This is a genomic window from Pseudarthrobacter sp. rb (assembly GCF_056389225.1).
In genome coordinates this window covers 284441-342111 of record NZ_JBWJAR010000003.1, presented here as the reverse complement: position 1 = coordinate 342111, position 57671 = coordinate 284441, and the positions used below count along the sequence as shown (strand labels likewise).

Here is a 57671-nt window from a genome sequence, read left to right as displayed (position 1 = left end):
TGCTGAAGCCGACGTGGTCACTGGAACCGCCGCCCCGGCTAACGGCAATGGCTCCACGCCCTTGTGGACGCTTCTTGGGGAGCTCGCCGCCGGCCCGTCCGCAGACGGGAGGGCCGTCGTCGAAATGGCACCGGACGGCACGGTGGCCCGCTCGCTCACCTGGCGGCAGCTGGAAGAAAGCGTCGGGCACCTCTCCGCAGGCCTGCAGGGGGCGGGAGTAGGACCGGGCAGCCGGGTGAGCCTGATGGTCCCGCCCGGGGTGGACCTGACCGTGGCCCTGTATGCCTGCCTGCGGCTGGGAGCGGTGGTGGTTGTTGCCGACGCCGGCCTGGGGACCAGGGGGCTGGGCCGGGCGGTCAAGGGAGCGACGCCTGATGTCCTGATCGGGATTGACAAGGCCCTTGCCGCTGCCCGGGCACTGGGCTGGGCGTCCAGGCGCATCAGTGTGCAGGACCTGCCGGCAGGTCCGCGCCGGCTCCTCGGGGTGGAGACCTCCCTCGCCGCCCTGGCCAGGGCAGGCGCAGGGCGTGCCGCTGCCGGCGTCGCTCCCGCCTCCAGCCCGGACGGGGACTCCCCCGCCGCCGTACTTTTCACTTCCGGCTCCACCGGTCCCGCCAAGGGCGTGCTGTACACGCACCGGCAGCTTGCCGCCATGCGGGACACCGTGGCGGGAACCTTCGGCATCAAGCCGGGTCAGAAGCTGGTTGCAGGCTTTGCGCCGTTCGCCTTGCTGGGGCCGGCGCTGGGAACCGTGTCCGTGACGCCGGCCATGGACGTCACCGCGCCCCGCACCCTGACCGCGCGCGCCCTGGCCGATGCTGCAGCGGCCATCGATGCCACGGTGGTCTTTGCGTCCCCTGCCGCCCTGCGCAACGTCGTCGCCACCCGGGACGGCCTCACCCCGGAGGGCACCGCTGCACTCTGCCGCGTCCAAGTGCTGCTCTCTGCCGGCGCACCGGTTCCGGAACCTCTCCTTGCGGAGGTGCAGCGGCTGCTGCCCGCCGCCTCGCTGCATACCCCCTACGGCATGACCGAGGCCCTCCCCGTCACCGACATCAGCCTTGAACAGATCCAGGCCGCGGCGGCCGACGCCGAAGCCGGAACAACGCCAGGGGCCGGCAACGGCGTCTGCGTAGGGCATCCCGTCCAAGGCGCCCGCATAGCCGTGATCCCGTTGGCGGCCGACGGTACTGCCCCAGGGGCTGAGCCGGTGACCGAACCGGGGGTGACGGGGGAAATCCTGGTCAGCGCGCCGCACGTCAAGGACGGCTACGACAGGCTTTGGCTGACCGGGCAGGCGAGCGCCGGGCCGGCCGGCGGGCACCGCACCGGCGATGTGGGCCATTTCGACGCCGACGGCCGCCTGTGGGTGGAAGGGCGCCTGGCGCACATCATCACGGCGCCCCATGGAGTGGTCACTCCGGTCGGCGCCGAACAGGCCATCGAACAGCTGGACGGTATCCGGATGGCAGCCGTCGTGGGCGTGGGGCCCGCGGGCACCCAGGCCATCGCCGCCGTCGTCGAAACCGTCCCGCCTGCCCGTAAGGCCGGCCCTGCGGGCACGGAACTGGCCGGGAAGGTACGGAGTGCCGCCCAGGAGGCAGGCGTGTCCGTGGCGGCAGTCCTGGTTGTCCCCGCGCAGCCCACCGACATCCGCCACAACGCAAAGATCGACAGGTCGCGGCTGGCCCAATGGGCCTCGTCAGTGCTGGCCGGCGGCCGGCGGGTGGCGCCATGAAGATCCTGGTCACCGGGGCGAGCGGCCTGCTGGGGCGGGAAGTGGCAGGGCTGCTGGTGCGCAAGGGCCATGCTGTCACCACCTTCCAGCGGCGTCCCTCAGGGGTTGACGGCGCGGCGGACCATTGCGGTTCGCTCACCGACGACGCCTCCGTCAGGGCTGCCGTCAGGGACGCCGAGGCAGTCATCCACCTCGCGGCCAAAGTATCCTTCACCGGCCGCGCCGACGAGTTTGACCGGGTGAACGTGGAGGGAACGCGGCGCCTGCTCCTGGCGGCACGCGAAGCCGGGGTCCGGGACGTGGTCTTCGTTTCTTCGCCTTCAGTGGCCAACTCGGGCGCCGCCATTGCAGGTCTTGGCGCGGAGCCGGCCGACCCGGTGCATGCCCACGGCGACTATTCGCGCACCAAGGCGCAGGCTGAACTGCTGGCCCTGGCCGCCGACGCCCCGGACTTCCGGGTCGCCGCCGTGCGGCCGCACGTCGTCTGGGGGCCGGGCGACACCCAACTGGTGGAACGGGTCCTGGCCCGGGCCGCCAGGAAGCGGCTGCCGCTGCTGGATGCAGGCGCCGCGCTGATCGACACCACCTACGTGGACAACGCGGCGGCAGCGATCGTTGCTGCCCTGGACCGCGTCAGCCACATCCACGGCAGGGCCCTGGTGGTCACCAACGGCGAGCCCCGCCCCGTGGGCGAACTCATCGCCGGCATCTGCGCTGCCGGCGGCGTCGCTGCGCCGTCATGGTCAGTGCCGGGGAAGCTTGCCCGGATCGCGGGATCGGCAGTGGAAAGGGCTTGGCTCCAGCTCGGTAAACAGGACGAACCCCCGATGACCAGGTTCCTTGCCGAACAGCTGTCCACCGCCCACTGGTTCGACCAGCGGGAGACCCAGGAGCTTCTTGCCTGGACGCCGGCTGTCTCGATTGACGAGGGCCTGGTACGTCTCGCTCAGTACTACGGGTCCCGCTGACACCCAGCCAGGTGGATGGTGGGACTACCAGCGGCCGTTGCGGGGCCGCGGCTGGCACACCGGGCAGGTATGGGAGGAACGGTTCATGAACTGGTCCCGGCGGATGGTGGAACTGATCCCCGCCGCGGCGCACCGCCTGCACGGCTCACCTTGGCGGCCGTAGGCGTTCAGGGACCGGTCAAAGTAGCCTGAAGCGCCATTGACGTTGACGTACAGGGAGTCGAAGCTGGTCCCGCCGGCGGCCAGGGCATCGAGCATGACCTCGCGGGCACTGTCCAGGACGCGTTGGGCCTCGTTCCTGCGAAGGGTGTCGGTGGGCCTGGCAAAATGCAGGCGGGCACGCCAGAGGGCTTCGTCAGCGTAGATGTTGCCAATGCCGGACACCAGCCCCTGGTCCAGCAACGCCCGTTTCAGGCCCGTCCTGCGCTTGCGCAGGCGCTGGTAGAAGAGGTCGAACGAAAAGGCAGGGTCCAGGGGGTCCCGCGCAATATGGGCGGCTTCCGCGGCGATGAGCGGAAGGGGGGACTCGGCGAGGCCGCCGGGGCCGCCGTCGTCGGTGGGTACCAGGGCGGTGACGAAGAGGCCCCCGAAGATCCGCTGGTCAACGAACCGCAGCTGGGCCGGCATGCCGTCGCGGGGACTGAGGCGAAGCCTGACCTTGAGGTGCTTTTCGTCGGGGACGTCCTGATCCTGCATCAAGAGCTGGCCGCTCATCCCCAGGTGAGCCATCAGTGCAACATCCGGCAGCGCTGCGGTTTCAGGGTTTTCCGGTGCAGCGGGGCCGTCCGTCAGCGGCATCCACAGGAATTTGCCGCGGCGCACGACGTCGCTGACGGTTGCGCCCTGGAGGTTGCCGATGAAATCCCCCGCGCCCAGGGCATGGCGGCGGATGGAGCGGGGATCAAGGACGTCAACAGCGCTGATGGTCCTGCCACGGACCCAGTTCACCAGGCCGCGGCGCACCACTTCGACCTCGGGCAGTTCAGGCACGGGACGCTACTTGGCGGTGACGGAACCAGCCGAAGTGCCGGCAGCATTCCGGGTTTCGGCGCCGGAAAGCACCCGCCAGGCGTCCGCGGCCGCTTCCTGCTCCGCTTCCTTCTTGGAATGCCCGGAACCCTTGCCGTAGGCGTTTCCGCCGATGTTCAGGACAGCGGTGAAGGTGCGGGCGTGATCCGGGCCGGTCCCGTCCACCGCGTAGTGGATGCTGCCAAGCTGCCGGCTGGCCGCGAGTTCCTGGATGCTGGTCTTCCAGTCGGTGCCGGCGCCCAGGACAGCGGCGTCCTTCAGCAACGGTCCGATCAGCCGCATGACGAGTTGGCGCGCGGTCTCGATGTCGTTGGAGACATAGGTGGCCCCGATCAGGGCCTCCATGGTGTCCGCGAGGATGGACGCCTTGTTTTTCCCGTGGGTGAGCTTCTCGCCCTGGCCCAGGTAGATGTACTCGCCGATGCCCAGGCTACGGCCGATGCCGGCGAGGGCCCGGGTGCTGACGACGGCGGACCGGCGCTTGGCGAGTTCGCCTTCGGGCAGGCCCGGGTTGTCCCGGTACAGGGCGTCGGTCACGGAGAACCCCAGGATGGAGTCGCCCAGGAATTCGAGCCGCTCGTTGGTGGGGATGCCGCCGTTCTCGTATGCGTACGAGCGGTGGGTAAGCGCAAGACGAAGCGTCCCGGCGTCAATAGTGACACCGAGACGCTTCAGAAGCTCTTCAGTTGAAGACATCAGTCAGCCTGTTGGGGCCGATTAGACGTCAGCGACCTTGCGGCCCTTGTACTCAAGGAACAGCGCAGTGCCAGCAGAGTCGGTAACGACCTTTGCCTGGTGCGGCAGGCTGTAGGTGACCTGGCCGTTCTCAACGGTCTTCACCAGGTGGGGGGCGGTCGCCTTCCACTGCGAGCGGCGGGCGCGGGTATTCGAGCGAGACATTTTCCGCTTGGGAACAGCCACGGCTAACTCATTTCTCTCTAGACAAACACGTACAAATCAATTTTGCCGGTCAGGCTTAGCCATATCAGCTAGGGCAGCCCAGCGAGGATCCAGGACCTCGTGGTGGTGCCCCGGCTCGTCTTCCAGGCGAACTCCGCATTCGGAGCAAAGGCCCTGGCAGTCTTCCCGGCACACCGGCTGGAACGGCAGATTGGTGACAACCGCGTCCCGCAACACCGGTTCAAGATCGATTACATCGTGCTCGACTCGACGTTGCTCTTCATCTTCTTCTCCGTCCGAGAGCTCAGTGCCCTCGTAGAAGAAAAGTTCTTGCACATTGACCTCAAGGTCATACGCAAGGGGATCCAGGCATCGGCCGCACTCGCCGGTTACTTCGGCGAGGACAGTTCCTGATACCAGAATTCCTTCGTGTACGGCCTCCAGCCTCAGGTCGAGCTCGACATCCGAGCCTTCCTGAACACCAATGAGCGCCACACCAAGATCACCCGGTGCGGGTACATGTTCCTTCAGTGTCCGCATGCTTCCCGGGCTGCGCCCGAGGTCCTTGACGTCGAACGCCAGGGGCGAACCAGCATCTCTGTTAATGAGAACTCCTGTTGAACATATGACCGACGTACCATCTTAGCCTGAAGAGCCATGGTGACTCAAACCGGCAGCGGGCAGCGCCGAAGTACCGATCCAGCCTACCGCTTCGGCTGCTGATCCGGCGAAGGCTCGCCGGAAAGCATGCGCCGGTGCACCGACCGGGGCACATAGTCCGAGACGCTGCCGCCCAGGACAGCCACTTCCTTGATCAGGGTGGAGGACAGATGGACGTAGCTGGCCTCTGCCGGGAGGAAGACTGTCTCCACCCCGCTCAACTGCCGGTTCATGGTGGCCATGGGAAGCTCGTAGTCAAAGTCCGACGACGACCGGAGCCCCTTGACGATGGCGGAGACGCCCCGCTGGCGGCAGTACTCCGCCAGGAGCCCCTCGCCCACGGGTTCCACCACGATGCCCTTGAGCAGCGCCAGGGTCTCCCGTGCCATTTCCAGCCGTTCCTCCAGGGTGAACATGTACTTCTTGGCGTAGTTCGTGGAGATGGCCACGATAACCTCGTCGAACAGCCCGGCAGCCCGCGCAATGACTTCGAGATGGCCGTTGTGGATGGGGTCGAAGGATCCGGGGCACACAGCGCGTCTCATGCTCCGAACCTACCGCATGGAAAGGCCGGGATACCATGGCTGGATGCATCCACCCCGGGATCTTTCCACCCCCCTGGCACCTGCTCCCTGGCAGCGCACCGCGCTCGGAGCAAACCTCCTGGCGCCGGACGGCGGACTCGGAGTCACCATCTTCGAAGAGATGACCACCCTGGCCGTCCAGACGGGCGCCATCAACCTGGGACAGGGCTTCCCCGATGAGGACGGGCCGGCGGAAATCAGGGATGCGGCGCGGGCCGCCATTGCTGCCGGGGCCAACCAGTATGCGCCGGGCAAGGGCCTTCCGGAACTCCGGGAGGCGGTGGCGGCGCACCAGGAGCGCTTTTACGGGCTGGCGCCGGACCCGGCAACGGAAGTCATCATCACTACCGGGGCTACCGAGGGCATCGCCGCCTCCTTGCTGGCGTTCGCCGGGCCGGGCGACGAGGTCCTCACGTTTGAACCGTTCTACGACTCCTACGGCGCGGTGATTGGACTTTCCGGAGCCACCCACACCACCGTCCCCCTGGCGGCCCCGGACTTCATGCCGGACCTGGCCGCGGTGGAGGCAGCCTTCAGCGAACGGACGCGCGTGGTGCTGCTGAACAACCCGCACAATCCCACCGGCGCCGTCTTTCCGCCCGCTGTCCTGCAGCGGGTGGTGGACCTTGCAGCCAAGCACGGCAGCACAATCATCACCGACGAAGTGTACGAGCACCTCACCTTCGGCGTGAGCCATATCCCGGTAGCCACCCTTCCGGGCGCCGCTGCCCGGACCATCACCATTTCCTCCGCCGGCAAGACGTTTTCCCTCACCGGCTGGAAGATCGGCTGGCTGAGCGGCCCCGAGGAGCTGGTCGCGGCGGTCCGAACGGTAAAGCAGTTCCTCACCTACAGTTCGGGCACCCCCTTCCAGGCAGCGATCGCCCAGGGACTGGCCCTGCCGGATGGGTTCTACACCGGCATCGCCTCTGCTCTGGAGCAGAAGCGGGACATTCTCAGCGCAGGGCTCCGGGCTGCGGGCTTTGACGTCTTTACTCCGCAGGGAACCTACTTCGTCAATGTAAATACAGCTCCGCTGGGCATCACGGATGCGCTGGACCTGGCCCGGCGACTGCCGGCACTGGTGGGGGTCGCCGCCATCCCAGTTCCGGTCTTCTGCCACCCGGAAGGCGCCGAACGGACACGAAGCCTGCTCCGCTTTGCCTTCTGCAAGAAGACGGAAGTCCTGGAGGAGGCCGCCGAGCGGCTGGCAACCCTGCGCGGCAGGCTCTGATGTCCGGCCGCGGCGGCGGTACCGCCAGCCGCTTCCTGCGGACTACCGGCCGGCACGCCACGATCGAACCCGACGCCTTTACCGATGGCGGCTACGTCCTCAGCATCGGCGGCGCTGAACAGTCACACGTCAACCTTGACCGGCCGGAAGACATCTTTTACGAGTACCTTCGCCGGATCGGGCACCTGGTGGATCTGGCGGCACCGGCAGGGGAACAGATCAGGGCGCTACACCTTGGAGCAGGGGCTCTGACACTGGCGCGGTACATCCAGGCCACCCGTCCGGGCTCAACCCAGTACGCGGTGGAGCTGGAACGTGAACTGCTGGACTTTGTCCTGCGGCACCTTCCGATGCCCGTAGGGACGAACCTGACCACCGTCATCGGCGATGCCCGCGAAGCACTCGGTGCGCTTGACCCGGGCCTCACCTTCGACGTCGTGATCCTGGACATCTTCTCCGGCCCTGAGGCACCGGAGCACATAGCCAACAGCGGTTTCTACCGCGAGGCCAGGGAGCGCCTGGGCCCGGAAGGGCTCCTGATCGTGAATGTGGGCGACGAACCGGCGCTCACCCTCGTCAGGAGCCAGGTGGCGGCGATGCGCGGGGCCATGGCCGATGTGGGCGCCGTTGCCGAGGCCGGCATGTTCCAGGGCAGGTATCCGGGAAACATCATCCTTGCGGGAACCCAGGGCCCGTGGCCGGAATCGTGGACAGCTGAGCTGACAGCGCGGGGCCCCCACCCCGCAAGGGTCCTGGCCGGAGTGGACCTGGACCCTTTCTCGGCCTAGGCGCCCGGGGACTCAGCCCCGTCAGCGTCAGCAAGGTCACCGTCGGCCAGGTCACCGGGGGCGATGGCGTCGGGAACGAACGGCTCCGCGAACCACAGCCTGGTCTCCCCGTATTTCTTTTCGGCGAACCTGGTCATCCCCACCGGCCAGCCCGGTTCCGGTGACCGCGAGGAGCGTTCCACCACCACCACGGCTCCGGGGCCAAGGTGGGCCGCAAGCTTCTGCAGCACCGCTGACAGCGTTCCGTCCTCCAACGGATACGGCGGGTCCAGGAACACCAGGTCCCAGGCGGCCGTTGGTGCCGCGCGGTCAAGGAACGGCTCCACCTTTGAGCGGTGGACGGTAACGGTTTTCTGGCCCAGCACTCCATTGATGAGGTCCGCGTTGCGCTGGCACACGGCGCTGGCCTTGGCTTCCGACTCGACCAGGTCCACCGCCCGCGCTCCCCTGCTGCCGCTTTCCACGCCCAGGGCACCGGAACCGGCATAAAGATCCAGCACCCGGGCGCCGGCAATCACGCCAAAAGCATCGAGGCGGGAGAACAGCGCTTCCTTGACCCGGTCCGTCGTAGGCCGGGTCAACGATCCCGGAACAGCTGCCAGCGGTGTGCCGCCGGCGGCCCCGGCGATGATCCGCGTCACGTCGCCCACCGTGACCCGGCGGCGCCCGCTGCGCCCTCGTTGCTAACCGCGTTCAAGGAACGCCTCCTTCTCGGGGTTGAGGTACTGCTCAATGGCATCGGCGAGGCCGGGATGGCCGGCCAGCAGCGGGTCACCGCCGACGATTGCCTGGGCGTCGTCCCTGGCCCGGGCTATCACGTCTTCGTGTTCGAGGACCCGCAACAGCTTCAGGGTGGACCGGCCGCCGGACTGGGAAGCACCAAGGATATCGCCCTCGCGCCGCAGCTTAAGGTCTTCCTGCGACAGAACAAAACCGTCCGTGGTTGCAGCCACGGCCTCCAGCCGCCGCCGGCTGGGATGGCCGGGTTCAAGGGCGGTGACCAACAGGCAGGTCCCCGGCAGCCCGCCACGGCCCACACGCCCGCGAAGCTGGTGCAGCTGGGAGATCCCGAACCTGTCGGCGTCCAGGATCACCATCAGGGTGGCGTTGTGCACGTCCACCCCCACTTCGATCACGGTGGTGGAGACGAGCAGTTTGATGCGGTTGGCGGTGAACCCGGCCATGGTGTCCGTTTTCAACTCGGGGTCCTGGCGCCCGTGAAGGGGAGCCAGCGGAACTCCCGCCAATGAGGGCTCAGCCAGCAGGTGGTCCACGACGGCGGTGACGGACGCGAGTTCCCTGGCCTCCTCCGCCTCCACGCCAGGTGGTGCGGCCTCCCCGGGGCTGAAGTCGCCGTCGTCGTCGGTTCCGATCTTGGGACAGACCACGTACACCTGGTGGCCGGCGTCGATTTCCTCCCGGGCGCGTGCCCAGATCCGTGCCGCCCAGGCAGGGTTCTCCGCGAGGCCCACGAGATGGGTGGTGATGGGGGCCCTGCCTTTGGGCAGTTCATCGAGGGTGGAGGTTTCGAGGTCACCAAACACGGTCATTGCCACGGTGCGCGGAATGGGCGTGGCGGTCATGACCAGCAGATGCGGCGGCTTCCGGGCCTTGGCCCGCAGGGCATCGCGCTGTTCCACGCCGAAGCGGTGCTGCTCGTCCACCACGATCAGGCCGAGGTCGTAGAACGAGACGTTGTCGCTGAGGAGGGCGTGGGTGCCGATGATGATCCCTGCCGTCCCTGAGGCCGCATCCAGCATGGCTTGCTTCCGTGCCGCCGTGGGCATGGATCCGGTTAACAGCGTGACCTGCACGGATGGCCCGTTGCTTCCGGCCAGGCCGCCAAGGAGTCCGTCGCTGGAGAGCGAACCCAGGGTGCGGCGGATGGAGTCGTAGTGCTGGGCTGCGAGCACTTCGGTGGGGGCCAGGAGCGCGGCCTGGCCGCCGGCGTCCACTACCTGGAGCATGGCCCGCAAGGCCACGACGGTCTTTCCGGAGCCCACTTCGCCCTGGAGCAGGCGGTTCATGGGCGTGTCCTGCGCCAGCTCCCCTGCGAGGGTCCTGCCGACGGCGGCCTGGCCGGCCGTGAGGGTGAAGGGCAGCGCCTGGTCGAAGGCGGCCAAAATGCCTTCTCCGACAGGGCGCCGGGCGGTGGCTTCCTCAGCGGCGAGCTGGGCCCGGCGCCTGGCAAGCGCTGACTGCAGCACCAGGGCTTCCTGGTAACGGAACCGGTCGCGTGCACGCTTCCAGTCGGCGGCGGTTTCAGGCACGTGGATGAGGCGGTAGGCGTCGGCCACGGGCAGGAAGTCTTCCCGGGCCGCGACCACCGGGGGCACCGGGTCCGGCACCGCGCCAAGGTCCGAGGTCTCAAGCAGCGTCGCGATCACCTTCTGGATCTTCCAGCTGGGCAGCTTGGCCGTGGCCGGGTAGACCGGAATGGGCATGGCCGCAAGCTTTTCGGGATCCTGGCCCCCATCGCTGAAGGGATCTTCGTCCAGGAGCTGGAAATCCGGGTTGGTGAGCCCAAGCTTCCCTTTAAAACTGGTAACCCTGCCCGAAAACAGGGCACGGCGTCCCTGCAGGAGTTCGTTTTTCGCCTTGAACCCGTTGAAGAAGCTGATTTTGAGGGTCCCCGGAACTTTTCCGGTGTAATCCCGGCCACCCACCAGGCGAAGCCCCTGCTGCCCGTCGTCGTCGGAAACGATGACGTCGGTGATGGTCCCGCGCCGTGCCTGCATATGCCGGGTGCTGCTGGACAGAACCCTGGCAATGAGGGTGACCTCCTCATCCAAAGGAAGCTCCGTGATGGGCGTGAGCTCACCGCGGCTCATGTAACGGCGCGGGAAGTAGTTAAGGAGGCCCTCCACGGTGGTTATGCCGAGATGTTTCTCAATGACTGCCGCCGAACGCTTCCCGATCCGCCGCTCCAGGGCCAGTTCCAGCTCAGCGTTCATGCCCGCCGGTGTTCACCGCATCCGCATCAGGATCCCTGGGCAGGGCCAGTTCGCTGATGGTGATCTGGGAAGGTTCGCCCAGCGAGCGGATAATTGCAGCAGCCGGGGCAGCGTCCGGCACGTGCACGTGGACCCGCCACCGGTAGTTTCCTTCGGCGTCCGGCCCGTTGCCAACCTGGCTCATGATCACGGACTCGCCAATCTCGTCCAGCCGCTGCCGGAGGGTTGCGGCGTTCAAGGGCGAAAGGCTGATGGTGCACATGACTTCCACGCCGTCGTCGTCCGGCAGGGAGGTGTGGATGTGAGGATCGGAGACATCGTAGCCGTGCAGGCCGTCGAGGAGCTCGCCCTGCAGTTCCTGCCCCATGACGGCTGAGCGGAGGCAGTCGAGGATCAGCAGCATCCCCACACCGCCGGCATCCACCACCCGGGCAGACTGGAGCGCATCAAGCTGCTCCTCGGTGTGGATCACGGCGGCCAGGGCCCCCTCCACCGCTGCGTCCAGCGCGAGGCCCAGGGCGTGGTTGCTGTCATCGCCGTCCTGGCCGGCGTCCACAGCCCCAGCCGCACGGGCTGCCGCCTCCATCACCGAAAGCATGGTTCCCGGAACGGGATCACTCAGCGCAGACCAGGCGCGGATCTGGGCACGGTTCAGGGCTGCCGACAGGAGGGTGGACGTCAGCCGGGTGTGCCCGGCCAGTGGTTCGGCAGCAGCACACAGGAAAACCGAAAACAGGGTTCCGGAATTTCCCCTGGCCTCTTCCATGGCTGCCTGCCCGGCCTTGGAGAGGACTTCCCCGACGTCCACGGGGGCCGGCTGGTCCGCGTCCAGCACCAGCGACCGGGCGGCAGCGCGGACCGTGAGGTAGAGGTTGGTGCCGGTATCACCGTCAGCGACCGGGAAAATGTTGATGGCGTTGAGCCGGTCGCTGTGGTTTCCCAGGGCAGTTTCAGCCTTGCCCAGCCACCTCTTCATCGCCAGCGCGTTGGCGGCAACCTTAGTGTGCAAAGTGATCCCATCCCCCGGTGTCCGCGGCCCGGCCAGCTATCAGGACACCCGGGCCTTCGTCGGTGCCGAGTGCATGTATCGAGCCTATCGCAGTGAATCCGGGTGGCAGCTGAACGCCGGCCGGGAATGTGGCCAGCAGCCCGTGGTCCTCCCCGCCGCCCAGGACCCACGGTGCCGCATCTGCTCGCAGCCGCGCCGCAGCAGGGCCCAGCAGGTCCGCCAACTGGGTAAGACGCGCTGGGTCGAGGGCCACCGCGACATGGCTGGCGGTGGCCAGCCGCTTCCCGTCGCGCAGGAGTCCGTCCGAGATATCCAGCATCGCCGTGGCACCTGCCGCGCGGGCTGCCGGGCCGGCTTCCAACGGCGGCCGCGGACGGCACTGCAGGTCCACAAAGGCCTGCTCTGCAGGGGTGAGGGAGTCCAGCGGCACGCCCGATTCGAGCAGGGCCAGGCCCGCTGCCGCGTGGCCGACGGTTCCGGCCAGCGCGAGGATGTCCCCGGGCCGTGCGCCGGACCGGAGGACGGGCCGCCCGCCGTCGAGGGTTCCCAGGACCGCAGCAGTCACCGAAATTTCCCGGCCCCGGCCAAGGTCGCCACCCGCCACGGAACAGTGGACTGCCCCGAGTTCCCGGATTCCGGCCGTCAGCCCGTCCGCCAGGTCCTCCACCCAGCGGACCGGCGTGTCAACGGGAAGCGTGAGGCTGACCACCAGGGAGGTGGCATGCGCACCCATGGCGTTGATGTCGCTAAGGTTCTGTGCCGCGGCCTTCCAGCCGACGTCGAACCCGGTGGTGCGGTAGCCGTTGGGCCACAGGAGCCGGAAATCCTGGTCCTGGACCTGGGTGTCGATGCTGATGACGGTCTTCCCATCCGGAGCAGCGACGATGGCGGCATCATCCCCCGGGCCGAGGAGCGTGCTCGAGTTGTGGCCGCCCTCCATATGCAGGCGCGGAAAGATCCGGGCCAGCAGGTCGGCTTCGGAAAAGCCGGCCACGGTGGGCTGGCGGTCAACGCGGTTACGGAGGTCTTCAGGCACGCCACTACGCTACCGCGCCGGGCCGACATTGTGTCCGGACGGGGACTGCGGCGGCGATAGGCTGGAAGCATGCACCATCCCCAGCTGCCCCTGTCCGCCCGCGCCGCCAGGATCGCGGCAGTTGGGGCAATTGCCGCCCTTTCACTGGCTGCCTGCTCCCCCGCCGTTGATGTCACCGCCGCCAAGGACGCCGCCAACCCGGCGTGCGCGCCCATGATGGTGGCCCTCCCTGATGCCATAGGCGATTCCAAACTGCGGAAGACAAACAGCCAGGCCACCGCTGCCTGGGGCGATCCGTCCCTTGTCATTCTCCGTTGCGGCGTCAACGTTCCGGGGCCGACGACCGACCGCTGCGTCACCGTCAACGGAATCGACTGGGTGATCAAGGAAGGCGACCCCGTGTGGACGCTGACCACCTACGGCAGGGAACCCGCAACGGAGGTCCTGATGGACCCGGACAAGATCAGCTCCGCGACAGTGCTGGCGGACCTGGCAGCAGCGGCCGGCAAGGTTCCGTCGTCACGGAACTGCGTAGGCCAGGAGGATCTGCAGAACCTGCCCAAGAGCCAGTAACCGGCCGGTGAGGGCCCACGCCGGCAGGGTTCCCTGGCCGAAGCGGAGCGAGGTTAGGGTGCCGGTGGGGCTCAGCGGAGTCCGGTGTTGCGGTTCAGCGCCAGGTAGATCAGTTCGTCGATGAGGTCGGCGTAGCCCAAACCTGTTGCCGCCCACATCTGGGGATACATGCTCTTCGGGGTGAAGCCGGGCATGGTGTTGATCTCATTGATGATCAACTCGCCCTCGGGCGTGTAGAAGAAGTCCACCCGGCTGAGTCCCTCGGCCCCGACTGCGTCAAAGGCGGCTGCAGCCAGTTCACGGACCCGGGAAATGGCTTCCGCAGGCATGTCGGCCGGGCAGCTCAGTGCTGCGGCGTCATCCTCCACGTACTTGGCGTTGAAGTCGTAGAACTCGTGGGTACCCCCGGCGACGGAGATCTCGCCGGGCATCGATGTCCGTGGCGCATCCGTGCCCCGGCCCTCCAGGACCGCGCACTCGATTTCGCGTCCAACTATGCCGGCTTCGATCACGAGCTTGAGGTCGTGGCGGCGGGCTTCCTCGATGGCGGCGTCCAGCCCCTCGAGGGAGTCGACTTTCGAAATGCCCATCGAGGACCCGGCACGGGCCGGCTTGACGAAGACGGGGAACCCCAGGCGGTCCACCTGTTTACGCACAGCTTCCGGGTCCTTGCGCCATTGCCGGTCGGTCACAACCACATACGGGCCCACGTGCAGCCCGGCAGCTTCGAAGACCACCTTCATGTAGTGCTTGTCCATGCCGACGGCCGATGCCAGGACCCCGGCGCCGACGTAGCGCGTATCCGAGAGCTCCAAGAGGCCCTGGATGGTGCCGTCCTCGCCGAACGGGCCGTGCAGCAGCGGGAAAACCACGTCAACGGCGCCCAGTTCCTGGGGAACCTGGTTGGGCGAGGCCACGATCAGCTGGTGTTCCCCGCCGATCTCGGCCAGGGTTACGGTCTCCGACGACGGCACAACTTCCGGGAGCGATGATGCCGCCAGGGACCATTGGGCCGTTTCGGCGGGGGCGAGAACCCACTGGCCGGTCTTGGCGATCCCGATGGGGATGACCTCGTACTTGTCCTTGTTGATGGCACCCAGCACACCTGCCGCCGTGACGCAGCTCACGGCGTGCTCGCTGGAACGGCCGCCAAAAAGCACGGCAACGCGCGGCTTCCTGGTGGGGACCGTTTGGCCTGTGGTGGGTTTGTCTTGGGACATGGTCAGTAATCGCCTTCAGGTTTCAATTCCCGGGACAGCAGAACCGGCCCCAGTTGGTCAACGGACAGCTTGCCTGCCAGCACCGCCACGACGGCGGCAGTAATGGGCATTTCGACGCCGAGCTTGCCGGCAAGTTCATGGACGGCCTGGCCGGACTTGATGCCTTCGGCGGTCTGGGTCATCTTCCGGCCCACCTCCTCCAGCGTCAGGCCCTGTCCCAGCAGCCGGCCGGCAGTGTGGTTCCGGGACAGCGCGGAGGAACACGTCGCCACGAGGTCGCCAAGCCCTGCGAGCCCGGCCATGGTTTTCGCTTCGCCGCCCAGCGCCAGCGCAAGGCGGGATGTTTCCGCAAGTCCCCGGGTAATCACCGAGGCCTTGGTGTTGTCCCCCATCTGCCTGCCCTCGCAAATGCCAACGGCCAGTGCGATGACATTCTTGACGATGCCGCCAATTTCGACGCCGACGACGTCCGCCGTGGTGTACGGGCGGAAGTAAGGGGCGGTGCAGCTCCTGGCAAGCCAGCCAGCCGTCGCGGAATCCGTGCACGCCACAACGGACGCGGTGGGTTCCTCACGGGCAATTTCCATGGCGAGGTTGGGGCCCGAGACGACCGCGACGCGTTCCTGCGGCAGACCCAGTTCCTGGCCGATGACCTCACTCATCCGGGCATCAGTTCCCAGCTCCAGGCCTTTCATGAGGGAGACGACGACGGCCCCGGGGGCGATCATGTCCTTCCACTCCCGCAGCTGGGGACGCAGCGACTGGGCCGGAACGGCCACCACCACCAGCTCCGCCCCTGCCAGGACCTCCCGGACGTCGGTTGACGCCGTGATGCTCTCCGGCAGGACGATGTCCTTGAGGTAGTCGCTGTTGCGGTGGCTGGTGTTGATCTCTTCCACCACTTCGGCGCGCCTGCCCCACAGCTTGATGGCGCGCGGCGTACCGGTGGCAAGGGCGGCGTCGGCCAGGATCTTCGCGAACGTTGTTCCCCATGATCCTGCACCGAGGACGGCCACTGTGCGGGCCGCTCCCGCCTTTGCGTCAGCGGTCACTGCGCTTCCGTTTCTGCGCCTGGCTGCTGCCCGCGTTCCACGAACCGCCCGTGCTTGGCCTGCTGCTGCTTGGCCGGATCCCAGCGTTCCGCGGGAGGCTGCTCACCGCGCAGTCCCGCCAGGAGCTCCGTGATGGCATCCATGATGAGTTCGGTGGCCTCGCTCAGTGTGGCCTTGTCCAGGGGACGGCCCTTGAAGGCGCTCAGGTCCACGGGATCGCCCACGACCACCCGGGAACGCTTCCGCGGGAACAGGTGGAACCGCTTGCCGTACCGGGGGAAGACCTCGTGCGCACCCCAATGGGCGATGGGCACCACAGGGATGCCCCCCTCAAGGGCAAGCCGTGCCGCGCCGGTGTGCCCCTTCATCGGCCAAAGCCCGGGGTCGCGGGTCAGCGTGCCCTCCGGGTAGATGATGATTGCGCCGCCCTCAGCCACAATCTCCTGGGCCACCTGCAGCGACCGGTTCGCTCCCGCCGTCGAACGCTCCACGGGCACCTGCTTGGTCGCGCGCAGGAGTGGGCCCAGGCCCGGCACCTTGAAGAGTCCGGCCTTGGCCAGGAAGTGCGGGGCCCGCTTCTGGTTGTAGAGCATGTGCCCTACCACCAGGGGATCGATTTCGGTGCAGTGGTTGGGCGCGGCAATGAAGCCGCCCGCGGGAAGCTTCTCAGTGCCTTCCCACGTTTTGGACATCATGACGTTCATCAGGGGCCGGACGACGCTGGCGATGAACACAAACGTGGCCCTGCTCCTGGCAGATTCCTTCACAGTCCCGCTCTACTTCGTGGTGGTGATGTCGAAATCGGCACCGAGGCCGGCAAGCTTCTCCGTGAAGCGCTCGTAGCCGCGGTTGATGATGTCGATGCCGGTGACCCGTGAGGTTCCCGTGGCGGCCAAAGCGGCGATCAGGTGGCTGAACCCGCCGCGCAGGTCCGGAACATCGATGTCGGTTCCCTTGAGCTGGGTGGGGCCGGAAATGACCGCGGAGTGCAGGAAGTTGCGTTGGCCGAAGCGGCACGGAACGCTGCCCAGGCACTCCCGGTGCACCTGGATGCTGGCGCCCATGCGGATGAGCGCGTCCGTGAAGCCGAAGCGGTTCTCGTACACGGTTTCGTGGACAATCGAGACGCCCTCGGCCTGGGTGAGTGCCACCACCAGCGGCTGCTGCCAGTCGGTCATGAAGCCGGGGTGGACATCCGTTTCTAGGACCAGCGGGTTCAGCTTTCCGCCCTTGTGGTAGAACCGGATGCCGTCCTCGCCGATGTCCATTCCGCCGCCGACTTTGCGGTAGGTGTTCAGGAAGGTCATCATGTCGCGCTGGGAGGCGCCCTCGACGAAGATGTCGCCGCGCGTCACCAGCGCCGCCGACGCCCAGGACGCCGACTCATTGCGGTCCGAAAGCGCGCGGTGGTTGTAACCGCCCAGGTCCCGGACGCCTTCGATGCGGATGGTGCGGTCGGTCTGGACGCTGATGATGGCGCCCATTTTCTGCAGCACGGCGATGAGGTCGACGATTTCCGGTTCGGTGGCGGCACCGGAAAGTTCCGTGATGCCTTCCGCGCGGGTGGCGCTCAGCAGGACCTGCTCCGTGGCCCCCACGGACGGGTAAGGGAGGGAGATCTTGGCGCCCTGCAGGCCTTTGGGCGCCGAGATGTGGATGCCGCCGGGGCGTTTCTCCACAACGGCGCCGAACTGGCGCAGGACGTCCAGGTGGTAGTCGATGGGCCGGTCACCGATCTTGCAGCCGCCCAGGTCCGGGATGAAGGCTTCGCCGATCGCGTGGATCAGCGGCCCGCACAGCAGGATGGGAATGCGGGAGTCTCCGGCGTGGGCGTCAATCGCGGTGCTCGGCGCCGTCTTGGCGGCCTTGGGGTCGAGGGTGAGGTCACCGTTGACCGGGTCTTTCTCCACGGTCACGCCATGCAGCTGCAGCAGGGAGGTGACTACCTCGACGTCCTTGATTTCCGGCACGTTCCGCAACACCGAGGGTTCGTTTCCCAGCAGCGCCGCCACCATTGCCTTGGGGACAAGGTTCTTTGCCCCACGGACGCTGACGCGGCCTGTAAGCGGGACACCGCCGCGGATTGTCAGAACACTACTCATATACCGGTTTCCTCACGATCACTAGCCCCCAAAACCTTGCAAAGGCTCCAACCAAGCATAGGAGGTCGCGTTACCGAACCGAAATAAGGGGGCACCGGCGGCGGGGCGTGGCGGAACGGACACCCGCCGCCGGATGGCGCACCCCAGGCTAGGAAAGCTTCGCCGGCAGGGTCTTGGGCTTGAATGCCGGGCGGGTGGCCTCATAGGCCGTGATGTCGGCTTCGTGCTGCAGGGTCAGCCCGATGTCATCCAGGCCTTCCAGGAGCCGCCAGCGGGTGTAGTCGTCGATCTCAAAGGGCGCCACGATGTTGCCGCACACCACGGTCTTGGACTCGAGGTCCACCGTGACCTGGGTGCCCGGGGCGTTCTCGAGTTCCTTCCAGATGAGCTCGATGTCGTCCTGGGCCACCTGCGCGGCCAGGAGCCCCTGCTTGCCCGAGTTGCCGCGGAAAATATCGGCGAAGCGGGACGACAGCACGGCCTTGAAGCCGTAGTCCTTCATCGCCCAGACGGCGTGCTCGCGGGAAGACCCGGTACCGAAGTCCGGGCCGGCCACCAGGACCGAACCGGCGCTGTACGGCTCTTGGTTGAGGATGAAGGAGGAGTCCTTCCGCCATGCCGAGAACAGGGCATCCTCGAAGCCGGTCCGGGTGATGCGCTTGAGGTACACCGCGGGGATGATCTGGTCGGTGTCGACGTTGCTCTGGCGCAGCGGGACGCCAATGCCGGTGTGCTTGGTGAACTTTTCCATGGTGTTGTCCTAGGCTGCGTCGATGCGGATGGCTGCGGGTTCGGGAGCCGGCTCAAGGTCCGACGGCGAGCTGAGCGTGCCGCGCACGGCCGTGGCTGCGGCCACCACCGGCGAGACCAGGTGCGTGCGTCCGCCCTTGCCCTGGCGTCCTTCGAAGTTGCGGTTGGAGGTGGAGGCGCACCGCTCCCCCGGCTCCAACTGGTCCGGGTTCATGCCCAGGCACATGGAGCAGCCGGCGAAGCGCCATTCGGCACCGAAGTCCTTGAAGACCTTGTCCAGGCCCTCGGCCTCTGCTTCGAGCCGGACGCGGGCCGAACCGGGAACTACCAGCATGCGGACCTGCGGATCCTTTTCGCGGCCGCGGATAATGTCAGCGGCGGCGCGCAGGTCCTCGATCCGGGAGTTGGTGCAGGAACCGAGGAAGACGGTGTCCACCCGGATGTCCTTCATCGGCGTGCCGGCTTCGAGCCCCATGTACTGCAGGGCGCGCTCCGCGGCGGCCTTGGCGTTCTCGTCGCCGAAGTCCCCGGGGGCCGGAACGGACTGGGACAGCGATACGCCCTGGCCGGGGTTGGTTCCCCAGGTGACGAACGGCTCCAGCGTGTCGGCGTCCAGGTCCACCTCGACGTCGAAGGTGGCGTCGTCGTCGGTCCTCAATGTGTTCCAGTACTCGACGGCGGCGTCCCAGTCAGCGCCCTCCGGCGCGTGCGGGCGGCCCAGCATGTAGTCGTAGGTGGTCTGGTCGGGTGCCACCATGCCCGCCCTGGCGCCTGCCTCGATGGACATGTTGCAGATGGTCATCCGCGCTTCCATGGACAACGCCCGGATGGCCGAGCCACGGTATTCGAGCACATAGCCCTGGCCGCCGCCGGTGCCGATTTTCGCGATCACGGCGAGGATAATGTCCTTGGCGGTAACGCCCGGGCGCAGCGTGCCCTCCACGTTGATGGCCATGGTCTTGAACGGCTTCAGGGACAGGGTCTGGGTGGCCATGACGTGCTCCACCTCGGACGTGCCGATACCCATGGCCAGCGCGCCGAACGCACCGTGCGTGGAGGTGTGCGAGTCGCCGCAGACAACCGTCATGCCGGGCTGCGTGAGGCCCAGCTGGGGACCCACGACGTGGACGATGCCCTGTTCGGCGTCGCCCAGGCTGTGCAGCCGGACCCCGAACTCCGCGCAGTTGTTGCGCAGGGTCTGGATCTGGGTGCGGCTGGTGAGGTCGGCAATGGGCTTGTCGATGTCCAGCGTGGGGGTGTTGTGGTCTTCGGTGGCGATGGTCAGGTCCGGCCGGCGCAGCTTGCGCCCGGCCAGGCGCAGGCCTTCAAAGGCCTGCGGAGACGTGACTTCGTGGACCAGGTGAAGGTCGATGAAGAGAAGGTCAGGCTGGGCGTTGGCACCATCGCCGTCACCTTTGCGCACCACGTGTGCGTCCCAGACTTTCTCGGCCAATGTCTTTCCCATGGCCCTCTCCCTTCACTGCTGTTTGGCTGAATGGTCCAACTGAATCAGGAGGGCTCCACACCGCGCCACCCGAAAGATTTGCATCTCAGATAATGAGACGGCAATATCATTACATGGACAATTCTAGTGGAGTCGGTGTCATTGATAAAGCGGCGCAGGTGCTCGATGCCCTCGAGGCAGGACCCACCACCCTGGCGCAGCTCGTGGCGGCCACAGGCTTGGCCCGGCCCACTGTCCACCGCCTCGCTTTGGCGCTGGTGCACCACCGGCTCGTCAGCCGCGACATCCAGGGCCGCTTCGTGCTCGGCAGCAGGCTAGTTGAGCTCGCCTCGGCAGCCGGCGAGGACCGCCTGATCGCCTCCGCCGGCCCGGTCCTGATGCAGCTGCGCGACGCCACGGGGGAGAGCGCCCAGATTTTCCGCCGCCAAGGCGACTGGCGCGTCTGCGTCGCCTCCGCCGAGCGGCCCATCGGGCTTCGCGACACCATCCCCGTCGGCACACAATTGTCCATGAAGGCAGGTTCCGCGGCCCAGGTCCTGCTGGCGTGGGAAGACCACGACCGGCTCCTGGAGGGCCTGCAGTCGGCCCGCTTCACGCCCACTGTCCTGGCAGGAGTACGACGGCGGGGCTGGGGGCAGAGCCTGGGCGAACGCGAGCCGGGGGTCGCGTCCGTCTCGGCACCGGTGCGGGGTCCTTCCGGCAGGGTGATCGCCGCCGTCTCCATTTCGGGCCCGATCGAACGCCTGACCCGCCAGCCGGGACGCCTCCACGCCGAAGTGGTCTGCAATGCAGGACGCATCCTGACCGAGGCGCTGCGGAAGAACAACGACTAGGACCTTCCCTCCCCCGGCGTCCGCGCCGCTAGGCTGTGGCCATGGGCAGCTACGCAGTGTTCCTCCGCGGCATCAACGTGGGCGGAATCAATATCAAAATGGCGGACCTCAGGGACGCGCTGAAGAACTGTGGCTTCGAGGACGCGAAGACCCTGCTGGCGAGCGGCAACGTGGTGCTGTCCAGCAGCCTGGACGCGGCAGCCGTGAAGCGCGGGTGCGAAAAGTGCCTCCGTGCGGCCTTTGGCTACGAAGCCTGGGTGGTGGTCCTGGAAGCCGGGCGGGTGGGCCACCTGGTGGAAGCCTGCCCTTACCCTGACGACGACAAGTCCACCCACGCCTACATCACCATCTCCTCGGACACCGTAGTCCTGGACGAACTCGAGGCGGCCGGCTCAGCCCTGGAAGGCCAGGACCAGCAGCGGCTGGCGCCGGAGGCTCTCGCCTGGCTGGCCCCCGTAGGCGGAACCCTTGACAGCCCTTTCAGCAAGATCAGCGCCAAGGCGAAGTTCAAAGCTGCAACCACCACCCGGAACCTGCGCACCATGATCAAGGTCCGCGACGCCGCACGGGCCCTCGCAGCAGGCTAGCGAACAGCCACTAGGCCTGCCCGGCCTTCTTCAGTGCCTTGTTGAACGCCACAAGCCTTCCGATTTCCGCTTCCACCGGTTCCACCACCAGCTCCTGCGCCGCCGCTGCAACGGCACTGTTGAGCCGTCGTCGTGCCCTGGCAGCCCTGGCCCGGGCAGCCGCGGCGGCAATGAAACGTCCGGTGATCGCCAGGAAGATCCCCAACACCAGTCCGAAGGCGATCATCAGGGTGGGCGCCGGCCATCCCTCCACGCGCGGCACCTCCGGCACCGGCAGCTGAAGGTAGCCGAGCCCGGCCAGGACGCCCAACCAGCCCAGACCACCCACCAGGATTAACAGCGCCAGCCACTGCACCGCGTTGAAAGCACCCCACCACCACGCTTTCCGGTCGGCAGCCAGGTCGGTTCCGGCGATGGCCTGGTCCAGCGCATCGGGCAGGCGCTCCCGGCCGGCCCTTGCAGCCCCCCGGATCGCGGCCCGCCATGGGCCGGGCGCGCCGGCACTGGCCGCGTCCGCGAACTCCCTGACAGCTGCATCGGTGCGTGCCCGCTCCGGCGCACCGGCCGGCGGCAGCGAAGTCCGGTTCAGGCTGGCAGGAGAACTGCTGCGGAGGTTGAGCCGACGCAGCGGGTCAACCCGGAACCGGGAGAGCCAGCGGGTTACCGGCCAGCCGGTGCGGCGCACGGACTCGAGACGGTAAGACTGTCCCACGGCCCGCACCACGGCAGGCACATTCGCCGCAACGGCCAGTTCCTCCGCAAGCTGTGTCCTGGCGGCAGAACGGATCCCTGCGGCATCGCCGTCACCGGAGGCATGCCGCAGATCCTCCGCGGCCTTGCTGATGTCCGCTTCCAACCGCCGGGACTGGGCCTGCCGCTGCACAGCCACCTTCCGGATCGCGGCCCGCACCTCCGCAATCCCTGCCCCTGTCAGGGCGGATGACGCGAGTACGCGCACCTGTCCCAGCCCCTCGCCGGCAAGGATCGCGTGCAGCGAGTCAAGTACCGGCTGCACATCGTGCGCAGGCAGTCGGTCCACCTGGTTGAGGACCACCAGCGTGACGGCCCCGTGGGACGCCAGCGGCGCCAGGAAGCCGTTATGGAGGGCCGCATCCGCATACTTCTGCGGATCGAGCACCCAGACCAGGACGTCCACCATGCCCACCATGCGCTGCACGATCTCGCGGTTGGCGGCGCGGGTGGAGTCGAAGTCGGGGAGATCCAGCAGGATCAGCCCGGTCCGCTCGTCCGCAAAGCCCTCCACGGGCTGGGCGTGGTGCCGGTTCCCCACCTCCAGCCAGTCGAGGAGCGCTTCACTGCCCGCTGCTCCCCAGACCCCTGCCAACGGTTCCGATGTGGTGGGCCGGCGCGCGGCCGCCGTCGCGATTTCTGCGCCGCTGACGGCGTTGAAAAGGGACGACTTGCCGCTTCCTGTTGCCCCAAAGAAGCCGACCACTGTGTGGTCACCGGACAAGGAACGGCGGGAACTTGCGCGTTCCAGGACAGCGAATGCCTCCTGCAGCGCCTGGTCCGGCAGGACACCCTCCCCCAGTTCGCGGGCGTCCTGGAGGGCCTGGAGCCGGGTGTCCAGCCGTGAGGACTCCCGCGCTCCGCTGTGCCGGCTCACGCGCTCTCCGCCAGCCGCGCCAGTTTTCCGGCCTGCACTGCAAGTGCCTGTGCCAGGTCCGGGTTGTCCGCCGGCAGCCGCTGCAGGAACTTCTGCTGCTCGTCCATCAGCAGCTGCCGGCAGCGCACTGCCAGGTCCTCGCGCGCCTTGTCCGCCATCCGGCGCACGGCATCCTCGCCAAACACCGCCTCCAGCAGGCGCTGGCCCACGACGGCGGTGCCTCCGGCCACGCCGATCTCCAGTCCCGTGAGCCCCGCCGTCATCGAAAACACCACGATCATCAGCGCGGCACCGAGGCCGTTGATGCCGAACGACAACCAGCGCGCCTGGGTGCGTCTGCCTTGGCCTTCGGTGCGGATCAGCTCCATCAATGCTTCCTGCCAGGCCCGGATCTCTGCAGCCGCCCGGTCAGCGAACCCGGGCGCCGTCCCGGACAGGTCGTCCGCGGCCAGCAGTTGCCGGCCGGCCGGGTCCGAACGCCACCGCTGGTCAGTGTCTTCGGCAGCATTGGCTGCCTCGTCGACAATGACTGCCTGCAGGCCGGTCTCGATGGCCGCCTCCACCCGCACGGCCGGCGCGGGTTCACCACGGAAGAATGCCCCCAGCCGGTCCCTGAACCGGCCCACGTTCTGCTCGAGGGTGCGGAAAAATTCGCCGGTGCCCACGAAGTCCTGCCAGCGGGCCAGCACCTCGCCCCGCAGCAGGGCTCCGTCGCGGGTGGCGTCCAGGATCCGGGTGGCCGCATTTTCATAAGCCGCCACGGCATCGGATTCGAGCCGGGCAGCTGCCTGTTCCTGTTCACGCACAGATTCGGCGAGGTCTGCAACCCGCTGGGTCAACGCACGGACTGTCCCGTTCAGCGTTCGGCGTGCCACATCGGCCCGCCCCGCCGCATCGGATGCCAGCGACGCCAGCCACACCCCCAACTCATCCACGGCCCCGGCGGGCAGCATGCCGCGAGCATCCAGGACTGTTTCGGCGATGATGAACAGGCGGCTTCCGGCCAGGCCTTCGCGGTCCAGCAGGCCCCGGAGGTCCTGGCTCACCTCCGCTTCGGCGCCCTGCGGCACCCGGTCCAGCACCACGGCCACCGTGATGTCCCGGGAAGCGGCGTCCAGGAGGAGCTTCCAAGGGACGGCGTCGGCATACCGGTTTGCGGTGGTGACAAACACCCAGAGGTCGGCGGCAGCCAGCAACTGTCCGGCCAGGAGGCGGTTCTGGTCCGAAATCGAGTCGACGTCGGGCGCATCAAGGAGGGCGATCCCGGCAGGTACTGCCGCATCAGCCAGCAGGACCAGGGAATCGGTGGCAGCGGCCGGCTCCCCCGCGTGGCCCGTGGGCACTGGACTGGCAGCCAGGGTTCCTCGGATCCGGCTTAGCCCCGGCAGGACGCGCTGGCCTTCAAACCAGGCAGCTTCGGCGGGGTTGTGCAGCAGGATTGGCTGGCGGGTGGTGGGCCGGATGGCTCCGGCGCGGGTTACCGGGTGCCCCACGAGTCCGTTCACGAGGGTGGACTTGCCCGCGCCCGTGGAACCGCCGACGACGGCAAGCAGGGGGGCGTCCAGGCTGCGGTACCGAGGAAGGATGTAGTCGTCCAGCTGGGCCCTTGCGGCTGAGGCGTCGCGTCGCGCCTGGTCTGCACCCGGCAGGGCCAGCGGCAGGGTGACATCGTCCAGCCCGCTGCGGATTTCCTCCAGCAGCGTCACCGCCGCCAAGGATTGCGGGGGCGGCTGGGCTGGGCGGCCGTGCTCGTCGTGGGAGGTCACAGCAACATCATGCCAGTAGAGGAGCTCGTCTCGGATCTTTCCAGCGGCGGAACCAGCCCCGTGCCGGCATTTCTACGTATCGGCAAGATAGCCATGCAACCGGAGACACTAACAACAGTGAGACTGCGGCGAATAAAAGAGGCGGGACCGCAGTGTGCAGCCCCATGGAAGCCAGAACCTGCTGGACTGGCCATCCGTAAATGTACACACCATAGGAGATGTCGAAGCGTGAGCCGACACTTGTCAGTGGAAGGTAGAGCGAGCTCGCCAGCAGCAACACACACAATGGAATGTGTATGAGTGACGGCACAAGTCCGGCCCCTCCGATGGCAATGACGCCCACCGCGCATGCACCAACCGCAACCTGACTCGCTGAGATTCGATCACGGTAGAGGTAGGTTAGCGAGCCCGCGAGAAACGTCAGCAGGGGCACCAACGGCCAGTCCGGTGGCGTACGTACAGGCCCCCAGCCCATGTCAAGAGTGAACACAAATGCCGAGCCCGCCAAGAAAGGGACAAGTAGAGCAACTCGGGCCAATTCTGGACGGAGAACACCCAAGACAGTGCCAGCAATGGCATAGCAGACTAGCTCCCAGAACAACGTCCACAACGGCCCGTTCCAGGCCCCCGGATCGGGAAGCCCATCCAGGGAACCAGGGATGCCTCTGAGAGCGATTCCAGGGGCACCAGCCGACAAATTGGATAGGAAGAACAGCACAGAATCATAAAAGGCGTATCTCCGTCCCGTCGCGAGGGCGCTCAAGGGCGCGAACACAAATGAGACGGCGGCGATACAAGCAACGAGCCCAGGGAAAATCCTAAGGAGGCGGGCCCGCCAAAAGGTCCTGACCGTTGAAGTCATCCTGCTCTGTGTGATCAGATACCCGGAGATTCCGAAAAACCCAAGAACCGCCCAGCTGCCGAGCTTGACTCCCCCGGGCGCCGGCTCCGGCCCGTACGCACCCAACCACCAGGAATGCGACACGATCACCAAAGACGCAAGACCCAGCCGCAACGCGTTCAATGAGTTCCTGCGGCGACCAAAGAGATTTCCCAGCACATATCCCCCAACCTCAGCTGATGAGAGCACAGTAGACGGTCACCCTCCGCGCAACCGCGGGGTATGCGCAAGTTAAACGAAAAATGGCCCCGGGCTGTTGCCCGGGACCATTTCCGATGGTGACCCCAGCGGGATTCGAACCCGCGTTACCGCCGTGAGGGGGCGGCGTACTAGGCCGCTATACGATGGGGCCGTGTACTTCCGGCAGCGTTTCCGCTGCTCAAGCTCAGTGAGTATTTCACACACTTTGCCGTGGTTTCAAATCGGCGAACCGAGTGGAAACCTTCTGTTTTGCGGCTGAAATCAGCACTCAAACCAGAGCTGGGATACCAGGACTCGAACCTAGAATGACGGTACCAGAAACCGTAGTGTTGCCAATTACACCATATCCCAATGGCACTTTCGGGCCGGGTTTCAGGGCGTTTTCCCTGCTCCGTGCGCCTCAGCACGAGAAATTACTTTACCCGAGACTTTCGGCTCGCACAAATCGAGAACCGGGCAGGCGCGGGAGCCACGGCAGAACGGTTGCACCAAACCCCTTGCCCACATTCCGCCCGTATGGTTACCCTCGAGTAAGTTACCCATCAGTAACAATCTCCCTTTCCCCTCTCATGGGGCACCCACGAGGAAAACGGGAACGCCTTACCAGCCACGGTTTTTCGCCCCCCGGGCAGCGTCGTCCGGCGGAAGTTAGGAAGTGTCAGCGTTGACAACCCGCACAGCAACCATTGCCGCAGCCAGGCCCAGACCCCGGTCACAGTCCATCGCAATCATCGCCTTGTCCCTCTTGCTCACCCTGTTCCTTGCGTTCTACACCTACCTCACCGGCCAGATTTCCAACGGTGCCGCCCAGCTCATGGACGGTGCCGGGCAGGCGGCCGCGGGGGCGTCGCAGCTCAGGGACGGCTCCGGGCAGCTGGCCACAGGAGCCGGCGCAGCGAACAAAGGCGCGGGCCAGGTCAAGGACGGCTCGGTCAAGGTCAAGGAGGGAAGTGCCGAGCTTAATACCGGGGCTGCGGCCCTGCAGGCGGGTGCCGGGAAGATCTTCTCCGGAGTCCGTGACCAGCTGGCGCCCGGGGTGGACAAGCTGCATGCCGGCACCACCAAGCTTCAGAATGATGTCCTGAACAAACTCGTCCCCGGCGTCTACCAGGTGGATGACGGCGCCCACAAGCTTCAGGCCGGTGCCATCGCACTGTCCGCGGCGCTGACTCCCACTGCTGCCGGAAACGCGCCGAACAACCTTGCCGACGGTGCGGGACAGCTGGCGGCGGGTACCGGCCGGCTCGCGGCAGGCGCCGGTCAGCTCGACGCCGGCGCCACCAGCCTGAGCGCAGGGACAGCGGCGCTGAAGAACGGAACAGCGCAGCTGAAGGGCTACCCCGGCGCGGGGAATGATCCGGCCAAGGGAGACGGGCTCGCCGCGCTCAGCCAGGGGCTGGACCAGCTTGAAGCGGCGGCGAACGGGCCCCAGGGCCTGGTTCCCCTGGCCGTCATCAAGGACCAGATCGCCAAGTTGGCCGACGGCGGCCGGCGCGCCTACGCGGGAGCGGGGCAGCTCGATGCGGGAGCAGCGAAGCTGAACGACGGCGCCGGGCAGCTTAAGGCCGGAACCGGCAGTTTGACCACGGGAGCCGCCCAGCTGGATGACGGGGCAGCCCGGCTGAAGGCGGGCTTTGCCACGTTGGCCGGGAAGCTCAATGCGACGGACCCGCAAAATCCGGGTGTGGTGTTGGGCACGTCCATGCTGGCCGAGGGCACGGCCAAGATCAGGGTAGGAATGGACGGCGTCCCCGGCAACCCGGACAGCCCCGGACTGATCTACGCCGCAAACAACCTCCAGGACGGCACCACCAAACTCAGCGCCGGAATCAACGGCGGCGAAGACCCCGCCAACCCTGGCCTGCTGGCCGGAACCGAGGCGTTGTCCGACGGCACAGTGGCCCTAAGCCGCGGCACAGGCCAGCTGCAGGCCGGATCCGCCCAGCTCGCCGACGGAACGGGGCAGCTCGCGGACGGCAACGGCAAGCTGGACGACGGCTCAGTCAAACTCGCCGACGGTGCGGGCAAGCTGGCGGACGGCAATGCGAAAATCGCGGCCGGCACGCAGGAGCTGCACTCGAAGGTGGCCGCTGTATCGCCGTCGTCGTGGCTGGACAACCCGGCAGTCGCACTTGTGGTGGTGGCCCTGCTGGTGGCTGCCGCCGTCGGGGCCTACCTGGTCCTCCGCAGACGTTCCCTGCGGCCGGAAGCTGCGGCCTGACACCCGGAGCACTCTTGTCGACACAGCGGCCGCCGTCCCGCAAGAAGGGCAGCGGCCGCTGTGGCCGGAATCTTATCCCAGCAGCTGGTCCAGGGATGCGACCATGCCGCCCTCGAAGTCGTCCACGACCTCCCCCACGCGGTTGAGCCACACACCCACCAGGCCCGCCGCCGTCGAGCCTTCTGCATCCAGCAGCCGGTTGTCGCCTACATACAGCGTTTCGGCAGGGCCAGTGCCCAGGAGCCTGACGCCTTCGAGATACATCGCCGGATGCGGCTTGGCGACGCCCAGGGTGTCGGTGCCCACCAGGTGGGTGATCCGCTCCAGCCCGGCGCCGTCCAGCTTGGCCCGCTGGTAGTCGTGGACGTTGTTGCTCACGGCGCCATACGGGATGCCCGCCTGGTCCAGGGCATCGAGCAGGGGCAGCACATCGGGAAACGGCTTCACGTAAGCGGGCTGCTTCTCCATGTAGGCGCTCAACCACTGGTGTGATTCCTCGCCGTCGGCCAGTTCCACGCCGAAGTGCCCCAGCGCCGCCCTTCCCCGGAGCAGGCGCTGTTCGTTGAACGTCAGCTCACCTGCAAGGTAGCGGTCGTAGTAATGCGTGGTTTCGTGCGTGAAGATGCGCCCGAACCGCTCCCATCCGGCCTGGTCCAGGCCGGGCAGGAGGTGTTCACTGACCTCGCGCAGGGCGGTGGTCATTGAATATTCGAGGTCCACCAGGGTGTCGTCAATGTCGAACAGGACACCCCGGACAGCCCCGAAAGGTGTCTGCAACACGCCGGCGGGTGCCTGGCTGGGGGCGGTCATCAGCCGCGGAAGGCGTGGAGCCGGCGCAGGGACGACTCCTTGCCCAGGATCACCATGGACTCGAACAGGGGCGGCGACACGCGGCGGCCGGAAACCGCCGTGCGGACCGGACCGAAGGCGAGCCGCGGCTTGATGCCCATGTCTTCCACCAGGGCCTGCTTGAGTGCGGCCTGGATGTTCTCCGCCGTCCAGTCCGCCACCGGCTCCAGGGCGGCGATGGCGGCGTCCAGGACCTCGGGAAGGTTGGCGGGGAGACCCTTGCGGGCGTCATCGGCAACGTCGACGGCGTCGTCTGCCTTGAACAGGAATGCCAGCATCTCGGGCGCTTCACCCAGCAGCGTGATGCGCTCCTGGATCAGGGGTGCCGCTTCGGTGAGGATCTCCTCCTCACGGTCGGTCAGGATCTCCCCCACCAGGCCGGCCTCGCGCAGGTAGTGCGCCACCCGGTCGCGGAAGACCTTCGGTTCGAGCATCCGGACGTGGGTGCCGTTGATGGCCTCGGCCTTCTTCAGGTCGAAGCGCGCGGGGTTGCCCAGGACGTCATGGATGTCGAAGTGCTCCACGAGCTGCTCTACCGTGAAGATGTCCTCGTCCGCGCTGAGGGACCAGCCCAGCAGTGACAGGTAATTGAGCAGCCCTTCCGGGATGAAGCCCCGCTCGCGGTGCAGGAAGAGGCTGGACTCGGGGTCCCGCTTGGACAGCTTCTTGTTTCCCTGGCCCATGACGTAGGGCAGGTGTCCGAACTCCGGCATGTACTCGGCAACACCGATGGCATACAGGGCCCGGTACAGGGCGACCTGCCGGGGCGTTGAGCTGAGCAGGTCCTCCCCGCGCAGCACGTGCGTGATGCCCATCAGTGCGTCATCCACGGGGTTGACCAGGGTGTACAGCGGCGCACCGTTGGCCCGCACCACGGCGAAGTCGGGAACCGACCCGGCCTTGAAGGTGATGTCGCCCCGGACGAGGTCGGTGAACGTGATGTCCTCGTCCGGCATCCGCAGGCGGAGCACAGCCTGCCGGCCTTCGGCCCGGTACTGTGCCAGCTGCTCGTCGGTCAGGTGCCGGTCAAAGCCGTCGTAACCGAGCTTCGGGTCGCGGCCTGCGGCGCGGTGGCGTGCCTCGATCTCTTCCGGGGTGGAGAAGGACTCATAGATGAATCCGCCCTCCTGCAGCCGCTTGATGACGTCCTGGTAGATGTCGCCGCGCTGGGACTGCCGGTACGGCTCGTGCGGGCCGCCCACTTCCACGCCCTCGTCCCAGTCGATGCCGAGCCACTTCAGCGCATCCAGCAGCTGGTGGTAGCTTTCCTCGCTGTCGCGAGCCGCATCCGTGTCCTCGATCCGGAAGACCAGCGTGCCCTTGGTGTGGCGCGCGTAGGCCCAGTTGAACAGGGCCGTCCGGATCAGTCCCACGTGCGGGGTGCCCGTGGGCGAGGGGCAGAAACGGACCCGCACGGGCGTTTCCGCGGTGACGGGGGGAATGGAGGCGGCAGGTGACGAAGAAGCGATACTCATAGTGGCTTCAACTTTACCCGCCCGGCCGGATCCCGCCTCCCGCCCTGCGGGCCGGTGCTAACGGCGGACGATGGGGTTGGACAGCCGGCCGATGCCCTCGATTTCCACCTCGAAGCGGTCGCCCTCCTTGACCAGCCCCACTCCGGCAGGGGTACCGGTCATGATCACGTCGCCTGGCAGCAGGGTAAACGCCTGGGACACCACGGACACCAGTTCGCGCACGCCACGGATCATCTGGCTGGTGCTGCCGTCCTGGCGCACCTCACCGTTCAGGCGGCCCTGGATCTGCAGGTCCTCCGTGTCCAGGTCGGTTTCGATCCAGGGACCCAGCGGCGCCGAGGTGTCGAAGCCCTTGGCACGGGTCCACTGCAGGTCGGTTTTCTGGACGTCACGGGCCGTGAGGTCGTTGCCGCAGGTGTACCCGAAAATGACATCGTCCACGCGGTCTTCCGGCACGTCCTTGCAAATGCGGCCAATGACCACGCAGAGTTCGGCCTCAAAGGAGACCTCCTCGGAAAACTCCGGCAACACCACGGGGTCGTTGGGGCCCACCACGGCGGTGTTGGGCTTCAGGAAGAGCAGCGGCTGGGCGGGTACCTCGTTGCCGAGCTCATGGGCGTGCTCCACGAAGTTCCGGCCCACACCGATCACCTTGCTTCGGGGAATGATGGGCGCCAGCAGCCGGACGTCCTCCAGCTTGTGGCGCACGGAGGTACGCTCCACGCCGTTGAAGAAGGGGTCGCCGTGGATGACAGTGATTTCCTCACTGCCGGGAGCACCTTCCACAACGCCGTACAGGGGATCGGAATCGACGACAAACCTGGCAATACGCATGGCTCCTACCCTACCGTCCCGGCGGAGCCGCCTGCCCTTCATCCCCGCCGCGCAGGTACGAGAGCTGGGCGGCCACGGACAGTTCGGCGGCGCGCCGGACGGAAGGTCCGACGCCGGCATAGACGGCGTCAGCCACCTCACCAACGGTTGCGTCCCGGCCCAGCCGGGCCAGTGCAGCGCGGATTTGCGCCAGCCGTTCCTCCCGGTGCGTCCGGTAGTCGCGGGCTGCAGACTCCAGGGACGGCAGCGCCGGGCCGTGCGCGGGCAGGACGGTTGCAGGGCCCATGGCCTCCAGCAGGTTCAGGGATGCAAGGTAATCGCCCAGCGTCCCGTCCGGGTAGTCCAGCACGGTGGTCCCCCGGCCAAGGATGGTGTCCCCCGTCAGCACCGATCCGGTCTGCCCGTCCGCCGGCAGGTGGAAGCAGGCGGAGTCGGAGGTGTGGCCAGGGGTGGCAAGCACTGCGATCTCCAGCCCTGCCACCTGGAGAACTTCCCCGGACGCCAGGGGTTCTCCCCCGCCATGGCAGTGGTTGGCATCCATGGCGCGGACTGGTGCGCCCGTGAGCTCGTGCAAGCGCGCGGACCCGGCAGTGTGGTCCGCGTGCCGGTGGGTCACCAGGATCAGCTCCACGGTGCCAACGCCGGCCAGTGCGGCCAGGTGCGTTTTATCCTCCGGTCCGGGATCCACCACCACCACGGCAGAATGCGCGGGCGCGCGCAGGACGTAGGAGTTGGTGCCGTCCAGGCTCATGGGACCCGGGTTGGGGGCAAGGAAGAATTGCGTGAGTGCGCTGCTCCGCTGCAGGACCGGGCCGGGATTGAAAGTCACGGACCCATCCTTGCATCCATGGCCACCCCTCCCCCAGCCTGGCCGCTGCGGGCCGGCGGAATAGAAGGGCGCCGGCTGCGGGTTGGCACCAGTGACAGCACCACGATCTCCATCAGGAAGCCGGATACCGCCCATGAGCACAGCATCACTCGCAGACCTTCTCGCCCAGGCGGGCGCCGACGGCCACGACCACTCGGCCACCGAAAAGGCCACTGGCCTGCTGCACGTCCACAACCACGCCACGGGCAGCATCGTCTGGTTCCCAACGTGGCGGAAGTTCCGTGAAACCCCGGACTGGACGGAGGCCGTCGCCGGCATCTCCGCGGAACTGGATGCCGCCTCCGCGCCGGCAGACCAGGCCGGCGCCGCAATCGTTGCCACGGACCTGGAATCCCTGCTGGACCAGGCCGCCCGGTCCGGCGATGCCAACGTCTTCGTGCAGGAGAACCTCACCCGGCACCTGACCAGGACCTGGGCTGTGGGCGATGCCGTGGCGAAGGCCACCGACAAGGACCTGTTCACCAGCGGCCCCACCCCTGCCGTTTTCGCCGGCTACCCGTACGACGTCTATGCCCAGGACGGTGCCGTGTTTGCCACGGCCCTTTGGAACGACCTCATCGACGCACGGCGCAACCGGGCTTTGGCGGAGGAAGCGGCCCGTAAGGCGCTCAAGCCGGTCTCCCGAAAAGCCATGAAGAACGCGGCCCGGAAGGCAGCACGCCGCTGACCACCCCGCCGTCGGCTGAAACGCAGAACGGCGCCTGCCGGACCAACGTCCGGCAGGCGCCGTCGTGCGTCGAAGCCTGAAACTATGCCAGGCGGGTGAGCCAGCCGTGGGTGTCCGGCTCGGCGCCGGTCTGGATGCCCAGGAGCTTTTCACGGATGGCCATGGTGACCTCGCCGGCCTTGGCGTCCTCGGAGCCGATGAACTCGGTGTCATCCTTCAGGACCCCGATGGGAGTGATCACAGCTGCGGTACCGCAGGCGAACACCTCGGTGATCTCGCCGGACGCCACGCCGTCGCGCCACTCGTCCAGGGTGATCTTGCGTTCGGCCACCTCGCGGCCCATGTCCTTGGCCACCTGGATGACGGACATGCGGGTGACGCCTTCCAGGATGGTGCCGGTCAGGGCGGGAGTGGCCAAAGACCCGTCCTTCATGACGAAGAACACGTTCATGCCGCCCAACTCTTCCACGGCGTTGTCGTTGGCCTGGTCCAGGAACAGCACCTGCTTGCAGCCGTTGGCTTCGGCTTCCTGCTGCGCGATCAGGGAGGCAGCGTAGTTGCCGCCGCACTTGGCGTCGCCGGTGCCGCCGCGGCCTGCACGGGCGTAGTGACGCGAGATCCAGATGGACACCGGCTTGAGTTCGCCGCCGAAGTAGTTGCCGGCCGGCGACGCGATCACGCGGAAGGACACTTCACGGGCTGCCCTGACACCCAGAAAGGCCTCGGTGGCGATCATGAAGGGCCGCAGGTAGAGCGCTTCGCCGTCGCCGGAGGGCACCCATTCCTTGTCCACGGCCACCAGTTCACGGATTGCGCCAAGGAAGTATTCGGCCGGCAGCTCGGGCAGGGCAAGCCGGCGCGCGGACTTGTTCAGGCGTGCCGCGTTGGCTTCGGGACGGAAGGTCCAGACGGAGCCGTCCGCGTGGCGGTAGGCCTTGAGCCCTTCGAAAATCTCCTGGCCGTAGTGGAAGACAGCGGCGGAGGGGTCGAGCACGATCGGACCGTAGGGTTCGATCCGGGCGTCGTGCCAGCCGCCGTTGCCGTCCGCGTCCACGCTGTAATCGACGATGGCGGTGTGGTCGGTGAAGTAGTTGCCGAATCCCGGGTTTGCCAGGATGGCTGCACGCTCTTCGGCGGACTTCGGGTTCTCCGAGGGCTGCCGGGTGAATTCGACGCCATGGGCGGTCTGAGTCATGGTTCCTCCACGATCGGCCGCCCGGGGTTCAGCGCTGAACGGGAAGGCGGCATTTGGTGATTCGAGTAAAGCTTACGCCCGATGCCGGCGGCCCCGGCGCGGGCTACAGGCCGGCAGTGATGGCGTCGCCCACGGCGCTGGTGCTGCGTGCGGTACCGTCGCGCTTTTCGACGTCCGCGACGACGGCCGCTTCGATCCTGCGGGCAGCGTCGGTGTAGCCGAGGTGGTCCAGCAGGAGCGCGGCGGAGAGGATGGCCGCGGTGGGGTCAGCCTTGCCCTGGCCGGCGATGTCCGGCGCGGACCCATGGACCGGTTCGAACATGGACGGCGCGGTGCGGTCCATGTTGATGTTGCCGGAGGCTGCCAGGCCGATGCCGCCGGTGACGGCCGCGGCGAGGTCGGTGAGGATGTCGCCGAACAGGTTGTCGGTGACGATGACGTCGAAGCGGGACGGGTCGGTGACCATGAAGATGGTGGCCGCGTCAACGTGCAGGTAGTCATGGGTGACCCCGGGGAATTCCTTGGCCACGGCTTCGACGGTGCGCTTCCACAGGTGCCCGGCGAAGACCAAGACGTTGTGCTTGTGCACCAGGGTGACGTGCTTGCGCTCCCGCAGGCTGGCGCGGCGGAATGCGTCGCGGACTACGCGCTCCACTCCGTGGGCGGTGTTCAGGGACACTTCGGTGGCTACCTCGTGCGGAGTTCCCGCCCGCAGCGTGCCGCCGTTGCCCACGTACGGACCCTCGGTTCCTTCGCGCACCACGATGAAGTCGATGGTGCCGGGGTTGGCCAAGGGGCTGCCGACGGTTCCGTAGAGCCGTGACGGACGTAGGTTGACGTAATGGTCCAGGCTGAAGCGCAGCTTGAGCAGCAGCTCACGCTCGATGATGCCGGACGGGATGCGGGTATCGCCGGGGGCGGCACCCACAGCGCCGAAGAGGATGGCATCGCGGGTCTTCAGGTCGGCGAGGACTGCATCCGGCAAGGTCTCCCCCGTGGCCAGCCAGTGCTCGGCGCCGAGCTCATAGTGGGTCGGCTTGAGCTCCACGCCCTCCGCCGCCACAGCCTTTTCCAGGACTTTGAGGGCCTCGGCAATGACCTCGGGGCCGATGCCGTCGCCGGGAATAACTGCAAGATCGATGGAGGATGCGCTCATGGTTTCAGGGTAGCCAAGACATCCATATGCTGGTCAAAACGTCTCAGCTTTTGGACATGAGCGCGTCCGCCGGGCTCGCGGAGGAAGGAACCTACTCCGCTGGTTCCTCGAACTTGGGGAACACCGGGGTGGGAGCGGGCAGCGGCGTACCGGGCACGATCGGGGTTGCGATTGCCGCGAACTGCCGGGCGTCGCCTTCCGGCTGGCCGAGGGCGTCCAGGAGCTTGGCCGTGGCGTCGGGCATGACCGGCTGGGCCAGGACCGCCACGATCCGCAGGACCTCCAGCGTCACGTACAGCACGGTGTTCATGCGTTCGACGTCGGTCTTCCGCAGGACCCAGGGTGCCTGCTCGGCGAAGTAGGCGTTGGTGTGGTGCAGCACGCTCCAGATGGATTCCAGGGCGCGGCTGAACTCCTGCTTGTCGAAGGCGGCGCGTGCGGCCTCGAGGAGCCCGTTCGCCTGGGCGAGGATCGCGTCGTCCTCTGCCGTAAAGGCTCCGGGCGTGGGAACGGCGGCATCGCAGTTCTTTGCCACCATGGACAGGGAGCGCTGGGCAAGGTTGCCGAAGTTGTTGGCCAGGTCCGAGTTCATGCGGCCCACGATGGCCTCGTGGTTGTAGCTGCCGTCCGCGCCGAAGGGAACCTCGCGCAGGAAGAAGAACCGCACCTGGTCCAGGCCGTAGCGGGCAACGAAGTCCGCCGGTGCCACCACATTGCCCAGGGACTTGGACATCTTGACCCCGTTGTTGTGCAGGAAGCCGTGGATCATGACGCGCTTGGGCAGTTCCAGCCCTGCGCTCATGAGGAAGGCGGGCCAGTAGATGGCGTGGAACCGGGAAATGTCCTTGCCGATGATGTGGAGATCGGCCGGCCAGTACTTCCGGAACTTCTCCGAGTCCACGTCCGGGTACCCCACCCCGGTCAGGTAGTTGGTCAGCGCGTCCACCCAGACGTACATGACGTGCTTGTCGTTGCCCGGGACGGGAACGCCCCAGTCGAAGGTGGTCCGGCTGATGGACAGGTCCTCCAGGCCGCGCTTGACGAAGCTGATGACCTCGTTGAACCGGTACTGGGGTGCGCCGAACTCCGGGTGGGATTCGTAGAGGGCCAGCAGCTTGTCCTGGTAGGAGGAGAGCCGGAAGAAGTAGCTCTCCTCCGCCGTCCACGTCACCTCGGTGTCCGTCTCTTTCGAGTAGCGCACGCCGTCGTCCTTCACCACGGTCTCATCCTCGGCGTAGAAGGCCTCGTCCCGGACGGAGTACCAGCCTTCGTACTTGTCGAGGTAGATGTCGCCGTTGGCTTCCATCTTCTTCCAGATGGCCTGCGAGGCAGCGTAGTGGTCCGGGTCGGTGGTGCGGATGAACCGGTCGTAACTAATGCCCAGGGCGGAGTGCGCCCCCTTGTAGACCGCAACGTTCCGGTCCACCAGTTCCTTGGGGGTGATGCCTTCCTTCTCCGCCGTCTGGGCAATCTTCATGCCGTGCTCGTCGGTGCCGGTCAGGAACATCACGTCAAAGCCGTCCAGCCGCTTGAAGCGCGCCATGGCGTCGGTGGCAATGTACTCGTAGGCATGCCCGATGTGCGGCACGCCGTTGGGGTAGGTGATGGCCGTGGTGATGTAGAACGGCGTTTTCTCTGGAGCAGTCACGTTCGGACGGTTACCTTCGGTGCGTAAGGGGGCGGACTAGATCAGTTCTGTCAGGGTATCGCTCAGACGCACCAGTTCGTGGTCGTGCGAGGCCACCAGGACGGCGATGCCATCGGAGGTGGTGTCCTTCAGGATGCTGATGATGCGGTTGGCGGAGGCACGGTCCAGGGAGGCGGTGGGCTCATCCACCACCAGCACCCTGGTGCCGAGGATCAGTGCCCGGGCGATGGCCACGCGCTGGCGTTCACCGCCGGACAGCTGGGCAGGGCGGTGCCGCATGCGGCGGCCCAGGCCCACCAGGTCCAGCAGGTCCTTGGCCATGTCCCGCCGTTGCTCCACTTCGCCGTCCGGAACGGCGGGCAGGAGGACGTTTTCCAGGGCGCTCATGCCGTCGATCAGGGCGCCGCCCTGGTCCACGTAACCGATCAGGGCGCGACGGCGGTCGGCGATTTCGTCGTCGCCCATGCTTTCGAGCGAATCACCTTCCCAGAACACGCGGCCCGACGTCGGCAGGGTAAGTCCCGCGCCGACGGTCAGGATGCTGGTCTTGCCGGAGCCGCTTCGGCCGGCGACGCAGTGCATCTCGCCCGCGTGCAGGGTCAGGTCGAAGCCTTCCACCACGCTCACGGCCTCGGCGCCGCCCTTTCCGCCGCCATAGCGGATGGTGATGTCGCGCATCTCCAGCGGGGTGGCGTGGTCGGCTGACTTGACGATGGTGTTGGCCCGGGTCTGCAGGGGGACCTCGTTGGAGCCGCTCCTGCGGCTGCGCTGGACGTTCGTCGGGTTTGTCATTGGACCACTTTCGTTGCAATCGGTATCCAGCAAATTACAGCCACCAGCCCGGCCACGGCAGCCCAGATGGCTGCATAGGGGGCCAGCAGCAGGCCGATGCCCAGGGCGCCCAGCACGCCCAGCGGCAAGGCCACGGTTCCCACCAGTGCGTTTTCGAACAACCGGACCTGGCGGAGCATGTCCGGGTTCCAGCCCATGGCCTGGAGGATGCCAAGGTACTGCCGTTTGGCATTGAGCTCGAAGCGCCCCGTCACCAGGGTCAGCACCAGCCCCACGGCCACGCCGGCAAGCGCCAGCAGGATACTGGGCAGCGTTACGCTCGCTGCGGCCAGCCCGCTCAGGGCGCTTGCTCCGGCGGCGCGTGGAATGTCGATCAGCAGGGCGATCAGGCCGCCGACCGCGGCACCGAAGACACCAACCGCGACTGCCAGGGACAAGGTGTTGAACTTGTTGGTGCTCAGCTGCCGGTTGGCGAAGGTCAGTGGCGAGTCGACCGGGATGAGGCGTTCGTCGTGCTGCGGTTCCTGGTCAATGACGTCGCGGTGCCGGAGCTGCCGGGCGGCAAACAGGGCCGCAGCGCAGTAGAGCACCAGGACAGCGGCGCACACCAGGGCGGTGGCCAAGCTCCAGCTCAGCAGGCTCAGTACGATGCCCGCCGCGGCGAGCAGCACGGCCCCGACTCCGAATTCCTCCAGCACCCAGCTGCGGATCCGCCGCTGGGTCCAGCCCATGGCCCGCAGTGTCCCGGCCTCGCTGCGGCGTTTGCGGATGTAGCTCACGGTCGATGCGCCCGTCAGGAGGGCGGCCCCGCACAGCGTCAGGAAGAGCAGGGTGATGTTGGTCCCGGAAAGAGCTCCGGCCACCGCTTCGGCGGCATTTTGCCGTACCCAGGACTGCTGCACCGTGCCCAGTGCCGATTCCTTGCCGGCTCCGTCCTTGGAGTAGCCCGGAACGAAGATGCTGGTGTCCTCACGGGCCGAACCGGCCACCACAGTGGCGTCCAGGCCCATGTCCCGGATCTCGGCGGCAAGCTTCTCCACCTCGGGCTGGGCGTCCTTCCAGCTGCCCGGCGCCTTGGCGCGGACGCGGACGGCGTCGATGACGGCCGCGTTCTGCTTGTAGCCACGAGCCGCGGCGAGTCCGTAGTAGTCGGTGATGGCACCGGCGGACTGGCTGGCCAGGCCGGTGGCACTGAGCGACGGCTTCAGTTCCGCTGCCGGCACGTCCTTGCCGGCCGCGTCCTTCTCCAGGGTGAACGGCGTGGGGTCGTACCCTCCGAGCGGAAGCTTGTTCACGTCACCGGAGGCCGCCTCAACTGCAGCGGGGTCGAACGTGCCGTAGACCATGGGCAGCGGCGAGGCGGCCTGCTGCTGGCCGGTGGGCAGGTTGTCCCGGTACGACCGCTCGTCCACGGGGTCGCGCTGGGTCTGGTCAACGGGGGCGCCGTTGGCGGCCTTGTCCGGCAGCCGGTTGACGGTGACCCACTCACCGGGAACGGCGGTCTTGTCCACGGCGCCGTTGGCGGCTGTGTCCCCGTCCGTGTACTTGGGGGCTCCGGCAAAGTTGGTGCTCCACTTGGCGGGTGTGTACAGGCCGGGGTTGAAGTTTCCGTTGCTGCCGAGCAGGGACGAGTGGTCCGTGGAGCCGGGCCAGGACAACACGAAGGGGTCCTTGGAAACGAAGGGCAGGTAGTCCTTGCCCAGGGACTTCGACACGGTGCCGACGTCCTTAACTACCTTGCCGGCGTCGTCAATTTCCTCGATCTTGACGTTGTACTTAAGGTCCAGCGACGTACCGGAGCGGACAATCAGTGGAACTGCCTGCGAGGCGCTGGTCAGCTGGCCGGTGCGCTTGGCCTGCTGGTACTGGGTCATCAAGGGGGCCCAGTACTTGAGCTTGACGCCCAGGAAGTCCGGCCCTTCCTTCAGCTGGTCCATGCTGATGCCCTTGGTGAAGAGCCCTTCCAGGTAGCGGCCCACGGCGCCTGCGTCACGCGCATCAGCGGGGGGCGCCTTCTCCAGCGGAGCAAGGAAGTCGCCGGCGGAGCCGAGCAATGCCCGTTCGGCGGCAGGGTCGACGGCCACGACGGACTCGGTGACCTCAGGGGCGAGCGGCAAGGCCACGGAGAGGTTGAAGAGGTTGTGCTCCGAGCCGCCGGCGGGGGCGGGGAACTTGATGCCGGTCTCCCCTTCTGCCGGGGCGATGCGGATGCTGCTGCCGCCAGGTGCCTTTTCCTCCACGAGGCGCGCCTTGCCCAGGCTGCCCTCGGCCGTGGTCTTGAAGAGCGTCTGCTCGGAGTGTCCATCGGAGCTCACGGCGCTGGCGGTCAGGCGGTACTTCTTGGCAGCATCCGTCAGCACCGATTCAGCGGCGGGCCACTTGTCCGGCGCGGTGGCGCCGGCAGCCTGGTCCGCTGTGGCGGTGCCTGCCAGTCCTGCGTTGTAGCCGAGGTAGTCCATGGCGTCGAGGCGGGGCGTCTCGAGGTTCTGGGTGACGCGGGAGACCAGGCTGATGGGGGCGGCTACGGAGGTGCCGGACAGCTTCCTGATGGAGTCCAGCTGGTCAAAGCCGATGCCGCCAGCGCCGTTGGCGATCTCGGGCTGCAGCAGCGCCCCGGACGGCGCCTTCGCCTGGACCAGGATGTCGTAGAGCCCCCTCGAATTTTCATTGACCGTCCGGTTGAGCGCAGCCTGTGACTGGCTCTGGACGACGACCGACAAGCACATGGCTGCGATCAAGATGGCCGCGGTCAACAGCAGCACCCTGCTTCTGATGAACCTCTGGACGGCGTTCATGGAACTCCCTGAAACCTGGATTGCGTGCGCGCACATCCATCCCCCGGGCAGACGTGGGCAATGACGGACGGATGTGCAAAAGGTATTGGCCGGTCTGCCGGCTATGGTCCCGAATCAGGACGTAGCCATTGTAAGCAGACCGGCCAATCATACGTGGCTCCGCACGGACGTACCCTTGCGGAGGAGCGGCTTTCGGCGTTTCGGCCGGTGTGTCGCGTTAGTCTTCCAGGTCCACTTCCCGGACCATCTCAGCGCCGATGCCGGCCTTGATCGCGTCCAGCACCTGCTGGGGAACGGAGCTGTCGATGGTCAGCAGGGCCAGGACCTGGCCGCCCTCGTTGGAGCGGGCCACCTGCATGCCGGCGATGTTGATGTTGTTCATGCCCAGGATGTGGCCGATGGTTCCGATGACGCCGGGGCGGTCGGTGTAGGCAACCACCACAAGGTGCTCGCTGATGGGGATTTCCACCTCGAAGCCGTTGATGCCCACGAGCTTCTCGATCTGCTTGGGGCCGGTCAGGGTGCCGGCCACGGAGATCTGGCTGCCGTCGCTAAGGGCGCCGCGCAGGGTCAGGACGTTGCGGTAGGACTCGGTCTCCGGCGTGGTGATCAGGCGGACGTTGATGCCGCGCTGCTCGGCGATGACGGGCGCGTTGACGTAGGAAACCTGCTCGGTCACGACGTCGGCGAAGATGCCCTTCAGTGCCGCAAGTTCCAGCACCTTGACATCGAGGGAGGAAATTTCGCCGGCCACTTCGACGTCGAACTGCGTCAGGGACGCGTGGGTCAGCGCGGTGAAGATCCGGCCGAGCTTCTCGATCAGCGGGATGCCAGGACGGACGTCGGGGGCAATGACGCCGCCGGCGACGTTGACGGCGTCCGGGACCAGCTCGCCCGCGAGGGCAAGGCGGACGGACTTGGCCACGGAGACGCCGGCCTTTTCCTGGGCTTCGTCGGTGGAGGCGCCCAGGTGCGGGGTGACCACTACATTGTCGAGCTTGAAGAACGGCAGGTCGGTGCTGGGTTCCTTGGCGAAGACGTCCACACCGGCGCCGGCGATTTCGCCGTCCTGCAGGGCCGTGAAGAGCGCTTCTTCGTCGACGAGGCCGCCGCGGGCCACGTTGACCACGTAGGCGGTGGACTTCATCTTCTTGAATGCGTCCGCACCAAGCATGCCCACGGTCTCGGGGGTCTTGGGCATATGGATGGTGATGAAGTCGGACTGGGCCAGGAGCTCGTCCAGGGTAACCAGCTGCACGCCGAGCTGCGCGGCGCGGGCCGAGGTGATGTAGGGATCGTAGGCCAGGATCTTGGTGTCGAAGCCCTTGAGGCGTGCCGCCACCAGGGCGCCGATGCGGCCCAGGCCGATGATGCCGATCTTCTTTTCGAACAGTTCGATGCCGGTGTACTTGGAGCGCTTCCATTCGCCGTCCTTGAGGGCGGCGCTGGCCTGCGGGATGTGGCGGGCCAAGCTAAGGATGTGGCCCACGGTGAGTTCCGCGGCGGACACGATGTTGGACGTGGGGGCGTTGACCACCATCACGCCGGCCTGGGTGGCGGCCTTGATGTCCACGTTGTCCAGGCCCACGCCCGCGCGGGCGATGACCTTCAGGTTCTTGGCCGCGGCGATCGCTTCGGCGTCCACCTGGGTGGCGGAGCGGACCAGGATGGCATCCACGTCGCTGATCGCCGAGAGCAGCTGGGAACGGTCGGCGCCGTCGGTCTGTCGGATTTCAAAGTCCGGGCCAAGGGCCTCGACGGTGGCGGGGGAAAGTTCTTCGGCGAGCAGTACTACGGGTTTTGACACGGCTGATCCTCTGCGTTGCAGTCCTGGGGATGGAAACAAGTCTAGGCCGACAGAAAGGCCGGGCTCACATTGTTAAGTGTGAACCCGGCCTCACCATTGGGGTCTATGCGGTTGCGCTGGCAGCCTTAGCGGGCTGCGGAGCCTTCCACGTAGTCCACGTCCTGCTGCTGCCAGGAGAACAGGGAGCGCAGTTCGCGGCCAACGGCCTCGATGGGGTGCTGCTCAGCCTTGGCGCGCAGTTCCTTGAACTCGACGGCGCCGTTGTCCTGGTCTTCGATGAAGCGCTTGGCGAATGCACCGGACTGGATGTCGGCCAGGACGGCCTTCATGTTTTCCTTCACCTCGGGGGTGATGACGCGCGGGCCGGAGACGTAGTCGCCGTACTCTGCAGTGTCGGAGACGCTCCAGCGCTGCTTGGCGATGCCGCCCTCCCACATGAGGTCAACGATCAGCTTGAGCTCGTGCAGCACCTCGAAGTAGGCGATCTGCGGCTGGTAGCCGGCCTCGGTCAGGGTCTCGAAACCGTACTGGACCAGCTGGGAAACGCCGCCGCACAGCACGGCCTGCTCGCCGAAGAGGTCAGTTTCGGTCTCTTCGGTGAAGGTGGTCTTGATGACGCCGGCGCGGGTGCCGCCGATGGCCTTGGCGTAGGACTTGGCCAGCTCCCAGGCGTTGCCCGATGCGTCCTGTTCGACGGCGATGATGTCAGGGATGCCGCGGCCGGCTTCGAACTCGCGGCGCACGGTGTGGCCCGGAGCCTTCGGGGCAACCAGGATGACGTCAACGCCTTCCGGCGCCTTGATGTAGCCGAAGCGGATGTTGAAGCCGTGGGCGAAGGCCAGGGCCTTGCCGGCGGTCAGCTTGTCCTTGATGGAGTCGTTGTAGATGGCGCGCTGGTGCTGGTCCGGCGCGAGGATCATGATGACGTCGGCCCATTCGGCGGCGTCGGCAACGTTCTTGACCGTGAAGCCGGCGTCCTCGGCCTTGGCGGTGGACTTGGAGCCGTCCTTCAGTGCGATGACGACCTCGACGCCGGAATCGCGCAGGTTCAGCGCGTGGGCGTGGCCCTGGGAACCGTAGCCAACGATGGCAACCTTGCGGCCCTGGATAATCGACAGGTCGGCGTCGTCGTCGTAGAACATTTCAGTCACTTGCGTAACTCCTCTTGAGTGGTTGTAGATAGTGGTCTTGCGGTGCTGCGGTTACGGGCGCGTGGTCCCGCCTGGACGCAAATGCCTAGGCGGAGCGGAGCGCCCGGTCACTCATGGAGCGGGATCCCCGTCCAACGGCCAGGGTGCCGGACTGCACAATTTCGCGGATGCCGAAGGGCTCCAGCACTGAGAGCAGGGCTGTGAGCTTTTCGGGGTGGCCGGTGGCTTCAATGACGACGGAGTCGGTGGAGACGTCGACCACTGAGGCGCGGAACAGGTCTGCGGCCTGGGTTACCTGCAGACGTGTTGCGGCATCCGCACGTACCTTGACCAGGATGTGGTCGCGCTGTACGGAAGATTCTGGGGTCAGCTCAACGATCTTGATGACGTTGACCAGTTTGTTGAGCTGCTTGGTGACCTGCTCGATGAGGTCGCCGTCGGCGTCGACCACCACCGTCATGCGGGACACGCCCGGCACTTCGGTGGGGCCCACGGCCAGGGAGTTGATGTTGAAGGCGCGGCGGGCGAAGAGGCTGGCCACGCGGGTCAGGACGCCGGGCTTGTCCTCAACCAGGACGGAAAGTGTGTGGCGGCTCATGCTCAGTCTTCCTCTTCCCATTCCGGGGTCATGTTGCGGGCAACCTGGATCTGGTCGTTGCTCACGCCGGCGGGCACCATTGGCCACACCATGGAGTTGGGGCTCACCACGAAGTCGATGACCACGGGGCGGTCGTTGATTTCGAGGGCCTTCTGGATGGTGGCATCGATGTCTTCTTCGCGTTCAACACGGAACGACGCGCAGCCGTAGGCCTCCCCCAGCTTGACGAAGTCCGGAATGCGGACCGTGTCATGGCCGGTGTTGAGGTCCGTGTTGGAGTAGCGGCCCTCGTAGAAGAGGGTCTGCCACTGCCGCACCATGCCCAGCGAGGAGTTGTTGATGACAGCTACCTTGATGGGGATCTTGTTGATGGCGCAGGTGGCCAGTTCCTGGTTGGTCATCTGGAAGCAGCCGTCGCCGTCGATGGCCCAGACCACGCGGTCCGGGTTGCCCACCTTGGCGCCCATGGCTGCCGGTACGGCGTATCCCATGGTGCCGGCGCCACCCGAGTTCAGCCAGGCGTGCGGGCGCTCGTACTTGATGAACTGGGCGGCCCACATCTGGTGCTGGCCCACGCCTGCCACATACACGCCCTCGGGGCCGGTCAGCTCGCCGATGCGCTTGATGACCTTCTGCGGTGCGATCAGGCCGTCGTCCGGTTCCGTCCAGCCCAGCGGGTAGGTTTCCTTGAGGTTGTTCAGGAAGGCCCACCAGGTGGTGAGGTCAGGGGTCCCGGAAGCATCGATTTGGCTGCGCACGGCCTCGGTCAGTTCCGGGATGATCTCCTTGACCGACCCGACGATGGGCACGTCAGCGGTGCGGTTCTTCGAGATTTCGGCAGGATCGATGTCGGCGTGGATGACCTTGGCGTTGGGCGCGAAGGTCTTCAGCACGCCGGTGACGCGGTCATCGAAGCGGGCACCGAGCGTGATCAGCAGGTCTGACTGCTGCAGGGCCGTGACGGCGGAGACGCTGCCGTGCATGCCGGGCATGCCGACGTGCTGCGGGTGGGAGTCCGGGAACGCGCCCTTGGCCATCAGGGTGGTCACCACCGGCGCGCCGGTGGCTTCGGCGAGGGCGAGCAGCTCGGCTGAGGCATGTGCCTTGACCACGCCGCCGCCCACGTACAGCACAGGCTTGGTGGACGCGGCAATGAGTTTGGCCGCTTCGCGGACCTGCTTGTTGTGCCCGCGGGTCACCGGACGGTAGCCCGGCAGGTCGATTTTCGGCGGCCAGGAGAAGGTCATCTGGCCCACCTGGGCATCCTTGGCAACGTCCACCAGCACGGGGCCGGGGCGGCCGGTCGAGGCCAGGTGGAAGGCCTCTGCCATGACGTGCGGGATGTCGTTGGGGTCGGTCACCAGGAAGGAGTGCTTGGTGATGGGCATCGTGATACCCACGATGTCGGCTTCCTGGAACGCGTCGGTGCCGATCACGCCGCTGGATACCTGGCCGGTGATGGCCACCAGGGGCACGGAGTCCATGTGGGCATCCATGATGGCGGTAACGAGGTTGGTGGCGCCGGGGCCCGAGGTGGCGATGCAAACGCCCACCCGCCCGGTGACCATGGCGTAGCCTTGCGCGGCGTGGCCGGCTCCCTGTTCGTGACGGACCAGCACGTGGTTCATGGTGGAGGCCATCAGGGGGTCGTAGGTGGGCAGGATCGCGCCACCAGGCAAACCGAAAATGTCGTCGACGCCGAGTTCTTCGAGCGAGCGGACGATTGCTTGCGAGCCGGTCATCACCGTCGGGGGTACGACGTTGTTCGGCCCAAGGACAGGAGAGACGGCAGCAAGGTCGGCGACGACGGCGGCATGGTCAGCCGTCCGGTCGGCGCGTTCCGGAGCCTTGGGGGCTCCAGCGGACTTGGTGGCCATCAGCGAGGGGCTGATGGGCGATCCTTTGCTCATCGGACTCTTCCTTGTGGATCTTCTCTGGTTTTGGAACTGGTTTGGAACGGTGGGAATAAAAAAACCCCTCGGCCTGGCGGCTTGGTGAGGGGTTTGCGCGTGACTGTTTGTTACCAGGGGCTAATGTGCCACGCGCTTGGTAAGGACGACGACGATGCCGGTAACGAAAGTCATGCGTTCAGTTTTCCCTCTTGGTGAGATGGGTGTCAACGAGCAACAACCCTATCTCAACATGTGGACGACGCTGTCCACCCTTTGATCCTATCCCGCCGGATCAGCCGGTCCAGGCGCCTTGGCTGGCGCTGTGGACCAGCTTGGCGTACTTGGCGAGCACGCCCTTGGTATACCGGGCCGGGAGCGGCTCCCAGCCCACCTTGCGGGCCTCAAGTTCCGCCCCGTCCACCAGCAGGTCGAAGGTGCGCGCGGCGATGTCCACCCGGATCCGGTCGCCGTCCTTCACGAAGGCGATGGGGCCGCCGTCGACCGCTTCCGGTGCCACGTGGCCGATGCACAGGCCGGTGGTGCCGCCGGAGAAGCGGCCGTCGGTGAGGAGCAGGACATCCTTGCCGAGTCCCGCGCCCTTGATGGCGCCGGTTATGGCGAGCATTTCGCGCATGCCCGGTCCGCCCTTGGGACCTTCATAGCGGATGACGACGACGTCGCCGGCCTTGATCTCCCCCTTGTCCAGGGCGTCCAGGGCGCCCTGCTCCCGCTCGAAAACGCGGGCGGTGCCCTCGAAGACGTCGGCGTCGAAGCCGGCACTCTTCACGACGGCGCCTTCCGGGGCCATCGAGCCGTGCAGGATGGTGATGCCGCCGGTCTTGTGGATCGGGTTGTCCAGGGCGCGCAGGATCTTGCCGTCAACGTCCGGCGGATTGATCGCCGCAAGGTTCTCCGCGACGGTCTTGCCCGTGACGGTGAGGCAGTCGCCGTGCAACAGGCCGGCGTCGAGCAGTGCCTTCATGATGACCGGCACGCCGCCGATCCTGTCGACGTCGGTCATGACGTAGCGGCCGAACGGCTTAAGGTCACCCAGGTGCGGGATCCTGTCGCCGATGCGGTTGAAGTCGTCCAGGGTGAGTTCCACCTCTGCCTCGCGGGCAATCGCCAGCAGGTGCAGGACGGCGTTGGTGGAGCCGCCGAAGGCCATGGTGACGGCGATGGCGTTCTCGAACGCCTCCCTGGTCATGATGTCGCGGGCCGTGATGCCCAGGCGCAGCAGGTTCACCACCGCTTCGCCGGACTTGCGCGCGAACTCATCACGACGGCGGTCTGCCGAGGGCGGTGCGGCGGATCCGGGGAGTGACATGCCCAGGGCCTCGCCGATGCAGGCCATGGTGTTGGCCGTGTACATGCCGCCGCAGGCACCTTCACCCGGGCAGATGGCCTTTTCAATGCGGGTGAGGTCCTCCATGCTCATCTTGCCGGCAGCGCAGGCGCCCACCGCTTCGAAAGCATCAATGAGGGTGACTTCCTTTTCGGAGCCGTCCTCGAGCTTGACCCAGCCGGGCATGATGGACCCCGCGTAGAGGAAGACGCTGGCAAGGTCCAGCCGGGCGGCGGCCATAAGCATGCCCGGCAGGGATTTGTCGCAGCCGGCCAGCAGGACGGAGCCATCAATCCGCTCGGCCTGCATGACGGTCTCCACGGAGTCGGCGATGACCTCGCGGGAGACCAATGAGAAGTGCATGCCTTCGTGGCCCATGGAGATGCCGTCGGACACCGAGATGGTGCCGAACTGCATGGGGAAACCGCCGCCCGCGTGGACGCCTTCCTTGGCGCCCTGCGCCAGCCGGTTCAGCGAAAGGTTGCAGGGGGTGATTTCGTTCCAGGAACTTGCCACGCCCACCTGGGGCTTGGCGAAGTCGTCATCGCCCATGCCGACGGCCCGGAACATGCCGCGGGCGGGGGCCGCGTGGATGCCGTCGGTGACGACGCGGCTGCGGGGCTTGATGTCCGGCTTGTTTCCGGTTGTGGTCTGGGCGTCGCTCATGAGGGAAAGTCTAGGGCTCGGATGCTGCCTGAACGACCTCCGGCGGCCGGATCCGGGGAAAATCCCGAAAGTTGCTGGGCCAACCAATGGACGGGGATCTCATAGTGTGAGACGCGGACGACGTGGCATCTCACTTCAGCGCACCGGCCCGTGCTTTCACCAGGTCCTGTCCGGCGTGCCGCGGCATGTCTGGACAGCAGTGGTGACCCGACGTAGCGTCGGGGACAGGACACCCGCCACCTGTAAAGAAGGGCCTGCCATGGACATTATTTTCTGGATCATCGTCATAGCCGTCATCGCCGTCATTATTTGGTGGCTGGTCAACCGCAACAAGTCCGCCAACGCGCCGGGGGGATCATCAGCCGGCGCGACGACTGATCGGCCCCGTGCCGATGGAGCCCTCGAAGGGGGCAGCGCCGCCGCGTCGGCCGCGGCTGCGGGGACCACCGGCATTCCAACAGCTGCCGGATTCGGAAAAGCCGCAGAACCGGCAGCGCCCGCCACGGCCGAAGAGCCGGCCGACTCGTCCGCCATGGCCGCCAAGGCCACTGGACACGACGAACAACGGTCACATGATCTGGAGGCAGACCAAAACGCAGAACAGGCCGAATGGGAAACCCAGTGGTCCGAGGCCGGCTCCGGGTCCCGGTCCGGCTCCTCCGTTGCCGGTGGGGCCGCGGCCGCCCAAGAGGTCGCGCCCCACCCCGGGACCAGTACGGACGCACCGTCCGGACAGGCAGCCCCCGCAGCGTCCCGCCCCGTCCACCACGACGAATACACAGCCCCCCACGCCCCCACGCTTCCCGGCGCCGAAACAGCTGCAGTGGAGGGCGTGGACGACGCCGGCACGGCAGCCGGCGGACAGCCCATTGGCCGGGCGCCCCAGCACGTGGCGGACAGCTACCGGGCAGCAGACCAGCACGAGCCCGCGCCGGTCTCCGGCGGCAGCCTTGGCGACGCCGGCGATGCCGAAACGCTGGAGCGCGCCCAGTCCTCCGCACTGGTGGAAAACGGCGCGGACCACCACCAGCCGTCCGGCCAGGGACAGGACGCCGTTCAGGGATTCGCGCAAGGATCCGCCCCGGAGCATGGCACCACTGCCGCCGAGCCTGCCGGACACCTTGCAGCCGACGAGCCCTACGGCGCAGGCTCGGCTGCGCCGGGCCCTGACGGCAGCGGACCGGCGGACTACACGGTCAAGGGCGATGCCGCCGCAATGGTCTACTACGAAGAAGGACATCCGGACTATGAGCAGACCCGGGCGGAAGTCTGGTTCGAATCTGCCGCGCATGCGGAGGCCGCAGGCTTCCGCGCTCCACGGCGCAGACGGCTCTAGAAGGAGGAAGGCCCGCCGCATTGCGGCGGGCCTTCCTTGCCTGGCCCTGTTCCTGGTGCTGGCAGCCTGCACGGGCACGCCAGGGCCGCCTGCACCAGGCACGAACCCTGCCGGCGCGGACACCCCGCCGGGAGCCGCCGTCGCCAGCCCCGCTCCCCCGGCCACGGAATCCGCCGGAACAGCCCCCGTCCCCGCCGCACCCGCCGTGCAGGACCGGTTGGAGCTGCAGTTGGACACGCCCTGGGCAGCGGTATTCCTTCCGGAGGGCACCGCCGTCATTTCCGAGCGCGGGACCGCACTGCTGAAGGCCGTTCGGGACGGCACCGCCACAACCATCGGGAAAGTGCCCGACGTGGTGCCCGCAGGAGAGGGGGGCCTGCTGGGCCTGGCGCTTTCCCCGCATTTTGAGGCTGACCGCTTCCTTTATGCCTACACGACCACCAGGGAGGACAACCGGGTGGTCCGGCTTACCGTCGAGCGGAGCGCTGATGGTTCACTGACGCTGGGCCGGCCGCAGACCGTCTTTGCGGGAATACCCAAAGCCGGCACCCACAACGGAGGCAGGATCCGGTTCGGCCCGGACGGGTTCCTGTATGTGGGCACCGGCGACGCCCAGCGCCGCGAGCAGGCCCAGGACCCCGCCGCCCTGGGTGGGAAGATCCTCCGGCTCACCCCGGACGGCGCCCCCGCGCCCGGCAACCCGTTCGGGAACGCCGTCTACAGCCTTGGCCACCGGAACGTCCAAGGCCTGGCGTGGGACCAAGCAGGCAGGCTGTGGGCCAGCGAGTTCGGACCGGATGTGGACGATGAGCTGAACCTGATCCTCCCCGGCGCCAATTACGGCTGGCCAGAAGTCACCGGCACACCGCACCGTGCCGGCTTTGAGGACGCAAAAGTCGTTTGGCCCTCCACCCGCGAGTCCTCCCCCAGCGGGCTGGAGATTTCCGGGGGTATCGCCTACCTGGGTGCACTCCGGGGCGAACGGCTCTGGGCGGTGCCGCTCAAGGGCACGGAAGCCGGACAACCTGTGGCCTATTTCACAGGTCAGTACGGCCGGATCCGGGACGTCATCCGGGCACCCGATGGCAGGTTGTGGCTGCTCACAAACGGCAAAAACCCTGATTTTGCGCTGGTTTTGCGACTCTCACAGTGATTCAGGAACCCACAGGAGGGCCGATTTCACTTGCACCAAAAGTTCGTGTAGAGTTTCATGTCGTTGCGGAGATCAACGGGAAAGAAAAAGCCCGGGGATGGAAGCAAAGAAGATGCACCTCTAGCTCAATTGGCAGAGCAATTGACTCTTAATCAATGGGTTCCGGGTTCAAGTCCCGGGGGGTGCACCACTGGGAAAACAGCCTCCGGTTTGTGGAAACACAGACCGGGGGCTGTTTTGTTTTGCCGGCCCACGTCATCCATTGCTGAGTACATGTCGTTTTCACGACTCAAAACGACAAGTACGCAGCAATCGATGATGGCCGGGCACAAAAGGCCGACGGCGGGCGGCGGCCGGACACAAAAAAGCGCGGCCCTGGTTTTTCCAAACCAGGGCCGCGCTTTGCTTTTGCTGCCTTCAGCACCAACGGCTATTTTGCGATGTTGTCCATGAGGGCTCCGGCGTTGCTGGGCGTCGTGGAGAACTGGCTGGCCAGTTCCCGGACCACAGCTTTGAGTTCCTGGCGGAGCAACTCAGGGTCGATCGAGGCCGATGCCAGGACCGAGCGCTCCATCTCCACGGCCTGGGCAACGGCTTCCTTGCCCTGCTCGGTCAGCGACACCACGTGGCTCCTGCGGTCCGAGGTGCTGCGCACCCGGGCAATGTGGCCGTGGGACTCAAGGCGGCTGAGGGTCTTGCCCATGGTCTGGGCCTGTACGCGGACGTACTGGGCAAGCTGGGCCTGGGTCATAGGTCCTTGCGCGGCAAGGACCTCGATGGCGATAACACCGGCATGGGTGAGGCCGATGGCGCCGAGTTTTTCGTTCCAGGAGTGCTCAACGAGTCGCGCAGCAGTGGACAGAAGGCGCCCTGTGGGCCAGTGATCCATATCAGGCATAGCAGCAAGTATAGCCAAATGCCGATTAGCACTCGTTCCACCTGCTTACTAGGCTGTTGTGTCCCGCCCGCAACAAGGAGAAAAACAATGGCTGAAAGACTCGTTACCGGCGACAAGGCACCGGCTTTCACCCTGCAGGATTCCACCGGCAAGGACGTCAGCCTGGCCCCCCGGCCCGGCCGCTCCACCATCGTCTACTTCTACCCGGCAGCCTCCACTCCCGGCTGCACCAAGGAGGCGTGCGACTTCCGGGACAGCCTTGCCTCCCTGCAGGCTGCCGGCTATGACGTCCTGGGGATCTCCCCCGACCCCGTCGACAAACTGGCAAAATTCGCGGACAAGGAGTCCTTGACGTTCCCGCTGCTTTCGGACGCCGACCACGCCGTGGCCGGGGCCTACGGCGCCTGGGGTGAAAAGAAAAACTACGGCAAGACGTATGAGGGCCTGATCCGGTCCACCATCGTGGTGGACCCGGACGGCAAGGTGGCACTGGCCCAGTACAACGTCCGGGCCACCGGCCACGTGGCCAAACTGCGCAGGGACCTCAACCTGGACGCCTGATCTGTTCCGCGCCTGCCCCCGCCGCCGAAGCCGGTGCCCGGCCCGGGCGTGGCCGCAGACCCCGCTACAATGGACACTGGCATCCGTCGTCGAACATCCTGTCCGGGTGTTCACGGCAGGACGCCGAGCGCGAGTGGTGAAATTGGCAGACACGCAGGATTTAGGTTCCTGTGCCTTCGGGCGTGGGGGTTCAAGTCCCCCCTTGCGCACACTGAATCCCCCGGCCCCCGGCCGGGGGATTCCTGCGTTAACACGCCGGCCGTTCCACCGCCAGTTTCTGCCCCGAATAGAAAAACTCCGAAGATCCACCCATCCGCCGCCGCCCACCCGGCGAATAGCCATTGAGACACCAGCCAAGGGCAGGTGCCCACCCCAAGGCAGGCTGCACGCCACGAACACACAGTCCGATGGCGGCAGGCAAACGATCCAAGGAGAACCCAAATGCAGACCTTCAAGCGCACCACTTTCACCGTCGCAGGCGTTGCAGCGGCCGCTCTGCTCAGCCTCACGGCATGCGGCGGTTCCGGCAGCACTTCCGGTTCCTCGGCGTCGTCGGCGCCGATGTCATCCGCCCCCAGCTCGAGCATGGCGTCCCCGTCCAGCTCCAGCATGGCGTCCCCGTCCGCAAGCTCCTCAGCAGGAAGCATGGACCCCGCCGCCAACCTGGTTGGCCCCGGCTGCGCCGCCTACGCCCAGCAGGTCCCCACCGGCGCAGGCTCGGTGGAGGGCATGGCCCTCGATCCGGTCGCGGTCGCAGCCTCCAACAACCCCATCCTGACCACGCTTACCGCAGCAGTTTCCGGCAAGCTGAACCCCAAGGTTGACCTGGTGGACACGCTCAACGGCGGCGAGTTCACCGTGTTCGCACCGGTGGACGACGCCTTCAAGAAGATCGACCCCGCCACCATCGAAACGCTGAAGACAGACGATGCGCTGCTGAGCAAGATCCTCACCTACCACGTAGTCCCCGGCCAGATCACCCCGGACAAGATCGCCGGCACGCACGCCACGGTTGAGGGCGGCTCCGTCACGGTGACCGGCAGCGGCGACAACCTCAAGGTGGACAACGCCAACGTGGTCTGCGGCGGCGTCAAGACCAAGAACGCAACGGTCTACCTGATCGACTCGGTCCTCATGCCCAAGTAAGCCCTCTCCCCGCCCCCCCAACACAGGGCCGGGGGCGCCGGGCGGCCCGCCGACCCGGCCCGGGCGGCGCCGGCCCCCCCCGGGGGCGGGGCCGGCGGGACCCCGGCGCCCCCCGGCCCTGGCGCGTCATGTGCCAGCCTGGGGCCGGCCGCAAGCACCGTCCTCTAGACTGGTCCCGGCCCGCAAGCGGCGGAGCCGGCAGCATCCAGAGGTGATAAACGAGTGCCCAGCAGTACATCGCGGCGGACGGTCATCAAGGCCGGCGCCGTCCTCATGGCGCTGGGCGTGACGTCGTGCACAGGCATGCCGTCCCCCTCCCCCACGTCCGGCACCCCCAGTTCCCCTCCGGCCGACCCCCAAGCCACCTTCAATTTCGGCACCGCGGCCCAGCCCCTGGGCCTGGACCCGGCCCTGTCCAACGACGTGGAATCCCAGCGCATCACCCGCCAGATCCTCGAATGCCTGGTGGGTGTGGACCAGACCACCGGCAAACCCACCCCGCTGCTGGCAACCGAATGGAACGAGTCCAACGAGGGCCGGACCTACACTTTCAAGCTCCGCACCGGGGTCACCTTCCAGGACGGCACCCCGTTCAACGCCGACGCCGTCTGCGCCAACTTCAACCGCTGGTTTGCTTTCCCTGCCGAGCTGCGGAAGCAGGCTCCCGGCAGCTCCTTCAAGGGCGTGTTCAAGGCCCACTCCGACGAGCCCGGGCTTTCGATTTTCAAGAGCTGCACCGCGTTGGCACCTGACACGGTACAGATCGACCTCACCCAGCGATTCACTGCGTTCCTCCAGGCACTGACCCTCCCGGCCTTCGCGATCGCATCCCCGGCCGCCCTGGCCTCGGGCAAAGCGGACGTCCTGGACCAGAACCGGGGCGGCCAGGCCATGTCGGCGTTCGCCACCAAACCGGTCGGCACCGGGCCCTTCACCCTTGCCGCCTGGGGCACCGACAACGTCACCCTCGCCAGCAACAAAACCTACTGGGGGGACCGCGGGCAGATCGCCACCATCAACTTCCTGGCCTACAACCACCCCCAGACCCGCCTCCAGGCACTGCTGGACGGCACGATCGATGGCTATGACGCCGTCACCGTGGGAAATTTCGACCAGCTGGTCAAGCGCGGCAAGCAGATCGTGCAGCGCGACCCGTTCTCCGTGATGTACGTGGGCATGAACCAGGACATCCCCGTACTCCAGAACCAGAAGATCCGGCAGGCGGTGGAGCTTGCCATCGACAAGGAAACGTTGATCCGGAAGTTCTTCATCGACAACACCGCCAAGGCCACGCAGTTTGTCCCGCCCAAGATCAGCGGCTTCAACAATGACGCGCCGGAACTCGGACACGATCCCGCCAAGGCCAAGGACTACCTGAAGGAGGGCGGCTACGCCGGCGAGGAACTGAAGTTCTACTACCCCATGAACGTCACCCGGCCATACCTGCCCACCCCCGAAAAGGTCTATGCCGAGCTCAGCCGCCAGCTCACCGCCGTCGGCTTCAACATCCGGCCCGTGCCGGTTGACTGGTCCGACGGCTACCTGCAGAAGGTGCAGTCGGCCGGCGACCATGCCCTCCACATCCTTGGCTGGAACGGCTCCTACTCCGACGCCGACAACTTTGTGGGCCCCCTCTTCGGGGAGAAAAACGGCGAGTTCGGGTACCAGGATCCACAGGTCTTTTCGAAGATCAACCGCGCGCGGGGGCTCCCTGACGGGAAAGAGCGGGATGAGCTTTATCACACCATCAACGCCCAGATCGCCGCGACGGTGCCGGCGGTTCCCATCGCCTTCCCCATCTCCGCACTTGCCTTGTCAGACCGAGTACTCAGCTACCCGGCTTCCCCGGTCTTAAACGAAGTTTTCACGAAGGTCCAGCTAAAGCCTTGACGGCCCCGGCCAATTTCAGTATGCGGGCTGCGCGGGGATATTCTGTGACAGCCAGAGCCGCTGCAATCGGAGACTGATCGTGACCTTCATTTCCAAGACCCCACACGCCGACGTTGTCCTGATAGGCGGCGGCATCATGAGCGCCACGCTGGGGGCATTCCTCAAGCAGCTGGAGCCGGACTGGACCATCTCCCTGTTCGAACGGCTGGACCAGCCTGGCCTCGAAAGCTCGGACCCCTGGAACAACGCAGGAACGGGCCACGCCGCCCTCTGCGAACTCAACTACTCGCCCGCAGCCAAAGACGGCTCGGTCAGCCCCGCCAAGGCACTGCTCATCAACGAACAGTTCCAGCTCTCACGCCAGTTCTGGTCCCACCTGGTGGACAACAACCTCATCGGTTCCCCCAAGGGCTTCATCAACACCGTCCCGCACATGAGCTTCGTGATCGGCGAAGACCACACCAGGTTCCTGAAGACCCGGTACGAGGCGCTGAAGCCGCACCCCCTGTTCCGGAGCATGGAGTACTCCGAGGACCACGCCCAGATCGCCAAGTGGGCGCCTCTGATCGTCAAGGGCCGCGACCCCCAGCAGCGTATTGCCGCCACCCGGGCCGCCGAGGGCACCGATGTGGACTTCGGCGCACTCACCCGGGAGCTGACCACCTACCTGGGGAACAACGGCGTCGAAATCAATTACGGCCACGACGTCACCGGGATCTCCCGCGCCTCCGACGGCGGCTGGGACCTGACGCTGAAGTACCCCAAGTCCGGGGAACACGGCAAGATCCACGCCAAGTTCGTCTTCGTCGGCGCCGGCGGCGGTGCCCTGCACCTGCTGCAGGCCTCCGGCATCCCGGAAAGCAAAGGCTATGGCGGATTCCCGGTCTCCGGCCAGTTCTTCCGCTGCACGGACGAGACCATCGCCGCCCAGCACAGCGCCAAGGTCTACGGCCAGGCCTCCGTGGGCGCGCCGCCGATGTCCGTTCCGCACCTGGACACCCGCTACGTCAACGGGAAGCGTTCGCTCCTGTTCGGCCCGTACGCAGGCTTCTCCACCAACTTCCTGAAGAACGGCTCCTACCTGGACCTGCCCCTGTCCATCCGCCCCGGCAACATCATCCCGATGCTGGCCGTGGCGAAGGACAACATGGACCTCACGGCCTACCTGGTCAAGGAAGTGGTCAAGCGCCACGACCAGAAGGTGGAGGCGCTGCGCGAGTACTACCCCGAGGCAAAGGGCGGGGACTGGGAACTCATCACCGCCGGCCAGCGTGTACAGATCATCAAGAAAGACCCGCAAAAGGGCGGCATCCTCCAGTTCGGTACTGAAGTGATCGCCGGCCGTGACGGCTCCATCGGTGCGCTCCTGGGCGCTTCGCCGGGGGCGTCGACCGCTGTCCCCATCATGATCGAGCTGCTTCAGAAGACGTTCCCCAAGAACTTCAAGGGCTGGCAGTCCAAGCTCAAGGACATGATGCCCGGCTACGGGGTGAAGCTGGATGAGAATCCTGACCTCGCCGCGGAGCTGGAGCGGGCCACGGCCGCGTCCCTTCAGCTGGAGAGTGTTTCCGCCAGCCACTGACCCTGCCGGGGCCAGCGGCTGGCACCCCCAGGGCTTGTACCAGTCACTTAGACCCCCCAGGAGACACCCATGTTCCGGTTGGCGCACCTTTCCCTGGCGAACCGGGCCCTGATCGCGCTGATCACCGTCTTCGCCTCGGTCTTCGGCGTGATCACCATGTCGTCGCTGAAGCAGGAGCTCATTCCTTCCATTGAGTTCCCGCAGATCACAGTGCTCAGCTCCATGCTGGGTGCATCGCCCGAAGTGGTTGACAAGCAGGTCAGCGGTCCGCTGGAAAAGGCGCTGAACGGCGTGGAGGGGCTGGAATCCACCTCCTCCACGTCGCGGACCGGCGTCTCCCAGATCACCATGGTGTTCACCTACGGATCCAACCTGGACCGGGCCCGGAACCAGATCGACCGGGCCATTTCCAACGCCAAGCGGACGCTGCCCAGCGATGTCCAGCCACAGGCCATCGCCGGAAGCATCAGCGACTTCCCCATTGTTTTCCTCGCCGTCTCCTCGGACAAGCCACTCAGTGAACTGAACGCGGACCTCCAGCGCCTCAGCGTGCCCCGGCTGCAGAAGATCGACGGCGTCCGCAGCGCCGACGTCACGGGCGGCGCCTCCCAGCACATCGAGATCCTCCCCCGCACCGAGGCCATGGCAGCGGCAGGGGCAGGCGTTACCGCCATCCGCGACGCCCTGTCCAACAACGGCGCGCTGATCCCTGCCGGAACACTTGAGGACCAGGGCAAGACCCTCTCGCTGCAGATCGGCAGCCCCGTCGATTCCCTCGATGCCATCAAGGCCCTGCCACTGTCCGGCGCCAAGAACGCGGCGACCATCGGCTCGGTAGCCGATGTTTCCCTCAAGGACGACGAGCGCACCTCCATCACGCGCACCAACGGCGCCGAGACGCTGGCGGTCTCCGTGACCAAGAAACCCGAGGGTGACACGGTGGCGATCTCCCACGCGGTGCGGGACTCCTTGAATGAACTCGAGGCGGAGCTGGGCTCGAACGCCAAGTTCACCCCCGTCTTTGACCAGGCGCCGTTCATCGAAAAGTCCATCAAGGACCTCACCACGGAAGGCCTGCTGGGGCTGGGATTCGCCGTCGCCATCATCCTGCTCTTCCTGATGTCCGCCCGGTCCACGCTGGTCACGGC

General features: G+C 66.6%; 49 protein-coding genes and 4 tRNA genes (2 of these 53 running past the window's edge). 18 read left to right on the top strand and 35 right to left on the bottom strand.

Annotated elements, in window-relative coordinates; genetic code table 11:
- Both ACWRN3_RS06595 and ACWRN3_RS06590 read left to right on the top strand, forming a co-directional pair.
- Positions 1-1738, top strand: partial view of an alpha/beta fold hydrolase gene (locus tag ACWRN3_RS06595; protein ID WP_476740175.1) — the 3' portion only. Its footprint begins 965 nt before the window's first position; only the last 1738 of its 2703 coding nucleotides appear in the window; its start codon lies off the left edge, out of view; the stop codon is at positions 1736-1738.
- Entirely contained in the window at positions 1735-2706 is a 972-nt protein-coding gene (locus tag ACWRN3_RS06590) for an NAD-dependent epimerase/dehydratase family protein (protein ID WP_476740174.1), read from the top strand. The genes ACWRN3_RS06595 and ACWRN3_RS06590 overlap by 4 nt, the downstream gene beginning before the upstream one ends.
- A gap of 24 nt (positions 2707-2730) precedes the next feature.
- Here ACWRN3_RS06590 and mutM read toward each other — a convergent pair whose 3' ends face one another.
- From mutM to coaD, 5 genes are all read right to left on the bottom strand, one after another.
- Positions 2731-3696: a bifunctional DNA-formamidopyrimidine glycosylase/DNA-(apurinic or apyrimidinic site) lyase gene (gene mutM, locus ACWRN3_RS06585; protein WP_476740173.1), complete on the bottom strand. Its 966-nt coding sequence runs from the start codon at positions 3694-3696 to the stop codon at positions 2731-2733.
- 6 nt (positions 3697-3702) lie between these two features.
- Positions 3703-4431 carry a ribonuclease III gene (rnc, locus tag ACWRN3_RS06580; protein ID WP_307357713.1) on the bottom strand — a complete coding sequence of 243 codons (729 nt, stop codon included), beginning with the start codon at positions 4429-4431 and terminating at the stop codon, positions 3703-3705.
- 21 nt (positions 4432-4452) lie between these two features.
- A complete protein-coding gene (gene rpmF, locus ACWRN3_RS06575; RefSeq protein WP_009356569.1) occupies positions 4453-4656 on the bottom strand; it encodes a 50S ribosomal protein L32 in 204 nt (67 codons plus the stop codon).
- Between the two features lie 36 nt (positions 4657-4692).
- Positions 4693-5217 (bottom strand): YceD family protein, encoded by a 525-nt coding sequence (locus ACWRN3_RS06570; RefSeq protein WP_476211901.1) that lies wholly within the window; start codon positions 5215-5217, stop codon positions 4693-4695.
- Positions 5218-5339: 122 nt separating this feature from the next.
- Entirely contained in the window at positions 5340-5840 is a 501-nt protein-coding gene (gene coaD, locus ACWRN3_RS06565) for a pantetheine-phosphate adenylyltransferase (RefSeq protein WP_476740172.1), read from the bottom strand.
- Between the two features lie 43 nt (positions 5841-5883).
- Here coaD and ACWRN3_RS06560 point away from each other — a divergent pair, with 43 nt between their 5' ends.
- Positions 5884-7113 (top strand): aminotransferase class I/II-fold pyridoxal phosphate-dependent enzyme, encoded by a 1230-nt coding sequence (locus ACWRN3_RS06560; RefSeq protein WP_476740171.1) that lies wholly within the window; start codon positions 5884-5886, stop codon positions 7111-7113.
- Positions 7113-7901: a spermidine synthase gene (locus ACWRN3_RS06555; RefSeq protein ID WP_476740170.1), complete on the top strand. Its 789-nt coding sequence runs from the start codon at positions 7113-7115 to the stop codon at positions 7899-7901. The genes ACWRN3_RS06560 and ACWRN3_RS06555 overlap by 1 nt, the downstream gene beginning before the upstream one ends.
- Here the strand turns inward: ACWRN3_RS06555 and rsmD are convergent.
- The 4 genes from rsmD to thiL are packed head-to-tail and all read right to left on the bottom strand — an operon-like array spanning position 7898 to position 12900.
- Positions 7898-8542 carry a 16S rRNA (guanine(966)-N(2))-methyltransferase RsmD gene (gene rsmD, locus ACWRN3_RS06550; protein ID WP_324642226.1) on the bottom strand — a complete coding sequence of 215 codons (645 nt, stop codon included), beginning with the start codon at positions 8540-8542 and terminating at the stop codon, positions 7898-7900. The genes ACWRN3_RS06555 and rsmD overlap by 4 nt on opposite strands.
- A gap of 42 nt (positions 8543-8584) precedes the next feature.
- The gene (locus ACWRN3_RS06545) at positions 8585-10855 is read right to left on the bottom strand and encodes an ATP-dependent DNA helicase RecG (RefSeq protein WP_476740169.1); all 2271 of its coding nucleotides are present in this window, start codon (positions 10853-10855) and stop codon (positions 8585-8587) included.
- Complete coding sequence (locus tag ACWRN3_RS06540) at positions 10845-11831, bottom strand: DAK2 domain-containing protein (RefSeq protein WP_324645279.1); 987 nt, start codon at positions 11829-11831, stop codon at positions 10845-10847. Before ACWRN3_RS06540 ends, ACWRN3_RS06545 begins: the two co-directional genes overlap by 11 nt.
- A gap of 22 nt (positions 11832-11853) precedes the next feature.
- Complete coding sequence (gene thiL, locus ACWRN3_RS06535) at positions 11854-12900, bottom strand: thiamine-phosphate kinase (RefSeq protein ID WP_476740168.1); 1047 nt, start codon at positions 12898-12900, stop codon at positions 11854-11856.
- Between the two features lie 69 nt (positions 12901-12969).
- Between thiL and ACWRN3_RS06530 the strand changes: the two genes are divergently transcribed.
- The gene (locus ACWRN3_RS06530; RefSeq protein ID WP_324642229.1) at positions 12970-13473 is read left to right on the top strand and encodes a DUF3515 domain-containing protein; all 504 of its coding nucleotides are present in this window, start codon (positions 12970-12972) and stop codon (positions 13471-13473) included.
- A gap of 71 nt (positions 13474-13544) precedes the next feature.
- On the opposite strand, the gene ACWRN3_RS06525 is transcribed toward ACWRN3_RS06530, so the two are convergent.
- The 6 genes from ACWRN3_RS06525 to leuC all read right to left on the bottom strand — a co-directional run bounded on the left by ACWRN3_RS06525 (position 13545) and on the right by leuC (position 20062).
- Entirely contained in the window at positions 13545-14693 is a 1149-nt protein-coding gene (locus ACWRN3_RS06525) for a D-alanine--D-alanine ligase family protein (RefSeq protein ID WP_255172519.1), read from the bottom strand.
- Positions 14694-14695: 2 nt separating this feature from the next.
- Complete coding sequence (locus ACWRN3_RS06520; protein ID WP_476740167.1) at positions 14696-15745, bottom strand: NAD(P)H-dependent glycerol-3-phosphate dehydrogenase; 1050 nt, start codon at positions 15743-15745, stop codon at positions 14696-14698.
- Entirely contained in the window at positions 15742-16512 is a 771-nt protein-coding gene (locus ACWRN3_RS06515; RefSeq protein ID WP_255172521.1) for a lysophospholipid acyltransferase family protein, read from the bottom strand. The genes ACWRN3_RS06520 and ACWRN3_RS06515 overlap by 4 nt, the downstream gene beginning before the upstream one ends.
- A gap of 9 nt (positions 16513-16521) precedes the next feature.
- Positions 16522-17847: a UDP-N-acetylglucosamine 1-carboxyvinyltransferase gene (gene murA, locus ACWRN3_RS06510; protein ID WP_255172522.1), complete on the bottom strand. Its 1326-nt coding sequence runs from the start codon at positions 17845-17847 to the stop codon at positions 16522-16524.
- A 148-nt stretch (positions 17848-17995) separates the two neighbouring features.
- Positions 17996-18598 (bottom strand): 3-isopropylmalate dehydratase small subunit, encoded by a 603-nt coding sequence (gene leuD, locus ACWRN3_RS06505; protein ID WP_476740166.1) that lies wholly within the window; start codon positions 18596-18598, stop codon positions 17996-17998.
- A gap of 9 nt (positions 18599-18607) precedes the next feature.
- Entirely contained in the window at positions 18608-20062 is a 1455-nt protein-coding gene (leuC, locus tag ACWRN3_RS06500; RefSeq protein ID WP_476740165.1) for a 3-isopropylmalate dehydratase large subunit, read from the bottom strand.
- Between the two features lie 113 nt (positions 20063-20175).
- Here leuC and ACWRN3_RS06495 point away from each other — a divergent pair, with 113 nt between their 5' ends.
- Together ACWRN3_RS06495 and ACWRN3_RS06490 are read left to right on the top strand one after the other, a co-directional pair.
- Positions 20176-20895, top strand: coding sequence for an IclR family transcriptional regulator (locus tag ACWRN3_RS06495; RefSeq protein WP_009356552.1), 720 nt, complete (start codon positions 20176-20178; stop codon positions 20893-20895).
- Positions 20896-20936: 41 nt separating this feature from the next.
- Positions 20937-21482 carry a DUF1697 domain-containing protein gene (locus ACWRN3_RS06490; protein ID WP_476740164.1) on the top strand — a complete coding sequence of 182 codons (546 nt, stop codon included), beginning with the start codon at positions 20937-20939 and terminating at the stop codon, positions 21480-21482.
- A 10-nt stretch (positions 21483-21492) separates the two neighbouring features.
- Here ACWRN3_RS06490 and ACWRN3_RS06485 read toward each other — a convergent pair whose 3' ends face one another.
- The 5 genes from ACWRN3_RS06485 to ACWRN3_RS06465 form a co-directional block, all read right to left on the bottom strand.
- Positions 21493-23109, bottom strand: coding sequence for a GTPase (locus tag ACWRN3_RS06485; RefSeq protein WP_476740163.1), 1617 nt, complete (start codon positions 23107-23109; stop codon positions 21493-21495).
- Positions 23106-24875: a dynamin family protein gene (locus ACWRN3_RS06480; protein ID WP_476740162.1), complete on the bottom strand. Its 1770-nt coding sequence runs from the start codon at positions 24873-24875 to the stop codon at positions 23106-23108. Before ACWRN3_RS06480 ends, ACWRN3_RS06485 begins: the two co-directional genes overlap by 4 nt.
- Before the next feature lie 7 nt (positions 24876-24882).
- Positions 24883-25935, bottom strand: a complete 1053-nt coding sequence (locus ACWRN3_RS06475) for an acyltransferase family protein (RefSeq protein ID WP_476740161.1) — start codon at positions 25933-25935, stop codon at positions 24883-24885.
- A gap of 117 nt (positions 25936-26052) precedes the next feature.
- Positions 26053-26128: transfer RNA gene (locus ACWRN3_RS06470), tRNA-Glu, on the bottom strand.
- 128 nt (positions 26129-26256) lie between these two features.
- Positions 26257-26328: transfer RNA gene (locus ACWRN3_RS06465), tRNA-Gln, on the bottom strand.
- A gap of 313 nt (positions 26329-26641) precedes the next feature.
- Here ACWRN3_RS06465 and ACWRN3_RS06460 point away from each other — a divergent pair.
- The gene (locus ACWRN3_RS06460) at positions 26642-28198 is read left to right on the top strand and encodes a hypothetical protein (RefSeq protein ID WP_324642237.1); all 1557 of its coding nucleotides are present in this window, start codon (positions 26642-26644) and stop codon (positions 28196-28198) included.
- A 72-nt stretch (positions 28199-28270) separates the two neighbouring features.
- On the opposite strand, the gene ACWRN3_RS06455 is transcribed toward ACWRN3_RS06460, so the two are convergent.
- The 4 genes from ACWRN3_RS06455 to ACWRN3_RS06440 are packed head-to-tail and all read right to left on the bottom strand — an operon-like array spanning position 28271 to position 32185.
- Positions 28271-29008 carry an HAD family hydrolase gene (locus ACWRN3_RS06455; RefSeq protein WP_255172530.1) on the bottom strand — a complete coding sequence of 246 codons (738 nt, stop codon included), beginning with the start codon at positions 29006-29008 and terminating at the stop codon, positions 28271-28273.
- Complete coding sequence (gltX, locus tag ACWRN3_RS06450; RefSeq protein ID WP_476740160.1) at positions 29008-30522, bottom strand: glutamate--tRNA ligase; 1515 nt, start codon at positions 30520-30522, stop codon at positions 29008-29010. The genes ACWRN3_RS06455 and gltX overlap by 1 nt, the downstream gene beginning before the upstream one ends.
- Before the next feature lie 57 nt (positions 30523-30579).
- Positions 30580-31356: a fumarylacetoacetate hydrolase family protein gene (locus tag ACWRN3_RS06445; protein WP_224026426.1), complete on the bottom strand. Its 777-nt coding sequence runs from the start codon at positions 31354-31356 to the stop codon at positions 30580-30582.
- A 10-nt stretch (positions 31357-31366) separates the two neighbouring features.
- Positions 31367-32185: an MBL fold metallo-hydrolase gene (locus ACWRN3_RS06440; RefSeq protein ID WP_476740159.1), complete on the bottom strand. Its 819-nt coding sequence runs from the start codon at positions 32183-32185 to the stop codon at positions 31367-31369.
- 133 nt (positions 32186-32318) lie between these two features.
- Here ACWRN3_RS06440 and ACWRN3_RS06435 point away from each other — a divergent pair, with 133 nt between their 5' ends.
- Complete coding sequence (locus ACWRN3_RS06435) at positions 32319-32912, top strand: hypothetical protein (protein ID WP_476740158.1); 594 nt, start codon at positions 32319-32321, stop codon at positions 32910-32912.
- Positions 32913-32994: 82 nt separating this feature from the next.
- On the opposite strand, the gene ACWRN3_RS06430 is transcribed toward ACWRN3_RS06435, so the two are convergent.
- The 10 genes from ACWRN3_RS06430 to ilvD form a co-directional block, all read right to left on the bottom strand.
- Entirely contained in the window at positions 32995-34107 is a 1113-nt protein-coding gene (locus tag ACWRN3_RS06430) for a branched-chain amino acid aminotransferase (RefSeq protein ID WP_324642243.1), read from the bottom strand.
- Positions 34108-34210: 103 nt separating this feature from the next.
- Positions 34211-35263, bottom strand: coding sequence for a 3-isopropylmalate dehydrogenase (locus ACWRN3_RS06425; protein ID WP_324642244.1), 1053 nt, complete (start codon positions 35261-35263; stop codon positions 34211-34213).
- Positions 35264-35354: 91 nt separating this feature from the next.
- Positions 35355-36911, bottom strand: coding sequence for a methionine--tRNA ligase (gene metG / locus ACWRN3_RS06420; RefSeq protein WP_476740157.1), 1557 nt, complete (start codon positions 36909-36911; stop codon positions 35355-35357).
- 36 nt (positions 36912-36947) lie between these two features.
- The gene (locus tag ACWRN3_RS06415; protein ID WP_159631700.1) at positions 36948-37703 is read right to left on the bottom strand and encodes an ABC transporter ATP-binding protein; all 756 of its coding nucleotides are present in this window, start codon (positions 37701-37703) and stop codon (positions 36948-36950) included.
- Complete coding sequence (locus tag ACWRN3_RS06410) at positions 37700-40498, bottom strand: ABC transporter permease (protein WP_476740156.1); 2799 nt, start codon at positions 40496-40498, stop codon at positions 37700-37702. The genes ACWRN3_RS06415 and ACWRN3_RS06410 overlap by 4 nt, the downstream gene beginning before the upstream one ends.
- A 217-nt stretch (positions 40499-40715) precedes the next feature.
- Positions 40716-42305, bottom strand: a complete 1590-nt coding sequence (serA, locus tag ACWRN3_RS06405; RefSeq protein ID WP_018768338.1) for a phosphoglycerate dehydrogenase — start codon at positions 42303-42305, stop codon at positions 40716-40718.
- 125 nt (positions 42306-42430) lie between these two features.
- Complete coding sequence (ilvC, locus tag ACWRN3_RS06400) at positions 42431-43456, bottom strand: ketol-acid reductoisomerase (protein ID WP_159631698.1); 1026 nt, start codon at positions 43454-43456, stop codon at positions 42431-42433.
- Positions 43457-43541: 85 nt separating this feature from the next.
- A complete protein-coding gene (gene ilvN, locus ACWRN3_RS06395) occupies positions 43542-44054 on the bottom strand; it encodes an acetolactate synthase small subunit (protein WP_043453275.1) in 513 nt (170 codons plus the stop codon).
- A 2-nt stretch (positions 44055-44056) separates the two neighbouring features.
- On the bottom strand, positions 44057-45964 hold the full coding sequence (locus ACWRN3_RS06390) for an acetolactate synthase large subunit (protein WP_476740155.1): 1908 nt from the start codon (positions 45962-45964) through the stop codon (positions 44057-44059).
- A 274-nt stretch (positions 45965-46238) separates the two neighbouring features.
- The gene (gene ilvD, locus ACWRN3_RS06385; RefSeq protein ID WP_324642250.1) at positions 46239-47957 is read right to left on the bottom strand and encodes a dihydroxy-acid dehydratase; all 1719 of its coding nucleotides are present in this window, start codon (positions 47955-47957) and stop codon (positions 46239-46241) included.
- Between the two features lie 259 nt (positions 47958-48216).
- Here ilvD and ACWRN3_RS06380 point away from each other — a divergent pair, with 259 nt between their 5' ends.
- From ACWRN3_RS06380 to ACWRN3_RS06370, 3 genes are all read left to right on the top strand, one after another.
- Entirely contained in the window at positions 48217-49293 is a 1077-nt protein-coding gene (locus tag ACWRN3_RS06380; RefSeq protein WP_476740154.1) for a sunset domain-containing protein, read from the top strand.
- Positions 49247-50446, top strand: coding sequence for a PQQ-dependent sugar dehydrogenase (locus tag ACWRN3_RS06375; protein WP_476740153.1), 1200 nt, complete (start codon positions 49247-49249; stop codon positions 50444-50446). The genes ACWRN3_RS06380 and ACWRN3_RS06375 overlap by 47 nt, the downstream gene beginning before the upstream one ends.
- Before the next feature lie 114 nt (positions 50447-50560).
- A tRNA-Lys gene (locus ACWRN3_RS06370) sits at positions 50561-50636 on the top strand.
- Between the two features lie 240 nt (positions 50637-50876).
- Here ACWRN3_RS06370 and ACWRN3_RS06365 read toward each other — a convergent pair.
- A complete protein-coding gene (locus ACWRN3_RS06365; RefSeq protein ID WP_255175607.1) occupies positions 50877-51335 on the bottom strand; it encodes a MarR family winged helix-turn-helix transcriptional regulator in 459 nt (152 codons plus the stop codon).
- Between the two features lie 96 nt (positions 51336-51431).
- On the opposite strand from ACWRN3_RS06365, the gene bcp reads away from it, so the two are divergent.
- The 6 genes from bcp to ACWRN3_RS06335 form a co-directional block, all read left to right on the top strand.
- Positions 51432-51905 (top strand): thioredoxin-dependent thiol peroxidase, encoded by a 474-nt coding sequence (gene bcp / locus ACWRN3_RS06360; RefSeq protein WP_324642253.1) that lies wholly within the window; start codon positions 51432-51434, stop codon positions 51903-51905.
- Positions 51906-52032: 127 nt separating this feature from the next.
- Positions 52033-52114 (top strand) — tRNA-Leu (locus tag ACWRN3_RS06355).
- Positions 52115-52346: 232 nt separating this feature from the next.
- On the top strand, positions 52347-53051 hold the full coding sequence (locus tag ACWRN3_RS06350) for a fasciclin domain-containing protein (protein WP_255172543.1): 705 nt from the start codon (positions 52347-52349) through the stop codon (positions 53049-53051).
- 222 nt (positions 53052-53273) lie between these two features.
- A complete protein-coding gene (locus ACWRN3_RS06345; protein ID WP_476740152.1) occupies positions 53274-54941 on the top strand; it encodes an ABC transporter substrate-binding protein in 1668 nt (555 codons plus the stop codon).
- 79 nt (positions 54942-55020) lie between these two features.
- Positions 55021-56523: a malate:quinone oxidoreductase gene (locus ACWRN3_RS06340; protein ID WP_324642255.1), complete on the top strand. Its 1503-nt coding sequence runs from the start codon at positions 55021-55023 to the stop codon at positions 56521-56523.
- Between the two features lie 69 nt (positions 56524-56592).
- Positions 56593-57671: the 5' end (the start) of an efflux RND transporter permease subunit gene (locus tag ACWRN3_RS06335; RefSeq protein ID WP_476740151.1), read on the top strand. Its footprint extends 2152 nt past the window's final position; only the first 1079 of its 3231 coding nucleotides appear in the window; the start codon lies at positions 56593-56595; the stop codon falls past the right edge of the window.

Excerpts from the sequence above, each read along its gene's own strand:
- ACWRN3_RS06430 (WP_324642243.1), bottom strand. The coding sequence starts at position 34,107 with ATGACTCAGACCGCCCATGGCGTCGAATTCACCCGGCAGCCCTCGGAG.
- ACWRN3_RS06455 (WP_255172530.1), bottom strand. The coding sequence starts at position 29,008 with ATGACCGCCCCCAGCCAGGCACCCGCCGGCGTGTTGCAGACACCTTTC.
- ACWRN3_RS06380 (WP_476740154.1), top strand. The coding sequence starts at position 48,217 with ATGGACATTATTTTCTGGATCATCGTCATAGCCGTCATCGCCGTCATT.
- ACWRN3_RS06495 (WP_009356552.1), top strand. The coding sequence starts at position 20,176 with ATGGACAATTCTAGTGGAGTCGGTGTCATTGATAAAGCGGCGCAGGTG.
- ACWRN3_RS06435 (WP_476740158.1), top strand. The coding sequence starts at position 32,319 with ATGAGCACAGCATCACTCGCAGACCTTCTCGCCCAGGCGGGCGCCGAC.
- ACWRN3_RS06425 (WP_324642244.1), bottom strand. The coding sequence starts at position 35,263 with ATGAGCGCATCCTCCATCGATCTTGCAGTTATTCCCGGCGACGGCATC.
- ilvD (WP_324642250.1), bottom strand. The coding sequence starts at position 47,957 with ATGAGCGACGCCCAGACCACAACCGGAAACAAGCCGGACATCAAGCCC.
- ACWRN3_RS06590 (WP_476740174.1), top strand. The coding sequence starts at position 1,735 with ATGAAGATCCTGGTCACCGGGGCGAGCGGCCTGCTGGGGCGGGAAGTG.
- leuC (WP_476740165.1), bottom strand. The coding sequence starts at position 20,062 with ATGGGAAAGACATTGGCCGAGAAAGTCTGGGACGCACACGTGGTGCGC.
- ACWRN3_RS06540 (WP_324645279.1), bottom strand. The coding sequence starts at position 11,831 with ATGAAGAGGTGGCTGGGCAAGGCTGAAACTGCCCTGGGAAACCACAGC.
- ACWRN3_RS06365 (WP_255175607.1), bottom strand. The coding sequence starts at position 51,335 with ATGGATCACTGGCCCACAGGGCGCCTTCTGTCCACTGCTGCGCGACTC.
- ilvN (WP_043453275.1), bottom strand. The coding sequence starts at position 44,054 with ATGAGCCGCCACACACTTTCCGTCCTGGTTGAGGACAAGCCCGGCGTC.
- bcp (WP_324642253.1), top strand. The coding sequence starts at position 51,432 with ATGGCTGAAAGACTCGTTACCGGCGACAAGGCACCGGCTTTCACCCTG.
- ACWRN3_RS06390 (WP_476740155.1), bottom strand. The coding sequence starts at position 45,964 with ATGAGCAAAGGATCGCCCATCAGCCCCTCGCTGATGGCCACCAAGTCC.
- ACWRN3_RS06415 (WP_159631700.1), bottom strand. The coding sequence starts at position 37,703 with ATGACAAACCCGACGAACGTCCAGCGCAGCCGCAGGAGCGGCTCCAAC.
- ACWRN3_RS06545 (WP_476740169.1), bottom strand. The coding sequence starts at position 10,855 with ATGAACGCTGAGCTGGAACTGGCCCTGGAGCGGCGGATCGGGAAGCGT.
- ACWRN3_RS06530 (WP_324642229.1), top strand. The coding sequence starts at position 12,970 with ATGCACCATCCCCAGCTGCCCCTGTCCGCCCGCGCCGCCAGGATCGCG.
- ACWRN3_RS06560 (WP_476740171.1), top strand. The coding sequence starts at position 5,884 with ATGCATCCACCCCGGGATCTTTCCACCCCCCTGGCACCTGCTCCCTGG.
- ACWRN3_RS06490 (WP_476740164.1), top strand. The coding sequence starts at position 20,937 with ATGGGCAGCTACGCAGTGTTCCTCCGCGGCATCAACGTGGGCGGAATC.
- ACWRN3_RS06350 (WP_255172543.1), top strand. The coding sequence starts at position 52,347 with ATGCAGACCTTCAAGCGCACCACTTTCACCGTCGCAGGCGTTGCAGCG.
- ACWRN3_RS06445 (WP_224026426.1), bottom strand. The coding sequence starts at position 31,356 with ATGCGTATTGCCAGGTTTGTCGTCGATTCCGATCCCCTGTACGGCGTT.
- ACWRN3_RS06410 (WP_476740156.1), bottom strand. The coding sequence starts at position 40,498 with ATGAACGCCGTCCAGAGGTTCATCAGAAGCAGGGTGCTGCTGTTGACC.
- coaD (WP_476740172.1), bottom strand. The coding sequence starts at position 5,840 with ATGAGACGCGCTGTGTGCCCCGGATCCTTCGACCCCATCCACAACGGC.
- rnc (WP_307357713.1), bottom strand. The coding sequence starts at position 4,431 with ATGTCTTCAACTGAAGAGCTTCTGAAGCGTCTCGGTGTCACTATTGAC.
- gltX (WP_476740160.1), bottom strand. The coding sequence starts at position 30,522 with ATGAGTATCGCTTCTTCGTCACCTGCCGCCTCCATTCCCCCCGTCACC.
- ACWRN3_RS06375 (WP_476740153.1), top strand. The coding sequence starts at position 49,247 with ATGCGGAGGCCGCAGGCTTCCGCGCTCCACGGCGCAGACGGCTCTAGA.
- murA (WP_255172522.1), bottom strand. The coding sequence starts at position 17,847 with ATGAGTAGTGTTCTGACAATCCGCGGCGGTGTCCCGCTTACAGGCCGC.
- ACWRN3_RS06555 (WP_476740170.1), top strand. The coding sequence starts at position 7,113 with ATGTCCGGCCGCGGCGGCGGTACCGCCAGCCGCTTCCTGCGGACTACC.
- ACWRN3_RS06525 (WP_255172519.1), bottom strand. The coding sequence starts at position 14,693 with ATGTCCCAAGACAAACCCACCACAGGCCAAACGGTCCCCACCAGGAAG.
- leuD (WP_476740166.1), bottom strand. The coding sequence starts at position 18,598 with ATGGAAAAGTTCACCAAGCACACCGGCATTGGCGTCCCGCTGCGCCAG.